This is a genomic window from Kocuria kalidii, from assembly GCF_044462225.1.
Classification (GTDB): Bacteria; Actinomycetota; Actinomycetes; order Actinomycetales; family Micrococcaceae; genus Kocuria; species Kocuria kalidii.
Genome location: NZ_JBISWJ010000115.1, coordinates 1 through 56,324, shown reverse-complemented (window position 1 = coordinate 56,324; position 56,324 = coordinate 1). Strand labels below are relative to the sequence as shown.

Below are 56,324 nucleotides of genomic sequence, written 5' to 3'. Positions count from 1 at the left end.
GGGCGGCCCAGACGAAGCCGACGCCGGGCGCGAGGAGCTGACGGGCCGAGAAGGCGTGCCACGCGCCGCCGAGCCGGATCTCGCCGCGCATCGACAGCTCCGCCACGGACCACGCCGGGGTGCCGGGCGGCACGGCCCGCCCGAGCCAGCGGCGCGCGGGCTCTGGCAGGGCGGCGATCGCCGCGGTGTCCACCGCGGGCGGCACGGGGAGGGCCGGGCGGTCCAGGGCCTGCCAGTGCCGGCGGGCGCCGCGCGGCAGCCGCCCGGTCACGAGCGACCCCCGCGCACCGCGACAACGGCCGGCGGCCGCCCCGGGACGGGACACCCAGGGACGGGACCCCCTGGGACGGGACAAGGAGGTGGTGACGAGGTCCGGAGCCGGGTCATGCCACCACGCTAGACCGGCGGCCCGGCCCCCGTCCCGCTCCGGGCGCCGGGATCTGCGGACGCCCGGAATCCTCGGTCACACTCGGACACGGGGCGTGGCCGAGGCGCAGGATGGTCCCATGCGCGTGCACCGGTCCCCGGCACCGTGGTCATCTCCCGCGGCGCCTCCGCGGGCCCCCGTGGCCGGGCTGGTCCTCGTCCTGGCGGCCCTCCTCCTGCTCGCCCCCCTGGCGGCGCCGCCCACCGCCACCGCGGCCGGGCGCGACGGGCAGGACGTGCACGAGCTGACCACCGAGGACGTCGACACGTGGCTGGACGGGCTGGTCCCGGCCCTCCTGGACGCCGAACGGCTGCCGGGGGCGACGGTGGCCGTCGTCTCCGGCGGCGAGGTCGTCACGCTGCGCGGCTTCGGGGCGGCCGACCGGCCCCGCCCCGTGCCGGGGGCGACACCGGTGGACCCGGAGCACCACCTGTTCCGGATCGGGTCGCTGTCCAAGCTCTTCACCGCCACCGCCGTCATGCAGCAGGTCGAGCGCGGTGCCCTGGACCTGGACGCCGACGTCCGTGAGCACCTCGACTTCCCGCTCGAGCTCCCCCGGGGGGCGGTGACGCTGCGGCACCTGCTCAGCCACACCGCCGGCTTCGAGGAGCGCCTGGACCACCTCATCACCCCGGACGCCGAGAAGGTCCGGGACCTGCGCACCGAGCTGGCCGAGGACCCGCCGCAGCAGATCTTCGCCCCGGGCACCACGCCGGCGTACTCCAACTACGGCCTGGCCCTGGCCGGCCACGTCGTCGAGCGCGTCACCGGTGTCCCGTTCGAGGAGTACGTGCGCGCGGAGATCCTCGACCCGCTGGGCATGAGCTCCACCTCCGCCGAGCAGCCGCTGCCCCCGGCACTGGCCGACCGGATGGCCGGGGGCTTCCCGGCCCCGGACGCCGGGCCGGCGCCCTTCGAGCACCTCTCCGTCCCGCCCGCCGGGTCGGTGAGCAGCACCGCCGCGGACATGGCGGCGTTCCTCAACTTCCACCTGGGCCACGGCCCCGGCAACGTGCTGGGCGCCGGGACGATGGCGACCCTGCACTCCCCGGCCCTGCCGCCCGGGGACCTGGGCGGGCTCGGCGCCGCGGAGCAGATGACCCTGGGCTTCCGGGGCCACGAGGTGCGGGGGCAGCCGGCGCTCTCGCACGGCGGCGACACGTACCTGTTCCACAGCGAGCTGGTCCTGTTCCCCGAGGCGGACGCGGGCCTGTTCGTCTCCCTCAACGGCAACGGGGTGCGGGCGCTCAGCACCGCGGTGCTGCGGCAGCAGCTGGTCGACCAGTTCGCCCGCCGCTACGTCGCCCCGCCCGAGCAGGCGGTGCCCGGGCCGCCGCCCGGGGCCGCCGACCGGGCCGCCGCGGTGGCCGGCCACTACCGCAGCCAGCGGCGGGCGGAGTCGAGCGCCGCGGCACTGGCGGGGGCGTTCGCCGTCACCACGGTCACCGCCGGCCCCGACGGGACGCTCGAGGTCGCCCCGTTCATGGCGCCTCCCACCACCGTGCACGAGGTCGAACCGTGGCTGTGGCGGGAGGCCGGAGGCACCGCCACCCTGGCGGCCCGTGCCGACGACGACGGCACCGTCCGGGACATCGCCCTGGTCGCCTACCGCACCGAGGGCAGGGTCGGGGCCTGGCACGGGTTGTTCGTGCCCCACGTGCTGCTGCTCGCGGCGCTGCTGGTCCTCGCCGGCACGCTGGTCGCCTGGCCGGTGAACCGCCTGCGCCGACGACGACGGTGGGGCGCGGACCGGTCCGGGCCCCGGCCACGGCGGGTGCGTCGGCTGGCCTACGCCGCCCCGGCGGCCGTGCTGGCAGGAGTGGTGCTGTTCGTCTCCAGCGTCCAGCCGGACCTGTCCCTGGTCCGCCCCCTCACCCGCCTCGGGCAGGCGGTGCTGCTGCTGGGCGTCCTCGGCGCGGTGCCGGCCGCCTGGCACCTGGCCGGCACCGTCGGACGGCGGGCCGGGTTGGTCGCCGTCACCGGGGCCGCCCTGCTGACGCTGTCCCTGGTCTACGTGGCCGGCTACGCGGTGGCCTTCAGGGTCCTGTGGCCCGACATCAGCATCTGACGGGCGCCGTGCCCGGCGGACGAGCGTTGACGGCCGACCGTGGCCGCACCAGCATGAGTGCCACGGGCCGCCCCCGGAGCGGCCCCCGGCACCAGGAGGACGACCATGACAGGCTTCGGCACCCGGAGGAGCAGCCTGAGGAGCACCCGGTGGCAGGACCTCACGCCGGGGCAGCGGACCGCGCTGCTGACGCTGGCCTCCGTGCAGGTCTCGCTCGCCGCGACCGCCTGGGCGGACCTCGCCCTGCGCCCTGCGGAGGAGGTCGACGGGAGCAAGGGGAAGTGGGCGGCGATCATCGCCGTCAACTTCGTGGGACCCGTCCTGTACTTCCGGCGCGGCATCCGCCGCTGACGTCCCGGGCGCGGCACGTCAGCGGGGCGGGAGACCGGTGAGGTCAGGACGTGCGCCTGGTCGCGTCCCGGACCTCCCCGACGAGCTCCTCCAGGACGTCCTCGAGCGCGACCACGGAGACGTCCCCGGCCGTCGTGCCCCGGCCGTCGACGAGGGCCAGGTGGGCGTTGCGCTCCTGCATGGAGCGCATGACGTGGCGCAGCTTGGCCTCGGCGGGCACCGTGCCGAGCCGGCGGACGGCCTCCTCCGGGAGCGGGGCGTGGCGGCGCTCGGCCGGGACCCCGAGCAGGTCCTTGGTGTGCACGTATCCCACGAGCACCCCGTCCTCCGCCCGGACCGGGAAGCGGGAGAAGCCGGTCTGCGCGCAGATCTCCTCCAGCTCCGACACGGTCGCGGCACGCGGCACGGTGCGCAGCTGCTCGGCGGGGATGGCCACGTCCTCCGCGGTGAGGTGCTCGAAGTGCAGCGCCCCCGTGAGCAGGGTGATCTCGTCCTCGTCGAGCAGGCCCTCGCGGCCCGACTCGGCGACGAACCCGGCGACCTCGTCGGACGTGAAGCTCGAGGCGACCTCGTCCCTGGGCTGGGCCTTGAACGCGTACCGGACCACGAGGTTCGCGGTGTGGTTCATCAGCCAGATGAACGGCCGGAAGACCATGACGAACACGCGCAGGACCGGGCCCAGCAGCAGCGCCGAGGCCGCGGGTTTGGCGATGGCGATGTTCTTGGGCACCATCTCCCCGATCACCATGTGGAAGAAGGTCACGACCAGCAGGGCGATGACCAGGGCGATGGGGTGGACCAGTCCCTCGGGCACCCCGAGGTCGGCCATGGGGCCCTCGATGAGGTGGGCGATCGCGGGCTCCCCCACGGCGCCGATCAGCAGGGAGCAGGCCGTGATGCCCAGCTGGGTGGCGGCCAGGGACGTCGAGACGTCCTCGATGCCCTTGAGCGCGATCTTGGCCGCGCCGGAGCCGGCGGCGGCCCGCGGCTCGATCTGGTCGCGGCGGGCCGAGACCATCGCGAACTCCGCGGCCACGAAGAACGCGTTGCCGCCCAGGAGCAGCACCAGGAACAGGATGGCGAGACCTTCGCTCATCGGGGCCCACCCCCCTCGGCGTCGACGGCCGTGGAGCCGGGCGCGTCGAGGGCCTGCTGCTCCGCCGGCTCGGTGGACCGCAGGGCGGGCGTGGTGCCGCCCGCGTCGGCCCGGCGGCCGTCGCCGCGCCTCACGACGATCCGGTCCACGCGGTGCCCGTCCATCCGCACGACGGTGAGGGTGACGTCCGTGCCGGTGGGCAGGTTGTCCTCGTCCCGGTGGACGTGGTCGACGGTCTCGAACGAGACCGTGTCCCCCGTCATGGGCAGCCGGTCGAGCCGCTCGGCCATCAGCCCGCCGAGGGTGTCGGACTCCTCCCCCTCGGGCAGCTCGAGCCCCATGATGTCGCCGAGCTCGTCGGGGCGCAGCAGCCCGGACACGGAGATCCCGCCCTCGCGGGTGCGGCGGAAGCGGGCGACGGTCTCGTCCTGCTCGTCGTCGATCTCCCCGACGATCTCCTCGATCAGGTCCTCGAGGGTCACGATCCCGGCGGTCCCCCCGTACTCGTCGACGACGACGGCCAGCTGCAGCCCGGGCTTGCGCAGCTCGCGCAGCAGCGGGTCCAGGGTCATGGACTCGGAGACGGTCGTCGCCGGGACCGCGATCTCGCGCACGGTGCGCCGTCCCCGGTCCTCGAAGGGCACGGCGAGGGCGTGCTTGAAGTGCACGACGCCCACGATGTCGTCGACGGAGCCGCCCTGCACCGGGAAGCGGGAGTGCCCGGTCTCGGCGGAGATCTCGACGAGGTCCTGGACGGTGTGGTCGTCGAGGAAGGTGACCTGCGGGCGCGGGCGCATGACGTCGGCGGCCGTGTGGCCGCCGAACTCGATGGACCGGGCGACCAGCTCCGCGGTGCCGGGGTCGAGGGTGCCCTCGGCCCCGGAGCGGGAGACCACGGCCATCAGCTCCCCGGCGTTGCGGGCGTTGGCCACCTCCTCGGTGGGGGTGAAGCCGAGCAGCCTGAGCACCGCGTTGGCCGAGGAGTTGAGGATCCGCACCAGCCAGCCCAGCAGGAGCATGAAGATCCGCTGCGGGTGGACCACCAGGCGGGACACGCGCATCGGCTCGGCGATCGCCCAGTTCTTCGGCACGAGCTCGCCGAAGACCATCTGGGTGAAGGTGGCGATCACGAACGCGGCCGTCGTGGCGATGCCGGTGGCCGCGGCCCGGGACATCCCGGTCAGGCCCAGGCCCTCCGTCAGGAGCACGCCCAGGGAGGGCCCGGCGAGGAACCCCACGATGAGGCTGGTCAGGGTGATGCCCAGCTGGGCGCCGGAGAGGTTGGTGGCGGTCCTCGTCAGGGCCCGCTCGATGGCGGCGGCCCGCCGGTCGCCGGCCTCCTCGGCGGCCCGCACCTCGTTGCGGTTGACGGTGAGGAGGGCGAACTCGACGGCCACGAACAGCGCGTTGCCGAGGACCAGGAGGACGGCCACGGCGAGCAGGATCCATGCTTCTAGCACGCGGCGCTCCCCCCGTGCGGACGGGTGCCGGTGGGGAACCCCGGACTTCGGGGCTCCGTCTCGTCCGGGCCGGCGGCGCGGTGCGCGCGTCCGGGGGCCCGGGAGGGAAGGGTAGGCATGGCCCCAGGGTAGCGGAGCCGCCCGGGCGAGCGGCGGAACCGCCTCAGGCGAGGAACCCGCGCAGCGCCCGTTCCGCGGCCCGGTAGGTGGCGGCGTCGATGGTCTCGCCGTCCATGAACCGGTCGATCACCCGCGGGTCCGTGTAGGAGCTGCGGGCGATCGCCGCCGTGTTGCCCAGGTGCTCGGCGACCTCCCGCATGGCGGCGGACACGGCCTTCTTCCGGGCGCTCTCGCTGGGGCGGGTGTCCGCGCGGGCGGCGAGCGCCATCGCGGCCGTCACCGTCCCCTGCCACGTGCGGAAGTCCTTGGCGGTGAAGCCGGGGCCGCACCGGTCCCGCACGAAGTCGTTGAGCCGGGCGCTCGTGATGGTGGCCCACTGTCCGTCCTCGCCGAGGTGCGCGAGCGCGGTCTCGTCGGGGCCGCGCTCCAGCATGGGGGCGAGCGCGGCGGCGAGGTCCGCGTCCCGGACGGTCAGGGTCCAGCGGTGCCCGCTCTTGCCGGGGAAGTCCAGGTGCACGTCCCTGCCGTCCACCCGGACGTGCTGGACCAGCAGGGTGGTCACCCCGTAGGAGCCGTTGGACTGGGCGTACTCCTCGTTGCCGACCCGCAGGGCGGCGTCGTCGATGAGCCGGAAGGCCGCGGCGCAGGCCTTCTCCTCCGTGGCGCCCTCGGACCGCAGCAGCCGGGTCACGGCGGGGCGGGCCTGCGGCAGCGTGTCGCCGAAGTCCAGGACGCGGTCGAACTTCTCGCGGTCCTTCAGCTCCCGCCAGCGCGGGTGGTAGATGTACTGGCGCCGTCCGGCGTCGTCGACGCCCGTGGCCTGGATGTGCCCGTTGGGGTGCGGGCTGATCCACACGTCCTTCCACGCCGGCGGGATCACGAGCTGCCGGATCCGCTCGAGCTGGTCCCGGTCCTCGACCTTCGTGCCGTCGGCCTGCCGGTAGGCGAAGCCCCTGCCGTGGCCGCGGCGGGTGATCCCGGGCCGGCTGCAGTTGCTGCGCCGCAGGCGGGGCGTGCGAGAACTCCGGGGCGGCTGCGGGCTCCGCTGCGTGACGGCCATCGTGTTCCTCCGGGTCGGCTCCCGGACCACCCGGGAACACCAAGTCTACTGACTGTCGCGCCGGTCGGCGCGCGGCCCGGCCGCGGGGGTCAGGGCTCCGAGCGGGTGTAGGCGGCGGCGCGCACGGCGTCGTCGTCCTCGAGCCCGGCACCGAGGGCTCCGCCCACGGTGGCGAGCGTGGCGGTCAGCCACGCGAGCTTGACGTACTCGAGGGCTCCCACGGGAGCCCCCAGCACGTCCGCGAAGACGTCCTCGTCCACGAGCAGCAGCGCGCCCAGCCAGGAGAGGGCGAAGACCGCGAGGTGGAAGACGGTCACGCCGACGGCCACGGTCGCGGTCGTGGCCAGGTTGAACAGGGCCACCTGCTCACGCTCCGACCGCCGCCGCGGGCGCTCCCACAGCCGGGCGCCGACGATGAGGGCCCCGGTCACGGCGGTGACCGACAGCAGGCCCAGCAGCCCCAGCCGCCAGAACCCGTAGGCCGCGGCGAGCAGCCACAGGTCCGCGGCCACCAGGGTGAGCACGCCGGTGGCCGCGGCCAGCGCGAGCAGCCGGGACAGCCGCACCACCAGGGTCCACGGCCGGTTGGCGCGGATCATCCCGAGGAGCAGGCGCACGTTGCCGCCCAGCACCCGGGCGGTGAACTGCACCGCGTTGTCCTCGGGCCGGTCCTCGAGATCCTCCGATCGCTGCCGGGCCCGGCGGACGAGCTCCTCCTGGGCGTCGGCGTCCTGCGCGGCCTCCGCGTCGTGGCCGAGCAGCTGGCCCACGACCCGCGCCGCGGTCCGCCGCACCTTCTGCCCCACGTGCACCGCCCCGAGGGCCGGGACGGCCACGAGGCCCACCCCGTGCACGGGGCTCAGCTGCGTGAGCACCGGGCTGCGGCCGTCCTTGAGCGGGACGTCCGTGAGGACGACGACGAGGTCCCAGTCTTCGTCGAGCATCCGGTCGCGGGCCGCCTCGAGCAGGTCGAGGCCGTCCGCGGGGGGAGCGACCAGCCGGTCGGTCACCGCCGCCGCCCGCCAGCGCACGCCGGGGTGGCGCTCGCTCAGCAGCCCGGGCACGGAGGCCGCGAGGTCCTTGGGGAGGGCGCCCGCGATCTGGGGCGAGAGGACGAGACCGACCAGCAGCTCGGGCACGGGCTCGGGGCCGGGGTCCGGTGCGGAGTCTGCTGCGGTCGCGGAGAGGTCGTCGGGCACCGGTCAATCCTCGGCCAGGACGCCGGGAAACACCATTCGGGCCGGCGTGCGGGCGCGGCCCTCCCCGAGGGACGCGCCGGGGGGCGCGGCGGGGGGCGCGCCGGGAGCGCGATCGGCACGCCGCCGGCCGGGTGGGAGCACCGGGATGGTCGGCGGCGGCGCCGTGCTCACCGTCGTAGGCATCGTCCTCATCACCGTCTGCACCGTCCGCATCGGCCCCTGCGCGGTGCGCGGGCTCGCCGGGCGGGAGGTCACCGGAGGGCGTCGAGGCGCCCCCGGGGCGAGCGGTGCGTGTCCAGGATCGCGCACACCTGGGGCAGGGCCGCCGCCACCAGCTGCTTGCTGTGCTCGTGGCGCGGATGGGTGAAGAGCTCCGAGGTCGCCGCCACCTCGACCAGCCGGCCCCGGAAGAACACGGCGACCCGGTGGCTCATGTAGCGGATGACACCCAGGTCGTGGGAGATCATCACCAGGGACAGACTCCGGTCCCGGTGCAGGCGCAGCAGCAGGTCCAGGACCGTGCGCTGGGTCACCGCGTCCAGGGCCGAGGTGGCTTCGTCGCAGATGAGCACCTCCGGGTCCAGCAGCAGTGCCCTGGCGATGGTGAGCCGCTGCAGCTGGCCTCCGGAGCACTGACGGGGATATCCGTCCAGCAGCCCGGGGTCCAGCCCCACCTCCCGCACGACCCCGTCGACCCGTTCACGCCGCTGCTCGGGGGTCGCGTCCCGCCGTCGCAGCAGCGGCGCCTCCAGGCTGGTGCGCAGCCGCATGCGGGGGTCGAACGAGTCGTGCGGGTCCTGGAAGACGAGCTGCACGTGGGCGCCGGGCGCACCGGTGCCGCCGGCGCCCGAGGTGCCGGTGACGCTGCCGCTGTCGGGCGTCTCGAGTCCGACGACCAGCCGTGCCAGGGTGCTCTTCCCGGAGCCCGACTGGCCCAGCACGCCGAGGATCTCGCCCTCCCGCAGGTCGAGGGACACCCCGTCCACGGCGGGCCGGGTCTCCCGCCGGCTCGAGGGGTACCGCTTGGTGAGGCCGTCCAGCACCACGACGGGGCGCGACGCGTCGCCGGCCGGCGGTGTCCTGGTGGGGGTGAGGGCCGAGGCGTCCAGGAGGGCCTGCGTGCACGCGTGCTGCGGATCGTTGAGCACGGTGCCGGCCGGCCCGGACTCGACGATGCGCCCGGCCGCCATCACCTCGACCCGGTCGGCGTAGGCGGACACGGTGGCCAGGTTGTGGGTGATGTAGAGGACCCCCAGCCCGCGTTCGCGCCGTTCGCGGTCGATCAGCTCGAGCACCTGCCGCTCGAGCACGGTGTCCAGGGCAGAGGTGGGCTCGTCGGCCAGCAGCAGCCCGGGGCGGCCGGCCAGCGCCAGGGCCACCATGGCCCGCTGGGCCATGCCGCCCGAGAGCTGGTGCGGACGTGCCCGGGCGCACCACCGGGGGTCCTCGAAGCCGACCTCGGCCAGGAGGTCCAGCACCCGTGCCCGGGTCCGTGCCCGATCGAGCCGGCAGTGCAGCCGCAGCGCCTCCCGGAGATGCTCGCCCACGGTCCGGCGCGGATTGAACATCCTCGCGGGCTGCTGGTAGAGCATGCCGATCCGCCCGCCCCGCACACGGTTCAGCTCCGCCTCGCCGGCACGGGTCAGATCCGTCCCGCCCAGCCGGACCGTCCCGGCGTCGAGGTGCACCTGCGGGGGCAGCAGCCCCAGCACGGACATGGCCGTCAGCGTCTTGCCGGACCCCGAGGCGCCCACCAGGGCCACGAACTCGCCCGGGGCCACGGCGAGGTCGACGCCGGACAGGATCGGCCGGCCGGCCGCGCCGTCCGCGCCCTCTGCGGGGCCGGCCGCCGGACCGCGCGCGGCGGCGGACGGCCTGTGGCTGAGGCTCAGGTCCTCGACGACCAGGTGCTCAGGCATCCTGCTCCGTCCGCGCGGCGGCCGGCAGGAGCAGCAGGCGGGTGCTGCTCATGTGCGCGATCCGCTGGCCGATCAGCGTCACGCAGAGGGCGACGGTGAAGACCACGAGTCCCGGGGCCAGGATCGTCGCCGGCGCCCTGGCCGCGTACGGCTGGGCCGCGGCCAGCATCGACCCCCAGTCCGACTGCGGTGGCTGCACGCCCAGCCCCAGGTAGGAGAGGGCGCCGACGGTGATCAGGAACTGCCCGAACCGGAGTGCCGCCTGCCCCAGCAGCGGTCCGGCCAGGTGCGGCAGGATGTGCCGGAGGACGACGAACGACGGGGAGCACCCCAGCACGCGGGCGGCGGCGACGAATCCGCGGGCCGAGACGTCGTAGGTCATGGCCCGGGCCAGCCGGGCGAAGGGTGTCCAGCCGGTCACGGTCAGGGCCAGCAGCAGGGACAGGTACCCGGGGCCCAGCACGGCGACCAGGAACAGGGCCACCACCATCTCCGGCAGCGCCAGCAGGACGTCGCTGGTCCGCGTGAGGAGCTCGTCGAGCCAACCGCGCCGGCGGGCACTGACCACGCCGATCCCGGTGCCGATCACCGCGGTCAGCACGGTGGCCGCGGCGGCGATCACCAGGGAGAAGCGCCCGCCGTCGAGCAGCCGGCTCAGGGTGTCCCGGCCCAGGTGGTCCGTGCCCAGCCAGTGGTCGGGACCGGGCGGGGCGAGCCGCGCCGTGAGGTCCTGATCGGCGGGCGGATACGGCGCGATCCAGGGCGAGGCCGCCACGGACAGGACGATGAGCACCAGGACCACCACGGCCGCCCGGACGAGCACGGGCCGGTCACGCATGGCGCCCCCTCAGCCGAGGGTTGAGCAGCCCGTGGACCAGGTCCGCCGCGGTCGTCAGCGCGACCGCCAGGCCCACGACGACCACCACGCCGCCCTGGGCCAGCGGGATGTCGCTGTTGAGGACGGCGTCGAACAGCAGCCGTCCCATGCCCGGGATCGCGAAGACGACCTCCACGATGACGGAACCGCCCAGCAGCCCGGCGAACCACACTGCCACCAGCGTGGTCAGGGGGAGCAGACCGTTCGGGATCACGTGGCGCCACACGGCCTGCGCGTGGCTGAGCCCCCGGGCCCGGGCCGCGACGACGTGCTCGGCGTCGAGCGCCTCGAGCATTCCCTCCCGGACGGCCGAGGTGAAGTAGCTGGTCGGGCGCAGGGCCAGGACGGCCACCGGCAGGACCGCGGACGCAGGACCCGCCCACCCCGCGGAGGGCAGCACGGACAGCTTCAGCGCGAAGACCAGCACGAGCATCGGGGCCAGCCAGTACTCGGGCATCGCGATGAAGGCCTGGGTGATCGTGGTGATGACCCGGTCGGCCGGACGCCCCTGCTGCAGGGCGGCGACGATCCCCAGCACCACCGACACCGTCGCCGCCACCCCCAGGGCCATGACCACCAGGCTCAGCGTGATCCACAGGGCGGGGAGCACCTGCTCGATCACCGGGGTGCGGCTGGCGTAGGACAGGCCCATGTCGCCCCCGACGAGCCGGCCGAGCCACCGCAGGTACTGCACCGCCAGCGGGTCCTCGAGCCCCAGCTCGAGCGCCAGCCCCTGGGCCACGGCGTCGTCGATCACCTCCCCCGCCACCCGCGACCGGATGATCTTGCGCACCGGGTCCCCCGGGGTGACGTAGGGGATGAGGAAGACCACGAACGACGCCAGCAGGACGGTGACCGCGAGGGTCGCCGTCCTCCTGGCGAGGAACGCCGTCATCGAGCCGCCCGGGCTTCCCGTGCCTCGACGGTGCCGGCCGTGGTCACGAACCCGGCTTCGTCGTCTCCGCCCGCAGCACGTACCGCGACAGCGGGTCCTGCACGTGGTTCTGCAGGTCGGTGCGGACGGCGTCGATGGCCTGCTCGTTGACCAGCCAGACGTTCACGGCCTGGTCCTCGAGGATCTGCCCCGCCCGGGCGTACAGCTCGTAGCGCTGCTCCGTGTCGGCGGTCTCGGCCGCCTCGGCGATGAGCCTGTCGTACTCCTCGTCGCAGAAGTGGCTGAGGTTGTAGCTGCCCTCGCAGGTGTAGTCGGCGGTGAGGAACCCGATCGGGTCGGCGATGTCGATCAGGCGGTTGCGCTGGCTGAGCACCATGTCGTAGTCCCCGGCCAGCAGGTCCGGCTCCACCGCGGCGTACTCCTTGGTCGTGATGGTGACGGGGACGCCGACGCTCTTCAGGTTCTCCTGGATGACGGTCGCCACGTCCGCGAACTCCGCCCGCTCGACGATCGCGATGATCTCCAGGGGCCGCTCGGCGGTGTACCCGGCGGCGGACAGCAGCTCCTTCGCCGCCTCCACGTCCTGCTGCGGTGTCCCGGCGCCCTCGACGGCCCAGGGCTCGGACGAGGCGAAGGGTCCGGTGCCGGGAAGGGCCGCGCCCTCGTAGACGCTGCCGGCCAGCGCCTCCAGGTCCAGGGCCGAGCGGACGGCCCTGCGGAAGTCGACGTCGTCGAACGGTGCCCTGCTGTTGTTCATGTAGAGCGTCGCGGTCCGCGGGGACTCGGCCTTGAGGACCTCGACCTCGGGGTCCGCCTCCAGCGCGGACAGGTTGGCCACCGGGATGGACAGGGAGACGTCGGCCTCCCCGGTCTGCACCTGCGTCGCACGCGTCGCCCCGTCCGTGATGAACCGCACCTCGGCCCCGGCGAGCTGCACCGGACCGCCCCAGTAGTCCTCGTTCCGGTCCAGGGTCAGGGACTGCTCGGGCTGCTCCGAGACGGGGGTGAACGGGCCGGTGCAGTGCCCGAACGGGTCCACCGTCTCCTCGTCGAAGGCGGCCGGGGCCAGCACTCCGGTGTTGACGCTGGCCAGCCGGTAGGGGACCAGCGGGCTCTCCGTCGGGGTGGTGACCCGCACCGTGCGCTCGTCGACGGCCTCGACGCCGCTGACGACGGACGGGCTGAAGGCGCGCGCCGGGACCTCGGCGTCCAGCACGTTCTGCAGCGAGGTCACGACCGCGTCGGCGGTGAGCTCGGTGCCGTCCTGGAACTGCACGTCGTCCCGCAGGGTGAAGTCCCACTCCGTGGGCGAGACCTGGGTCCACTCCGTGGCCAGGAAGGGCACGATCTCGCCCTCGGCCTCGTCGTAGCGGGTCAGGGTCTCGAGGCACCCGGACAGGGACAGGATGTAGGCGGCGTCGCTCTCCGGCGCCCAGTCGGCCACCGGGGCACGGAAGTTGTCCACCACGATGCGCTGGTCGGGGTCCGCCGCCTGTTCGCTCCCCCCGCCGCTGAAACCACAACCCGACAGGGTGAGCAGGGCCACACACCCCATGGGCACCGACGACCGCAGCACTGCGCGCACACAACCACCTAAGTTCAGCGTCCCTGGACAGAGCGTCCGCCGACGACACGGAAATGATTCGGGGCATCCCCCGGGGGTAGAGGTTAGGCAGTCCTAAGTCCACGGTCCACTCCGTCGAGGGGGATCGTCATGATCCGGTGCGATGACCGGATCCTGCCGCTCATGTGCTAGTCGCCCGCCGATCGCGGGTGCGGTGCACCTCGGCCGCGACGGGTGCGCGACTCCCGCGCCCCCTCCCGACCACCCCGCGGAGTGATTAGCTCATGCCCGTGTTGCCTATTCCTCGGACCACGACCTAGGGTGAGGCATGTCCTCCAGGTTAGGCAACCCTTGCCTGACCCCGAACCGCACCGACGGCCGCGCCGTCGACGTCCGAAAGGGTGGCCGTGGCCTCTCCCCTTCCCCCCGCCCCGTCCCCGGTGCGCCGCCGCGCCCTCGCGCCGGCCGCCCTGCTGGCCGCGGGGGCCCTGGCCCTCAGCGGGTGCTCCACCGGCCCGGCGGGCGGGGAGCCCGAGGGCGGCGCCGCGTCCGCGGACGGCGCCACCGGCGAGTTCCCGCGCACGGTCGAGCACGCCTTCGGCGAGACCACGATCGAGGAGGCCCCCGAGCGCGTGGCCACGGTGTCCTGGGTCAACCACGACGTCGCGACCGCCCTCGGCGTGGTCCCGGTCGGGGTGCCGGCCCTGGACTTCGGCGCCAACGCGAACGGGTCCACCGACTGGTTCGACGCCGCCCTGGAGGAGTCCGGGGCAGAGGCCCCGGAGAGGTACTCCGAGACGGACGGGATCAACTTCGAGGCGATCGCCGCCCTGCAGCCCGACGTCATCCTGGGCGCCTACTCCGGGCTGACGCAGGAGGACTACGACAAGCTCTCCGAGATCGCCCCGGTCGTGGCCTACCCCGAGGACGCCGTGGCCTACGGGACGTCCTGGCAGGACTCCACGGAGCTCATCGGCCAGGCCCTGGGCCGGGAGGAGCAGGCCGAGGAGGTCGTCGCGGACGTCGAGCAGCAGATCGCCGACGCCGCCGCCGAGCACCCCGAGCTGGAGGGCACCTCGTTCGTCCACGGCACGCTGGACCCGTCCGCGGCCGACGAGATCATCGCCTACACCGAGGTGGACAACCGGCCCAAGTTCCTCGAGTCCCTCGGCATGGTCCAGTCCGAGGCGGTCGAGGAGGCCGCCGAGGGCCAGGAGGACGAGTTCTACATCACCTGGTCCCCGGAACGGGCCGACGAGCTGACCTCCGACGTCTTCGTCAGCTGGGCCGAGGACGAGAGCGTGCGCGAGGCCATCGAGAACGATCCCCTGCTCAGCCGCGTCCCCGCGGTCGCCGACGACGCCCTGGTGCTCCAGAGCGACCAGCAGGAGGTGCTCTCGGTCTCGGCGGCCTCCCCGCTGAGCATTCCGTGGGCGCTCGAGAACGTGCTGCCGGACATCGCGGAGGCCGCCGCGTCCGCCGGCGGCGAGTGAGACCGCAGTCCCGGTGAGCACGGCGAGCACGGCCGCCCCCGCGCGGCCGACCCGGCAGGCCCCCGGCACCGCCCCGCGGCGCCGGGGCCTCGCCCTGTCCGCGGCCGTGCTGCTGCTGGCCCTCGCCGCCGCGGCCTCCCTGTTCTGGGGGGCGCGGCCGGTGGATCCGGCCACGGTGGTCGCGGTGCTCACCGGACTGCCCGCCGCCCTCCTGGAGGGCGGCTGGTCGCAGGTCTCCGCCGGCCTGGGCATCGACGCCGCCGTGGTGCAGAGCAGGATCCCCCGGACCCTGACCGCGGTGCTCGTGGGGGCGGCCCTGGCCGTGGCGGGCGCCGGGATGCAGGGAGTCAGCCGCAACCCCCTGGGCGACCCGGGCCTGCTCGGGCTGACCGCCGGCGCGTCGTGCGCGGTGGTCCTCGGGATCGGCTGGCTCGGCGTGGTGGCCACGTGGCAGCTCACCGCGCTGGCCCTCGCCGGCTCGGCCGTGGCCGCGGTGCTCGTCTTCGGCTCGTCCCGGCTCGGCGGCGGTGCCGCGACCCCGACCGGCCTGGTCCTGTCCGGCGCGGCCGTCAACGCCGGCTTCACCGCGCTGACCACCTCCGTGGTGCTCGTCCTGCCCGCGGTGCTGGACCGCTTCCGGTTCTGGAGCATCGGCTCGGTCGCCCGCGCCGAGACGGGCGACCTCACCGCCGTGGCACCCCTCGTCCTGCTCGGCGTGCTCCTCGTGCTCGGCGGCTCCTCGGGGCTCAACGCCATGGCCCTGGGCGACGAGCTCGCGCACGGGCTGGGCGTGGACCTCGGCCTCCAGCGCGTGCTCGTCTTCGTGGGCGTGGTGCTGCTCTCCGGCTCGGCCACGGCACTCGCGGGCCCCATCGCCTTCGTGGGGCTGCTCGTGCCGCACGCCGTGCGCCGCCTCCTCGGCGGCGACTACCGCTGGATCGTCCTGTTCAGCGTGGTCCTCGGCCCCGTCCTGCTCCTGCTGGCCGACGTCCTGGGTCGGGTGCTGACCCCGCCCCAGGAGATCCACGTGGGCGTGACCACGGTGGTGCTGGGCGTGCCCGTGCTGCTGGCGCTGCTGCGCCGGGGACGGAGCGTGACCCTGTGACCGGCACCGTGCTCGCCCCCGCGGCGGCCGCTCCCGGGGGGAACGGCACCGCCGACCTCGTGCGGGGCGTGCGCCGCGAACGGACCCGGCGCACCCGCCGGGCCGTCGCCCTGCTGGCCCTGGCGCTGCTCGCGGCCCTGGCCGTGCGCGTGCTGCTCGGGCGCTACACCGTGACGGTCCCCGACTTCTTCGCCATCCTCGCCGGGGAGCAGATCCCCGGGGCGAGCTTCATCGTGCTGCAGGAGAAGCTGCCGCGTGCCGTGCTGGGCGCCCTCGCCGGGGCCGCGCTGGGCTGCTCCGGCGCCCTGTTCCGCCGGGTGCTGCGCAATCCCCTGGCGAGCCCGGACATCCTGGGCATCACCTACGGGGCCGCGGCAGGGGCCGTGGCCGGCACCGCGGTGTGGGGCCTGCGCGGCACGGCCGTGTCCTGGACCGCCCTGGCGGGGGCGGTGCTCGCCGCGGCCCTGATCGCCTCGGCCTCGGTGCGGCTGCGCACCGGCGGGATCGTGGGGGAACGCTTCCTGCTCGCCGGCATCGGCGTGGCCGCGCTCGCGCAGGCCCTCACCGCGGCCCTCCTCGTCCAGCTGTCCCTGAACTCCGCCCAGGACGCCGCCCGCTGGACGGCGGGCTCGCTCAACGCCGCCTCGTGGGACCGGATCACCGTCCTCGGCGCGTGCCTCGTGCTGGCCGTGCCCGCGGCCCTGGCGGTGCACCGCGCGCTCGAGCCGGCCGAGCTCGGCCCCGAGCTGGCGGCCGCCCTCGGGGCGCGCCCGGCGCGCAGCCGGGCCCTCGCCCTCGGACTGGGCGTGGTGCTGGCCGCCGCGGCCACCGCCGCGACCGGTCCGCTCGCCTTCGTGGCGCTGATGTCCACCCCGGTGGCGACCGCCCTGACCCGCGGCCGGACCTCGATCGTGGCCTGCGCCCTCGTGGGCGCCGTGGTCGTGGTGGTCGCCGACGCCGTCGGATCGGACCTGCTGGCGCAGGTGCAGCTGCCCGCCGGCGTGGTCACCGGCGCCGTGGGCGCCCCCGTGATGCTGTGGCTGCTCGTGCGGCAGCGGAGAGGAGCCGCGGCATGAGCCCCGAGCCGCGCACAGACCTGCGACCCGGCCTGAGACCCGTCGAGGACCCCGCGGGCGACGTCCCCGCGTTCCGGATGCGCGGGCTGTCCCTGGGCTACGACGACCGCACCGTGGTGCAGGAGGTGGACCTCGACATCCCGCACGGGGCCACCACCGTGCTCATCGGCGCCAACGGCTGCGGCAAGACCACCCTGCTCAAGGGGCTGTCGCGGCAGCTGCGACCGGTCGCCGGGACGCTCGAGGCCGACGGCCGCGGGGTGCGCGAGTGGCACGCCCGCCAGTACGCACGCTCGGTCAGCCTCCTGCCGCAGTCGCCCGTGGTCCCGGAGGGCCTGACCGTCGCGGAGCTCGTGGAGCGCGGACGGCACCCGCACCGCCGGTGGTGGGGCGCCCCCTCCCCCGACGACGACGCGGCCGTGGCCCGGGCGATGGAGCTCACCGAGCTCACGGCCCTGGCCGGGCGGCCCGTGGAGGAGCTCTCCGGCGGGCAGCGCCAGCGCGTCTGGATCGCCCTGACGCTCGCCCAGCGGGCCCGCACGATGCTGCTCGACGAGCCCACCTCCTACCTCGATCTGGCGCACCAGGTCGACCTGCTCGACATGCTCCGCGGGCTGGAGCACCCGGACGGCCCGGGGGGCGGGCGGGCCACCGTCGTCGCCGTGCTGCACGAGCTGAACCTCGCCGCGCGCGTCGCCGACCGGCTCGTGGCGATGGCCGCCGGCCGGATCGTGGCCGTGGGCACGCCGGCCGAGGTGCTCACCCCCGGGCTGCTGGCCGAGGTCTTCGGGCTGCGGGCGGACGTCGCCCAGGACCCCGTGGGCGGCCGGCCCGTCGTCCTGCCCCGCGGGCGGGCCCGCGAGGGCTCGCACCCCGTCCCACCGGCCGTACCCGTGCCCCTGGACCCCGCGCCCCGAGCTGCCGCCGAGATCGGAAGGACCCTGCCGTGACCGCCCTCCCCACCACCCCCGAGGCCGCCGTCCCCGCGGCCGCTCCCGTGCTGTGCGTCGAGGCGGCCGTGACGTCCGTGACGCAGCTGTGCCCGTCGTTCCGCCGGATCACGCTGGCCGGCCCGGAGCTCGCGGGCCTGTCCCCCGCCCTCATCGGGGCCGGGGACCCGACCCGGTGCCGCGACGCCTACATCAAGCTCCTCGTCCCGCCCCCGGGCCGCGAGCCCGAGCGCGCGGACCTGTCCGTGGGCCTGCGCGAGGGCTGGTTCGCCCGGCCGGCCGAGGAGCGGGGATGGATGCGCACCTACACCGTGCGCGGCGTCCGGCGCACCACGTTCTGCGGGATCGTGGTGCCGGAGCTCGTGATCGACGTCGTCGTGCACGACGGGCACGCCCAGGACGGCCCGGGCAGCCGGTGGGCGGCCGCGGCCGCGCCCGGCGAGCGCGTGTACCTGCTCGGTCCCGGCCCGCAGGAGCGGCCGTGGGCGGCGTGGGACCACGGCGGCGCCCGGCGCGTCCTCGCCGTCGGGGACGAGACCGCGGCCCCGGCCCTGATGTCCGTCGCGGAGGAGTTCACCGACACCCGCTCCGGGATCCCGGCCGGCGGGTCCCGTCCCCGTCTCGACGTGGTCCTCGAGGTCCCGCACGCCGAGGACGTCGCCGCCCACCGCCTGCCCGCCGAGCTGCCGGACGTGCGCCTGCACGTCCTGCCCCGCGCCGGGGGCGGCGAGCAGGCCGGGCACGGGCACCGGGCCGCGGTGCGCCTCGCGCGCCTGCTCGACCTGCCGGGCGCGGCCGTGGACGACGTGCTGGCGGGCCGCCGACCGCAGCGCGGCCGCGGGACGCCCGCCCTGTCGGCCGGGGAGAACGCCGCCGAGCCCCGCGCGTGGTCGGTGGCCACGGCCGCCCGCGCCGACGTCCCCTACGTGTTCCTCGCCGGCGAGTCCGGCACCGTCAGGGCGCTGCGCCGGCTGTGCGTGGACGCCGCGGGCATCCCCAAGGACCACGTCTCCTTCATGGGCTACTGGCGGCAGGGCCAGGCGGAGTCCTGAGCGCCCGCGGACATCGCCGGGGCCCGCCGCGCGCCGGTGGCCCGCGCCGTGAGCTCCTCCAGCGGCCCGCGCGGGAACCGCCGCAGCCACAGGTGCGCGAGGAGCAGCACGGCGGCGCCGACCAGCAGCCAGCCGAGGACCGTGACGGGCACCCGGTACTGGGCCGCGGCCACGGCCAGGCCCGCACCCCAGCCGTAGAACAGGGCCGAGGCCAGGAGGTTCTGGAGCAGATAGCAGCTCAGCGCGGTCCGCCCGACCTCCGTGAGCCGCCGCGCGGCCCAGGTCGGCCGGCGCCCGGCAGCGCGCACGCCGAGGTGCGCCACGAGGGCCAGCAGACCCGCCGCCACGACCGGGGCGGTCGTGTAGCGGGCGAGGAAGGCACCGGCCTGACCGCCGAGGACGTTGAGGGCGAGGTCCACGGGGAGGGCCGCCCCGAGCCCCAGGACCATGAGCCGTCGGCGCCACAGCTCCCCCTCCGGGGCGAAGAGCCCGGCCCGCCACAGGAACCGTCCGGCCAGGAACACGGCGACCCCCAGGCCGAGGATCAGGACGGGCTCGGCACGGAACAGGACGACCGCGTCCGTCCGCAGCAGCACGAGCTCCCACCAGGTGCCGTCCGCGTAGGGGTTCGGCCGGGCGAGGGCATCGGCCGGATCCCCGGCGGGGACCACGGCGAGGACGGCCGTCAGCGCCCCGATCGCTGCGACGTGCAGGACCGCGCACGCCGTGGCGACGACGCGCTGGGCCCGCTCGGAGGTGGTCACCAGCCAGGCCACGACGAGCCCCGTGAGCGCGTAGCCCATGAGGACGTCGAACTCGATGATCAGCAGGTAGTTGAGCAGCCCGTCCAGGAGGAGGACCCCCGCCCGCGCCCGGTAGGAGCGGGGCCAGGCCAGCCCGCGCCGCCGCGCGGAGGCGTGCTGGACGGCCAGGCCGATCCCGAACAGGAGCATCAGCAGGCTCAGGAACTTGCCGTTGGCCGCCGCCATCAGCACGCTCTGGACCGCCCGCGAGACCTCCCCGGCGGTGCCGGCCAGCGGGTCGACCAGGTAGCCCGGGAAGCCGCCCTGGTGGCTGAAGATCCAGATGTTGGTGGCGAGCGTGCCGAGGATCGCGAGACCACGGGCCACGTCGAGGGCGGCGATGCGGGGGGACACGGGCGCAGGAACGGACATGGGTCCACTCTGGCCGGATCCGCTGCGCGGCGGATCCTCCCGCGGGCGGAGCACCGGGGCGTCGGTCAGCCGTCACCCGGGCGCGGGGTGACGCGCAGCACGGCGTCGCCGTCCCCGTTCGAGGTGGTGATCCACAGGGCGCCCTCGTCGTCGAGGGTCAGCGAGCGCAGCCGGCCGTACTCGTTCTCCAGCTCGGCCATGCGGGTCCGCCCGGTGACCTCCGCGTCCTCGACCCGGTAGACCCCCACCCCGGTGTTCTTCAGCTCCGCCACGGCCAGCGCACCGTCCCACGCGCCCCACTGCTCCCCCTCGAGGAAGACGGCACCGCCGAGGGCGACGGTCGGGCGCCCCGAGGACCACGCCGCCCCGACCGCGTCCGGGTACTTCTCGAGATCGGTCATCGGGACGGACTCGTCGTAGCCGGGTGCCGGGTCCCACCCGTAGTTGCCGCCGGGTTCCAGGACGTTGATCTCGTCGTCGGTGTCGGGGCCGTGCTCCGCCGCCCACACCGCGTCCGTGCCGGGCTGCACCGCCAGCCCCTGCACGTTGCGGTGTCCCAGCGTGAACACGGTGGCCGCCGCCCCGTCCCGGTCGGCGAACGGGTTGTCCTCCGGGATCGTGCCGTCGGGGTCGACCCGGAGCGTCTTGCCGCCGAGCGACTCCGGGTCCTGCGGGTTCCCGCCCTGGGCCGCGTCCCCCGTGCCCACACGGAGGGTGCCGTCCGGGGCGAAGCGCAGCCGGCATCCGCTGTGCCGGCCGGAACTGATGGGCAGGCCGTCCACCACGGTCCCGGTGCGCTCCGCGGCCGACGCGTCCTCGGCGAGCCGCCACCGGGTGACCCGCACGTCCCGCGGCCGGTCGTCACCGGCCCGCGTGGCGTGGCACAGGAAGATCTCCCGGGTCCGCGCGAACTCCGGGGAGACCTCCAGGCCCATCAGCCCGGCCTCGCTGCCCACGAACAGGTCGTCCAGGTCGGCCGCGACCTCCCGCGTGCCCTGCTCGTCGTGGGCGAGCAGCCGGCCGGCGCGCTCGGTGACCAGCACGGTGCCCTCCGGGGTGCGGGCCACGTCCCACGCGAGCTCGAGGTCGTCCACGACGACCTCGACGTCCAGCACGGGTGCGTCCGCCGGGGCGCCCAGCGGTTCGCCGGCCCCCACGGTCCCGGCACCCTCCGGGGCGCACCCGCCCAGCAGGAGCGCGAGCACGGACGACGTGCTCACCAGCCTCCCGCGGACGTCCATGGTGGCAATCTACTCCGAATCCCCGGCGGGCCGGACCGTAGGATCGGTGCATCCTGCCCCGCACGGGGCGGAGGCAGAGCGGGGGTGCACCGGTGGACCACGACCCGGCCGGCCGTGCCCGGCTGATCCTGCTCGGTGCCGTGGCACCGGTCGTGTGGGGAACCACCTACGTGGTCACCACCGAGCTGCTGCCCCCGGACCGGCCCATGACCGCGTCGCTGCTGCGGGCCCTCCCCGCCGGGCTGCTGCTGCTCGCCCTCACCCGGCAGCTGCCGCCGCGCTCCTGGTGGGGACGGTTCGCGGTGCTCGCACTGCTCAACTTCGGGGCGTTCTTCCCGCTGCTGTTCATCGGCGCCTACCGCCTGCCGGGCGGCCTCGCCGCCGTCGTGGGCTCCGCCCAGCCCCTGGTCGCGGCGGCCCTGCTGCTGCTGGCGTTCCGGCAGCACACGCCCCTCCCCCGGGTGCTGTGGGCGCTCGCCGCCGTGGCGGGAGTCTCGGTGGCCGTGTCCGCCGGCACCGTCACCCTCGACCCCCTGGGCCTCGCGGCGGCGTTCGCCGGGACCTCGGTCATGGCCGCCGGGGTGGTCCTGACGCGCCGGTGGGGCCTGCCCGAGGGCATGAACGGTCTCGCGGCGACCGGCTGGCAGCTGGTCCTCGGCGGCCTGATGATCGCCCCGCTCGTGCCGCTGCTGGACACGGGTCCGTTCGTCCTGGACCTGCCCGCCGTGGCCGGCTACGCCTGGCTGGCGCTGCCCGGCGGCGCCGTCGCCTACGCCGCGTGGTTCCACGCCGGTCGGCGGGTGCCGTCCACGAGCCTGACCCTGCTGGTCCCGCTGACCCCGGTGACGGCGGCGGTCCTGGGCTGGCTGCTGCTGGACGAGGCGCTCACCGGCGTCCAGGCCGCGGGGTTCGGGCTGGCCCTCGTCGCGTCCCTGGCCGGTCAGCTGCCGGGCCGTCCGCGCACCCGGGTCCACCGCGCGGGCGCCGGCCGGGAGCTGCCGCGGCCGTGACGCCGGTCGCCCCCGGCCGGTTCCGCCGAGGTGCAGGCGGTCCACGGCCCCGCACCGGCGCCGCACGTCACGGTTCTTCATGTCCTCCTCGTCCACGGCCCGGAGCCCTGCCGTTCACGCACGGGCCGTACCCTGCGACGTTCCGGACGCGGTCGCGGAAATCAAGTGGTGATCCGTGACCCGCCGCTCAGTAGGATGGGCCGGAGCCGCCGGATCTTCCTGATTTCCCTGGCGGCTGGGCCGGTGCGGGGGCGATCTCGTACCGGCCGCTTTCTGCCCCGTCCGCACTCCGCCGCAGGGTCCGGCGGGCGGGCCCCACGGCTCAGCAGATCCTCTCCTCCGCGGGCAGCACTCCCTCGAGGAGGTAGGTGGTGACCGTCTCGTCGACGCACCGGTTGCCCCGCAGATAGGACCCGTGGCCCTCACCCACCCGGGTCAGCAGGCGTCCGTCCTCGAGCTGCGCGGCCAGTGCCTGCGACCACGCGTAGGGCGTGGCGGTGTCCCCCGTGCCGCCGACGACCAGGATGGGGCCCGCCCCCGCGGCGTCGATGGGTGCCGGCTCCCGGACCGGCCCGTGCGGCCAGGCGTCGCACGTGACGGCACCGTGGCTGAACCAGTCGCCCATGGTCGGGGCCAGCTCCTGGAGCCGGGTGTCCATCGCGGCCATGGCGGCCGGATCGGCGTCGACGGTGCGGTCCAGGCAGTTGATCGCGATGTTCGCCTCCATGCTGTTGCCCGGGTACGACCCGTCCGGCTGCCGGCCGTGGTAGGCGTCGGCCAGCGCCAGCAGAGCGGTTCCGTCGCCGTGGTCGAGGGCGAGAGCGAGCGCCGGGGTGAGGAACCACCAGTTCTGCTCGTTGTACAGCGGCAGGATCAGACCCGTCAGCGCCTCGTCGACGGTGAGCGGCCGCCCGTCGGCGGTCGGCAGCGGTTGCGCCTCGGCCTGCCGGAGCAGGGCCTCGATCTCGGCGAGCCCCTCGTCGACGGTCCCCTCGAAGGGGCACCCGTCCAGCGGCAGGCACGACTCGACGTACAGCCGGAGGGCACGCTCGAAGGCGGCGGCCTGACCGAGCACGACGCCCGCCTGGTCGAGGGACGGGTCCATGGCCGCGTCCAGCACGAACCGGCCCGTGTGCTGGGGGAACAGGTCGGCGTACGTGGCGCCGAGAAAGGTGCCGTAGGAGTAGCCGAGGTAGTGGAGCTCGTCGTCGCCCAGCACCGCCCGCAGGATGTCCAGGTCCTTGGCGGCGCTGACCGTGTCGACCTCGCCGAGCAGCGGGCCGGTGTTCGCCGCGCACGCCGCGGCGAACCGCTCGGCCGCCGCGACGGCCTGGGCGAGCCCCTCCGGGGTGTCGGGGTCGACGCTGCTCGCGCGCATCGCGTCCAGCGTGGCGTCGTCGATGCACTCCACGGCGGTGGAGCTGCCCACGCCCCGCGGGTCGAAGCCGACGATGTCGTACGCCGCCCGGACACGGGGGTCCAGACCCGCCGCCCACGCCTCGATCGACTCCGTGCCGGACCCGCCCGGGCCGCCGAAATTCACGAGCAGGGACCCCTGCCGGGCGGAGGGGTCGGTGCTCACCACCCGGGTGACCGCCAGCTCGATCTGCCCCGCGGCCGGGTTCTCGTGGTCGAGCGGCGCCCGCACCCGGGCGCACTCCGCCGCCACGCCGCAGGCGGTCCACACGGGCTGCTGGGCGTAGAAGTCCTCGAGCCCGGGCGGCACCTGCGCGGCGACGACGACGTCGGTCTGCGGCGCAGCGACCGTGGCCGCCCCGGCCGCCGGACCGGACGCCAGGAGCACGGCCAGCGCCAGCGCGGAGCCCGCACGGCGCGTGCGCCGTCGCCTCCTGTCGCGAGCGCAGGAGAGCTGGTCGGGGCCGCGGGTGTTCTCGGGAGGACGCATGGGTCACCACTGCTTTCGGTCGAACCGGCCGGGCGCCGGTGCGCGATCACGAGCGCGGACGCGCACGTCGTGATCCCTGCCGGCGACCTCGCGGCCCGCCGGGCCTCGGACGCCCCCGCGCCCCGCAGCCCCGGCCTTCACGCCCCACCGCCGTACGACAAGGGGCTTCAGGGTAGGAACGCGCCGATCGGGCGGTCAAGGATGTGTCGCGTCACGAAGGCGTCACGGGTGGTCCCGCGCCGTGGGCCGCAGGACCACCGCGGACAGCAGCCCGCCCGCCGTGAGCAGACCCGCGCACACCCCCATGACCACGGGGAACCCCTCGCGCACCCGGGCCGGGTCGGTGAGGCCCGTCTCCCCGAGTCCCCCCACCAGCGGGATCGCCGCGACCGCGAGCAGGCCCGCCGTGCGCGCCACGGCGTTGTTCACCCCGCTCGCCAGCCCGGCCTGCTCCGTGGGCAGCGCTCCGAGGACCGTGGCGGTCAGCGGCGCGACCAGCAGGGTCAGCCCGGCGCCGAACACCGCGGCCGGGACCAGCACCTCCAGGAGGTAGTGCGCCCCGGGGCCCACCCGGCCCAGCAGGAGCACTCCGAGCGCGGCGATCAGGGGGCCGGCCGTCATGGGCGGTCGCGGGCCCACCCGGTGCACCAGGGCACCGGCGGACGGTGAGAGCAGCAGCATCAGGACGGTGACGGGCAGCAGGGACAGCCCGGCCGCCACGGGAGAGAACCCCGACCCCACCTGGAGGGCCACGACGAGGACGAAGAAGACCGCGCCCAGGCCGGCGTAGACCAGGAAGGTGATGACGTTCGCCGCCACGAACAGCCGCTGCCCGAGCAGCGCGGGAGGCAGCAGCGGGGACACCGCCCGCCGCTCCCACGCCAGGAACACCGCCAGCAGGACGGCTCCGGCCCCGAGCGCCCCGCCCGCACCCGGTACCGACGGGTCGTCGCCGGCCGCGGCTGTCAGCCCGAGCGTCAGCGACCCCAGCCCGGCGACCAGCAGCACGGCGCCGGGCACGTCGAGCTGCGGACAGGCCGCCGGGTTCCTCGACTCGGGCACGTGCCGGCGGGCGATCAGCGCGACGGCGAGGGCCACCGGCAGATTGACCAGGAACACCCACCGCCAGGACGCGGTCTGGACCAGCCAGCCACCCGCGAACGGCCCCACCGCCGAGGCCACCCCCGTGAGCCCCGACCAGGCGCCGATGGCGCGGGCGCGGTGCCCCGGCGCGAAGGACGACTGCAGGATCGCGAGTGCGGTCGGCACCAGGAGAGCGCCGCCGACGCCCTGGACGGCCCGCGCCGCGACGAGGACGGTGACGTCCGGGGCCAGGCCGCACAGCGCGGAGGCCCCCGCGAAGCAGCCGACGCCGATCAGGAAGATCCGGCGCCGGCCGTACCGGTCCCCCAGCGAACCGCCCAGCAGGACGAGCGCGGCCAGGGTCAGCGTGTACCCGTTGACCACCCAGGTCAGACCGGTGCTCCCCGCGCCCAGGTCGGCGCCGACGGACGGCAGGGCGATGCTCACCACGGTCGTGTCGATGAACGTCAGGGCCGAGCCCAGGACGGTGGCGGCCAGCACCCACCAGGCCCGCCGCTGCCCCCAGGCCAGCAGGACCGGCGCGGCACCGGGGTCGGGCGGGGCGGTACCGGGGCCGTCCTGAGCGGGTGGTTCCACCATCACGCCCTCCGGCCACGCCGCCGGCTGCGGTTCACCGGTGGATGCGCCGGCGCCAGTCGGCAGGCACGGCCCCCGCGGGGCCGGGCACCGGCTGGTCCTCCGGGCGATGCAGTGGCGCGGCGAGGTCGGGGCCCTGTGTGAAGGAGCCGGTGGCGTAGTCCCAGTACCAGGACTCCCCCGGCTCGAAGCTGCGCACGTACCGGTGGCCGGTCTGTCCGTAGTGGGCCGTGGCGTGCTGGGACGGAGAGCTGTTGCAGCAGCCGATGTGGCCGCACCGGGCGCACCGGCGCAGGTGCACCCACCACCCGCCGGCTTCCAGGCACTCGGCGCATCCCGTGCCGCTCGGCGGGGCGGCCTCGTCGATGTCGTCGTTCATGTCGTCGTTCATGTCGTCGTTCATGTCGTCGTTCATGTCGTCGTTCGTGTCGTCGTCGCTCATGCCGACCACCTCCACAGTGCAGAACGCCGCCCACCGCGGCCTCCCGCACCACTGTGGCACTTCCGCCGGACCGCGGACACCCCCTGGACGCCGTGGCGTGACGCCCGCACACTGGGGCGCAGGAGGAGCCATGACCCACGTCGCCTTTCCCGAGATGCCCTACGAGTCCTGGCGGGACACCCTGGACACCGTCCACCGGTTCGCCCAGGTGGTCGGCAAGGTGCGGCTGGCGGCCGCGCCGCGCCGCAACCACTGGTGGAACGTCCCGTTCCACGTCACCGGCCGCGGCATCACCACGCGACCGATGGGACGGGACCCGGTCTTCGCGATCGACTTCGATTTCCTGGACCACCGCCTCGATGTGAGCACCGCCGCCGGGGCCCGGCACTCCTTCGCCCTGCCGGGGCTGTCCGTCGCCGAGTTCCACGCCCGGGTGCTGCGCGCCCTGGAAGCGGTGGGGGTGGAGGTGACCATCGCCCGTCCGCACCCGTTCGACCTGCCCGACTCCGGGCGTCCGTTCAGCGCCGACACCGAGCACGCCGCCTACGACCCCGCCGCCGTCACCCGCTACTGGCAGGTCCTCGGCCAGGTGAACCTGCTGCTGGAGGAGTTCGCCGCCGGCTGGTCCGGGAAGACGAGCCCCGTGCACCACTTCTGGCACACGTTCGACATCACCGTGACCCGCTTCGCCGACCGCTTCGTGGATCCCCCGCCCGGCACGGACCCGGTCACCCGGGAGGCCTACTCCCGGGAGGTCATCAGCTCCGGGTTCTGGTTCGGGGACGCGGCCTTCCCGGAACCGGCCTTCTACTCCTACACGGCCCCGGAGCCCGACGGGCTGGCCGACGAGCCCCTGCGGCCGGAGACCGCGTCCTGGAGCGACCGCGGCGGCGCCCACCTCGCGGTGCTGCGCTACGACGACGTGCGGGCGCTGCCCGATCCGCACGGCGCCGTGCTGGAGTTCTGGGACAGCGCCTACCGTGCCGGGGCGCGCCGCAGCGCCTGGGACTTCGCGCGCTACGACTGCCCGGAGGGCGTCACCGACCCCCTCGGCTGAGCCGGGGTCAGCCGCTCTGCCGGGCCTGCCGCTCGGGGTCGAAGAACTTCCCGAGCACCACGGTGTCCTGGACGGCGTACCCCATCCGCTCGTAGAACTGCCGGGTGCCGGTGTTGGCGGTGCGGACCATGAGCTGCATCTTCGGGATGCCGCGCTCTGCCACCCACTCCTCCGCCGCGGCCATCAGCTCACGGCCCAGCCCCTGGCCCCGGCGGGCCGGGTGCACGGCCACGTAGTAGGCCCATCCCCGGTGGCCGTCGTGGCCGACCATGGCGGTGCCGGCGAGACGGCCGTCCTCGACGGCGGCCAGGACGGTGGAGGACGCGCTTCCGAGCGCCCGGTCCAGGTCCGCCCGGGGGTCGTTCCAGGGGCGGGTCAGCCCCGCGTCCTGCCACAGGGACACGGCGTCCTCGCGCAGGTGCTCCGGCAGTCGTTCGACGATCACGCGGCCTCCTTCGGTCGGCCCATGCTCTCACGGACGGCGATTCTCGCCCTGCGATAACAGATCTGGTCCACGGCCGTGAGCCGGCTCACACTCTGAGCTACACCCGTCACCGCCGACGAGGAGGAGACCCATGGTCTATCCCGCGAAGTACTCCGCCCTGAACGCCCTCGCCCTGACCGACGAGGCGAAGCGCACCCTCACCCGCGTCATCCGGGTCGCGTTCCCCCACCCCCGGATCCCGGACGGCCCGTACGAACGGATGACGGAGAAGATCGTGGCCGAGGCCGAGAACTCCACGTGGTTCCGGATGGCCCTGACCCAGGGACTGCTGACCCTGAACTCGCTCAGCGACGCGCCGTTCGTGGAGCTGCCGGACGACGCCGCGCTCAAGGTGCTCAAGCGGATCGCCGACCTCGAGTTCTTCGGCTTCATCCGCCGCACCACCGTGCTGCACCTCTACGACGACCCCGAGGTGTGGGAGGCCTTCGGCTACGAGGGCGAGTCCTTCTCCCAGGGCGGCTACCTGCACCGCGGCTTCGACGACCTCGACTGGCTGCCGGACCCGCGCATCGAGGAGTCCGAGGAGGAGCTCACCGAGTGCGGGCCCCTCGGGTACCGGGTGGCGACCGCCGCCCCCAAGGAGGGGTGGAATGTGGCCGCGAAGCCGGCGGCCGAGACCACCGACGAGCCCTTCAGCGACCTCTTCAAGGGGTCGGACGTCATCGACCACGGAGAGACCGCATGACCACCACGCCCCAGGACCAGCAGCGCTCCGCCCGCATCGAGCTCGACGACGACTCCGCCGTCGTGGTCATCGGCTCCGGCGCCGGCGGCGGGACCCTCGCCCACGAGCTGACCGAGAAGGGCATCAAGGTGGTGCTGCTCGAGGCCGGGCCGCACCTGACCAGCGAGGACTGGGTCAACGACGAGTGGGAGGCCTTCCACCAGATGGCCTGGCTGGACCCGCGGACCACCACGGGGTCGTGGCGGATCGCCCGGGACTTCCCCAACCTCCCCACGTGGATCGTCAAGGCCGTCGGCGGGACCACCACCCACTGGTCCGGGGCCACGCCGCGCTTCAAGGCCCACGAGTTCCGCACGCGCAGCGTCTACGGGCGCGTCGACGGCGCCAACCTCCTGGACTGGCCGATCGGCCTGGAGGACCTCGCCCCGTACTACGACCGCGCCGAGCAGAAGATCGGCAGCACCCACCGCCACGGCCGCCCGCCGCTGCCCGCGAACAACAACTACAAGGTCCTGGCCGCGGGCGCGGAGAAGCTCGGCTACCGGCACTACGCGACCGGCCCCTACGGGACCAACGCGGAGCCCTACGACGGGCGCCCGGCCTCCATCCAGGACGGGTTCAACTTCCAGGGCGACAAGAACCGCTCGAAGTGGTCCACGCTGGTCTCGGAGATCCCGAAGGCCCTGCGCACGGGGCACCTCGACCTGCGCCCGGACTGCCACGCCGTGCAGATCACCCACACGGAGAAGGGCCTGGTCGACAGCGTGCTCTACGTCGACGGCGACGGCCAGGTGCAGCGGCAGAAGGCGCGGCTCGTGGCGGTGGCGTGCAACGCGATCGAGACGCCCCGGCTGCTGATGCTCTCCGGGTCCCCGCTGTTCCCGGACGGGCTCGCGAACTCCTCCGGGCAGGTGGGCCGCAACTACATGCGGCACACCACGGGCTCCGTCTACGCGCAGTTCGACCGCCCGGTGCACATGTACCGGGGGGAGACGATGGCCGGGATCGTCGCGGACGAGTCCCGCCACGACGTGGACCGCGGCTTCGCCGGCGGGTACTACATGGAGACGATCTCCCTGGGCCCCGCGTTCCTCGCCAGCTTCGCGGACCCCGGGTCCTGGGGACCGGATTTCGCGGCCCTGCTGGACGGCTACGAGAACACCGCCGGAATGTGGGTGGTGGGCGAGGACATGCCGCAGGAGACCAACCGGGTCACGCTCAACACGGCCGTCACGGACCACCTGGGGCTGCCCGTGCCGAACGTGCACTTCGACGACCACGCCAACGACGTCGCGATGCGCAACCACGGCTACCAGCAGGCGTCCCTGCTCTACGAGTCCGTGGGCGCGACCTCCGTGCACCACACCCCGCCCTACCCGGCGACCCACAACATGGGCACGGCGCGGATGAGCGAGCGCCCCGAGGACGGGGTGACCAACGCGTTCGGCCAGACCCACGACGTGCCGAACCTCTTCGTCTCCGACGGTTCGCTGTTCACCACCGGCGCGGCGGCGAACCCGACGCTGACGATCGTGGCCCTGGCCGTCCGGCAGGCGGACTACATCGCGCAGCAGCTGGCCGGGCGCCACCTGTAGCGGCCTGGGCGCGGAGGTCTGCTCAGCCGGCCGCAGGGCCGGCCGGGCAGGCCTCCGCCGCGCGCAGGGCCCGGCCCACGCGGTCCGCGGCGTCCCGCAGGACGGGTGCGATCGTGCGGTGCCTGCGCTCGAAGTCGGAGGGCCGCAGCGACACCGCCACGGAGCCGAGGGTGCGGCCGGCCGCGTCGACGACCGGCGCGGCCAGGCACGAGGCGCCGGGCACGAACTCCTCGCGCTCCGTGGCGATGCCCTCCGCGCGCACGCGCCCGAGCTCGTGCCCGAGGCGCTCCGGCGTGGTGAGCGTGCGCTCCGTGAGGGGGCGCATCCCGTGGCGGTCGAGGTACTCCGCCACCTCGTCGTCGTCCATGCGGGAGAGCAGGATCTTGCCGAAGGCCGTGGCGTGGGCGGCGTCGGTGAACCCGAAGTCCAGGGGATCGATGCGCGGCCGGCGCGGGGAGTCGGCCACGTGCGCCAGCACGATGGCGTCGCCGCGGTAGACCGCGAAGTAGGCGGCGGCGTCCGCACTCGCGTGCAGCTCCCGGACCGCCCGCCGCACGGTGCCCGGGGTGCCGACCTGCTGGCGCAGGGAGGTGTCGAGGGCGTGGACCTTGTAGCCCAGGCCGTAGCGCCGCTGGTCCCTGAGGTGCACCACGTGCTCGGAGGCCACGAGCGTCTGCAGCAGCCGGTAGACCGAGGGCAGCGGGATCCCGAGCTCGGTGCTGATGTCCTTGGCCGTGGCTCCGCGGGGGTCCCCCGCGACCACGTCCAGCAGGGCGAAAGCCTTCTGGACGGAGGCCATGCCGGTCTCGTGTGCGGTCATGCCTCACATTGTGGCGTGCCGGGTTGCACGTGCCAACAGCCCGGGCGTCCGCTCCCGGGCCGGCGGCGCGTCAGCGGGCGCTCAGTCGACCGTGATCTCGCCCATCCGGTTCCAGCCCGAGGCCGAGATCTGCTCGCTGACGATCTGCGGGGTCTCCACCAGCGCCTGGGGGGCGGCCGCCGTGAACTCCTTGAAGTGGTCGCTGTCGACGTGCGGGCCCGCGCCGTCGTCCTCGAAGGCCTCGACGAGCACGAACTCGTGGGGGTCCTCCACGCTGCGGGACCAGTCGAACCACAGGTTGCCCGGTTCCGCGCGGGTGGCCTCGGTGAACTCCTCGGAGAAGTCGATCCAGCGGTCGGCCCACTCCGGCTTCACCTTGAACTTGACGACGATGAAGATCATCCCTGCTCCCTCCTCGCGGACGCCCCGGGCGTCCCGGGGCTCTCGATGCCAGTGTCACGGCCCGGTGCTCGGCCCGCCAAGGAAGGTTATCGCGGACCGATAACCGCGGCGCCCGCGCTTCCACGGGAACGGGCCCCGGAAGACCCGGGCGGCGGGCACCGCGCCCGGGTGGGATCATGTCCCCATGAGCCGCAACCTCACCACCGCCCTCGTCGACGACCTCCGGGCGCGCATCGTCGACGGGCGCATCTCCCCCGGCGAGCGCCTGCCCAGCGAGAGCACGCTGATCGCGGAGCACGGGGTCAGCCGCACGGTGGTGCGCGAGGCCGTCGCCCGGCTCCAGGCCGAGGGGCTCGTGCACACCCGGCGGGGCAGCGGCAGCTTCGTGCTGACCCCTCCGGCCACGCCCGGCGGGACGAGCCGGCCGGTGCGCACCCTGCAGGACCGGCGCCGGCTGCTGGCCTTCCGCACCGGGGTCGAGTCCGAGGCGGCGGCGCTGGCGGCCACGGCGCGCGAGGAGCACCAGCTCGCCCGGATGGAGGACGCCCTCGCCCGCTCCGAGCGGGAGGTCGACAACCCGGCCGCGTCCCTGGAGAACGACTTCGACTTCCACCGGACCGTGGCGGAGGCCAGCGGCAACCCCTACTACGTGGACGCCCTGACCGGTCTCGGGCCGGCCATGATCACCATGCCGCCGCGCCGGCTGGACGGTGCCCCCGGGAGCGGCGGAGAGCGCGCGGCCCGGGTCGCCGCCGAGCACCGGTCGGTGCTGGACGCGATCCGGGCCCGGGACCCGCTCGCCGCGTCGGCCGCCATGCGCGCGCACCTGGCGAACTCCCGGTGGCGGCTCGAGGCGGAGGCCGGCGGCGGGACGCCCACGGCTGTCCCGGGGAACGGCTGAGGCCGGCATGGCGCGGGAGGAGATCCTCACCGGGGTGTCCCTGACACCGGTGCAGATGCTGCGGGCGCTGCGGGACGAACCCGGGCTGGTGGGTCTGTTCGGCGACTGGCAGGACGGGGACGCCCTGATCGGCTTCCGGCCGCTCCGGGTGCTCGGCGAGGAGGAGGATCCGTTCGCGGCCCTGGACGCCCGCCATCCGCAGGATCCGAGCACGACGGACGACGACCCGAGGCGGAAGGACCCGGCGGGAAGCGATCCCCGGGCGGAGGACCCGGCGGCCGACGGTCCCGGGGCCCCGTTCGGGGGCGGCTGGATCGGCTACCTCGGCTACCAGCTGGCCCGGCGGCTCGAGCGGCTGCCTCCGGCCCCGCCACGCCCGCTGCGGCTCCCGGAGCACCGTCTCGGGTACTACGACCACGTCCTGCGCCACCGCGCCGCGGACGGGGCCTGGGTCCTCGCCTGGCTGCCCGGCACGGACCCGGCCCGGGTGGCGGCCGCACGGGCGCTCGCCCGGTCGGCGTCGGACGCCCCGCACGCTCCGGCCGCCTACCGGTGCGGGCCCTTCGCGGCCGACGCCTCGGCGGCCGAGCACGCCGCGGCCGTGGCCGCGGTGCTGGGCCACATCCGGAACGGCGACGTCTTCCAGACCAACGTCTGCCGCGGTCTCGAGGCCGGCTTCGAGGGCGATCCCCTCGACCTGTTCTGCGCCGGGCACGAGGCACTGGCCCCGCGCTTCGCCGCGTTCCTGCGCCTCCCGGCGGGGGCGGTCGCCAGCCTGTCCCCGGAGCTGTTCCTGCGCCGCACCGGGCGCACGGTCCTGACCTCCCCGATCAAGGGCACCGCGCCGGCCGCGAGCGATCCCGCGGCCCTGCACGCCTCGGCGAAGAACCGGGCGGAGAACGTGATGATCGTGGACCTCATGCGCAACGACCTCTCCCGGGCGTGCCTCCCCGGATCGGTGCGGGCCCCCGCGGCGCCCCGGGTCGAGCCCCACACCGGGGTCCACCACCTGGTCGCGGACGTGCACGGCCGGCTGCCCGCCGGCCTCGGGGACGGGGCGCTGCTGCGGGCGACGTTCCCGCCCGGCTCCTGCACGGGTGCCCCGAAGATCCGGGCCATGGAGATCGTCAACGCGCTCGAGCCCGCGGCCCGCGAGGTCTACACGGGGGCGATCGGGTTCGCGGGCCCGGCCGGTCTCGTGCTCAACGTGGCGATCCGCACCTTCGAGTTCACCGGTGACCGGGTCCGGCTGGGCGTGGGCGGCGGGATCGTGGCCGACTCCGACCCGGCGGACGAGACGCACGAGACGCTCGTGAAGGCGGTGCCCCTGCTCGACGCCGTCGGGGCCGTGCTGGACGAGGACCTCCGGCAGGACTGGGACGGGCACGGCGCCGCGGCCGACCCGTCGGCGCTGTCAGCCCCGTCGGCCCTCCCGGCCCTGCCGGCCCTCCCGGCGATCCGCGCGGAGGGGGTCTTCACCACGCTGCTCGTGCGCGGGGGCAGGCCCGTGGACCTCGACGCCCACCTGGGGCGGCTCGGCGCCAGCTGCCTCGCCTGCTACGGCACCGCCCTGCCCCCGGGCGTCCGCGCCGAGGTGGAGGGCCGGGCCTCCGGGCTGCCCGGCCCCCACCGGCTGCGGATCACCGCGGCCCCGGCCCCGGAGGGGGCCCTGACCGTGACGGTCACGACGACGGCCCTCCCGCCGGAGCCGGTGCCGCCGTGGCGGCTCGTGCCCCTGCGGCTGCCCGGTGGGCTCGGCGAGCACAAGTGGGCGGACCGGCGGGCGCTCGCCCACGAGCCGGAGTCCGGGCTGTGGACGCGCAGCTGCGACCCCCTGCTCGTGGACGAGGACGGCACCCTCCTGGAGACGGGCCGGGCCAACATCTTCGTCGTCGTCGACGGCGCCGTGCTCACCCCGCCCGCGGACGGCCGGATCCTGCCCGGGGTGGTGCGCGCCCGCGTCCTGGCGGCGCTGCGCGACGCCGGGGCGGACGTGCACGAGCGCCCCGTGCGGTGGGCGGAGCTCGCCCGCGCCACCGAGGTGTTCGTGACCAACTCGGTGGCCGGCGTGCACCCCGTGGGGGTCGTCGACGGCGTCGGACGGTGGGAGCCCGGCCCCGTCCAGCGGGCCCTCGGACGGCTCCTCGGCTAGCCCTTCTGGGCCGAGGCGGTCCGCCAGCCGCCGTGGTACTCCTTGCGCACCACCTCGGAGTACGGCACCGGGCTGACCACCGCGCGGACCTCGAGCTGCTCGTGGGGCTCGACGGTCGTCTTGCGGCTGCCGCCGTCGGGCTCGCCCCAGACCACCTTCAGCTCGGTGCCATCGGGCACGTTCGCGTCGACGGTGGCCAGCGACAGGGCCTTGTGCTCGTTGTAGCTGTAGCCGGTGAACATGGACAGGCCCACGGTGCGGCCGTCGGCGTCGACCACGGCGTCGTAGTTCGAGGACCCGTAGTTGGCCAGGGGCAGGTCGAAGTACTTGTAGTCCGGGCCCGCGGTGTCGAAGAGGGACGCGAACAGCTTCTGCACATCCTCCGCGTTCCAGGCCAGGGTGGCCTTCCGGCGCTGGGCCGAGGGGTCCATCCGCTCCAGGGCGTCGCGGCCGATGAAGTCGTGGTCGAACTTCACGAAGGACCCGTAGCCCAGCTCCCACGGCGTGAGGTAGTAGTCCTCGATGTTCTCGGAGACGAAGCTGCCGGCGAGCGCGTTGGTCGCCTCGTAGCTGTCCGCCCCGAGCCACTTCCGGTAGTCCGCCGTGCCCTCGCCGGTGTAGACGGCCGGGAGCGGGGACGGGATCCAGCCGGACTCCAGCGTGTTCGAGGGGTACGCCCGGGCCCCGACGGGAACGATGCCGAACTCGGCGCCGACCTCCAGGATCGTCTGGCGCACCTGGTCGTAGGACTCGTACGGACCCCAGATCTCGAGCCCGGGCTCCCCGGCCATGCCGTGGCGCAGGGTGCGCACCTGCGCACCGCCGACGCTCATCCGGTCCATCGTGAAGAACTTCAGCTGCTCGAGCGGCCCGCCGTTGAGCCTCTCGATGATCTGCCACGCGTTGGGGCCCTGGATCTGGAAGCGCCAGTACTTCCGGACCACGGGCTTGCCCATCGGTCGGGACGGGGAGCGGCGGTCGACCTCGATGTCGACGTCGTACCCGCCGGTCTCCCCGTGGAAGAGCAGCCAGTTGGCGGCCGGGGCGCGGCCCACGTAGACGTACTCGTCCTCCTCCTGGTGGAACAGGATGCCGTCGCCGATCACGTGGCCGTCCGGGGTCGTGGGCACGTACTGCTTCGCCTTGTTCACGGGGAACGTCTTGGTGCTGTTGATCGCGGTGTCCGAGATCAGCTTCAGCGCGTCCTTGCCGCGGATGAACAGGTTGTCCATGTGGTGGGACTGGTCGTAGAGGACGGCGGTCTCCCGCCACGCCTTCTGCTCGCTGCGCCAGTTGTGGAACTCGGGCGCGACGACCGGGTAGACGTAGGCGCCGATCTGCGAGTTGCGCAACAGGTCGACGGTGCCGTCCGAGGCGTCGAGGACGTCCTGGAGAGTGCGGGGTGCCACGGTGAACTCCTTCTCTGCGGTGGTGCCCCGCCGGCGCGGGCGCGCCGGCGGGGCGGGAACGGGATCAGAACACGATGGTGTGCCGGTCGTGCCGGATGATGCGGTCCTGGCAGTGCCACAGCACGGCACGGGAGAGCACCTGGCGCTCCACGTCCGCGCCGCGCCGGGCGAGCTCCTGCGCGGAGTCCCGGTGCGAGGCCCGGACCACGTCCTGCTCGATGATCGGGCCCTCGTCGAGGTCCTCGGTGACGTAGTGGGCGGTGGCGCCGATGATCTTCACGCCCCGCTCCTTCGCCTTGCGGTACGGCGCGGCCCCGATGAAGGCCGGCAGGAACGAGTGGTGGATGTTGATCACCGGCACCCCGACCCGGGCCAGGAACGAGGAGGACAGGACCTGCATGTACCGGGCGAGGACCACGAGGTCGACGTTGCCCGGCAGCAGGCGCAGGTGCTCCGCCTCGGCCGCGGCCTTGTCCTCGGTGGGCACGTAGAAGAACGGGATGCCGAAGCCGCGCACGTCCTCGGCCATGTCGGGGTGGTTGGAGACGACCATGGAGATCGTCATGGGCAGCTCGCCGCGGCGCTGGCGCCAGATGAGGTCGAGGAGACAGTGGTCGGACTTCGAGGCGAAGACCGCCACCCGCCGCGGCACCGACAGGTCGGTCAGCCGCCACTCGAGCTCGAAGTCCTCCGCGAGCGCGGTGTCGAGGTCCTGCTCGAGGGCGGGACGGCAGGCCGCGTAGTCGGCGAGGTGGAAGACCGTGCGCTGGAAGAAGGCGCCGCCCTCGGGGTCGTCGGAGTGCTGGTCGAGGGCCACGATGTTCGCGCCGTGCCGGGCGAGGACCTCGGTGACGACGGCGACGATCCCCGCCTGGTCCCGGCCGTGCACCACGAGGCTGGCGTGGTCCGGGCGCAGCATCGACGGCTGGGCGCCGCTCACGGCGTCCGCCCGCCCGACCCGAACCCGCGGACCCACTCGGCCGTGGTCCGCAGCCCGCCGAAGGTGTAGAAGTGCAGGAGCACCTGCCCGTGGACCGCGGGGTCGTGACCGGCGGCGAGATCGCGCAGGAACCGGTCCGGTCCCGCGGTGCCCAGCAGGTTGGTCAGGGAGAAGCCGTACTTCTGCACGATGCCGGCCGAGGTGCCCACGCCGAAGCGGCGCGCGTAGCCGAGCAGGCGCTTGACGCCCGCGGGCCCCGGCACCCCGACCCGCACCGGGGCGTCCACGCCGCGGCGGCGCACCTCGGCCAGCCACTCCAGCACCGGGTCCTTGTCGAAGCCGAACTGGGTGATGATCTCGGGCTCGAGGCCCTGCTCGCGGATCGCGGCCGTCTTGTCGGTCAGCGCGGACCACAGGGTGTCGTCGTCGATGTCGGGGTGGCCCTCCGGGTAGCCGCTGACGCCCACCCCCCGCACGCCGTGCTGCTGGAGCACGCCGGTGCGGATGACGGAGAGGGAGTCCGGATACGGGCCCTCCGGGGTCTCGGGGTCCCCGCCCACCACGAAGACGTGCTCGGCGGCGCCGACCTCCGCGAGCGCCGCGAGGAACTCCTCGAGCTCGTCCTGGGAGCGCAGCCGCCGCGCCGAGAAGTGGGGCACGGGGACGAATCCGCGCTCCCGCACCGCACGGGCCGCGGCCACCCGCATGGCGAGGTCCTCGTTGCCGAGGAAGGTGACGTTGATGCGGGTCCCCTGCGGGATCACGGGGGCCGCCTCCTCGAGCGCCGGCACGTCCTTGCCCGTCATCTCGAGGGAGAAGTCCCGGAGCAGCGCGGCAGCACCGGCGTCGGGCGTGTCGATCGGCATCGAGCCACATCCTTTCCACATCGCGCGCCCGGGGGCGGGCCCGCGGGCGTGGGCTGAAGTCGTTCCGGTGCCAGTGTCGCAGGTCACAATAACTATGTACAGAGTGTTTCGACGCCCGCCCGCACCGGGAGCCGCTGGCCCGTACTAGTCATACAAGTGATCTACTTGTACGATTCATCATGACCGCCGTCACCGAGATCCCGAGGAACCCGCCATGCCGTACACCCCGGACGCCGTCCGCCACGTCAAGCTCTCCACCGCCACCCTGCCGCTGAGCACCCCCATCTCGGACGCCAAGGTCTTCACGGGCCGGCAGAAGCCCATGACCGAGGTGGTGTTCCTGTTCGCCGAGATCGCCACCGCCCAGGGGCACACCGGGGTCGGCTTCAGCTACTCGAAGCGCGCCGGGGGCCCCGCCCAGTACGCCCACGCGAAGGAGGTCGCCGAGGGCCTGCTCGGCGAGGACCCCAGCGACATCGCCAAGGTGTACGACAAGCTGCTGTGGGCGGGCGCCTCGGTGGGCCGCTCCGGGGTGGCCACCCAGGCCCTGGCCGCGGTCGACGTCGCCCTGTGGGACCTCAAGGCCAAGCGGGCCGGGCTGCCGCTGGCCAAGCTGCTGGGCGCCCACCGGGACTCCGTGCGCACCTACAACACCTCCGGCGGCTTCCTGCACGCCTCCCTGGAGGAGGTCCAGGACCGCGCCACCCGCTCCCTCGAGGAGGGCATCGGCGGGATCAAGATCAAGGTGGGCCTCCCCGACTCCGCCGAGGACCTGCGGCGGGTCGCCGGGGTCCGAGAGCACATCGGCTGGGACGTGCCCCTCATGGTCGACGCGAACCAGCAGTGGGACCGCGCCACGGCCCTGCGGATCGGCCGGCGGCTCGAGGAGTTCGACCTCACGTGGATCGAGGAGCCCCTGGACGCCTACGACGCCGAGGGGCACGCCCAGCTCGCGGCGGCCCTCGACACCCCCGTGGCCACGGGCGAGATGCTCTCGTCCGTGGCGGAGCACGTCCGGCTCATCGACACCGGCGCCTGCGACATCATCCAGCCCGACGCCCCGCGCGTCGGCGGCATCACGCAGTTCCTGCGGCTGGCGGCCCTGGCCGACCAGCGCGGCCTGGGGCTGGCCCCCCACTTCGCCATGGAGATCCACCTGCACCTCGCGGCGGCCTATCCGCGGGAGCCGTGGGTGGAGCACTTCGACTGGCTCGACCCGCTCTTCGAGGAGCGCCTGGAGACCCGGGACGGGCGCATGCTCGTGCCCGAGCGCCCCGGGCTGGGTGTCACGCTCAGCGGCCAGGCACGCGCCTGGACCACGGACAGCGTGGAGTTCGGTGCGGCGTAGCCTCCCCGTCCCACCCCGCCGGAACCGCGCCCGCAACACGCCCCGACAATTTCCGGATGATCCCTTGACCCGTGAGGCAGGTCACAGCTACGCTCTGGAAAACGCTTTCCAGAGCGTTGACCCGACCCTAGGAGACTTGATCAGCATGAAGAGAACGGGAACTCTCGCGAAGGCCGCCACCGTCCTCAGCGTGTCGGCGATGGCGCTGACCGGCTGCGGCAGCGCGGACGGCGCCACGGACGACGGCAACGTGGAGCTGCGCTTCGCCTGGTGGGGCTCCGACACCCGCCACCAGCAGACGCAGGAGATCATCGACGCCTTCGAGGAGCAGAACCCGGGGGTCACCATCACCGGCGAGTACGGCGACTTCAGCGGCTACTGGGACAAGCTGGCCACGCAGACCGCCTCCAGCGACGCCCCGGACATCATCCAGATGGACGAGAAGTACCTGCGCGAGTACGCGGACAACGGCGCGCTGCTGGACCTCTCCGACGTGGACGTCAGCGAGCTCGACGAGGGCGTCGTGGACAGCGGCCGGACCGACGAGGGCCTCTTCGGCGTGGCCACCGGGGTCAACGTGATGGCCATGATGGCCAACCCGACCATCTACGAGGAGGCCGGGGTCGAGCTGCCGGACGACTCCACGTGGACGTGGGACGACTTCTCCGAGGTCTCCCAGCAGATCGCCGAGAACACGGACGCCTACGGCACCAGCGGCCCGAACGAGCCGGCCGGGTTCCAGATCTGGCTGCGCCAGCAGGGCAAGGAGCTGACCACCCCCGAGGGCGAGCTCGGCTTCGAGGCGAGCGACGCGGCCGACTACCTGGGCATGTGGCTCCAGATGATGAAGGACGGCGCCCTGCCCCCGGCCTCCGTGGTCACGGAGGACCAGGAGCCGGGACCGGACCAGTCGCTGACCGGCACCAACGGCGCCGCCATGGGCATGTGGTGGACGAACCAGCTGAACGCCCTCAACGCGGCGTCCGGCAACGATCTCGTCCCGCTGCGCTTCCCGAGCACGGACGGCACCGAGGGCGGTGCCCAGCTCTTCCAGAAGTCGGCGATGTTCATGTCCGGCTCCGCCCGCACCGAGCACCCGGAGGAGGTCAAGGCGTTCATCGACTTCATGGTCAACAGCGAGGAGGCCGGCATGATCAACCTCGCCGACCGCGGCCTGCCCGCCAACCAGACGGTGCGCGAGACCGTGGTGCCCGAGCTCAGCGAGGCGGACACCGCGGCCGCCGAGTTCATCGAGGAGATCCAGCCCGAGCTGGGCGAGGCGCTGCCGGTCCCGCCGCTGGGCTTCAGCACCCTGCAGGAGATCATCTACCGCTACGAGCTCGAGGTGCTCTTCGAGCGCGCGACCCCCGAGGAGGCCGCCGAGAGCATGATCGCCGAGATGGAGTCGGCGATCAGCTGACCCGAACGCTCCGCGGGTGCCGGCCGGGCGGCTGCGTCCGGCCGGCACCCNCCCGCGGCTCCACGCGCCCCGCACGGCGGGGCGACCACCCGCACACTTCGGATCGTCGGGCACGCACCTGCCCGTGGAGGGACACATCATGGCAACCGTGACGTTCGACAGCGCCACCCGCTTCTACCCGGGCGGCGAGAAGCCCGCGGTGGACAAGCTCGACCTCGAGATCGCGGACGGGGAGTTCCTCGTCCTCGTCGGGCCCTCCGGGTGCGGGAAGTCCACGTCCCTGCGGATGCTCGCCGGCCTCGAGGACGTGAACGCCGGACGGATCCGCATCGGGGACCGCGACGTCACCGACGTCCCCTCCAAGGACCGCGACATCGCGATGGTGTTCCAGAACTACGCCCTCTACCCGCACATGACCGTGGCCGAGAACATGGGCTTCGCCCTGAAGATCGCCAGGATCTCCGCCGAGGAGCGCCGCCGGCGGGTCGAGGAGGCCGCCAAGATCCTGGACCTGACCGACTACCTCGACCGCAAGCCCAAGGCCCTGTCCGGCGGACAGCGCCAGCGCGTGGCCATGGGCCGCGCCATCGTGCGCTCCCCGCAGGTGTTCCTGATGGACGAGCCGCTGTCCAACCTGGACGCGAAGCTGCGCGTGCAGACCCGCACCCAGATCGCCTCCCTCACCCGCCGCCTCGGCGTCACCACCGTCTACGTCACCCACGACCAGGTCGAGGCGATGACCATGGGCGACCGGGTCGCGGTCCTGAAGGACGGGCTGCTGCAGCAGGTCGACACCCCGCGGAACCTCTACGACCGGCCGACCAACGTCTTCGTGGCCGGGTTCATCGGCTCCCCCGCCATGAACCTGCTCGAGCTGCCCCTGACCGAGAGCGGCGTGCAGTTCGGCGGAGCCGTCCATCCCGTTCCGCGCGACGTGCTCGGCGCGACCCGTGAGCGGACCGTGGTCGTGGGCGTGCGCCCGGAGGACCTCGAGCAGGCCCCCGCGGGTGAGGGCCTCGCCGTGGAGATCGACGTGGTCGAGGAGCTCGGCGCCGACGCGTACGTCTACGGGCACACCACCGTCGACGGCGAGGAGCACCCGATCACGGGCCGCGTGGACGGGCGCACACCGCCGAGGGCCGGGACCACCACGCACGTCCGGCCGAAGCAGGGCCACGTGCACCTGTTCGACGCCAGGAGCGGGCAGCGCCTCGACCACGGGATCGCCCCGGCCGCGGACCGGGGGTCCAGCGCGGTCGCTCCCGCCTGACCTGCCCGCCCGACCCCGCCCGCCCGACCCCGCCCGTCGATCCCGTCCGTCGACCCCAGGAGATCCTCCGTGCAGACCGAGACCGTTCCCGCCCCCACCGTCCGCACCCCGCCGGAAGGGCCGGCCCGCGTCTGCCTGGTGGGGGTCGGGGGCTTCGGCGGACGCCACCTCGACAACATCCGCCGCCTCGAGCAGGAGGGCCGCGTCCGCCTGGTGGCGGCCGTCGACCGCCGGGCCGACGACGGGACGCTCGGGCCGGACGTGCCGATGTTCGGCGACCTCGAGCAGACCCGCGCCGCCGGGCTGGACGTGGACGTGGTGGTGATCTCCACGCCCATCGACACGCACTACGACCTCGCCCTGTCCGCCCTGCGCATGGGCGCCGACGTCCTGCTCGAGAAGCCGCCCGTGGCCAACCTCGACCAGTTCCGCCGCCTCCTCGAGGCCGCCGCGGCGGCGGACCGGCTCGTCCAGGTGGGCTTCCAGAGCCTCGGCTCCCACTCGCTGGAGGTCCTCCGGGAGCTGCTCGCGAGCGGGGAGATCGGACGGCTGCGCGCGGTGGGCGCCACCGGCCTGTGGTCCCGGGACACGGACTACTTCACCCGCTCCCCCTGGGCGGGGCGGCGCCGGATCGGCGGCGTGGACGTGGTGGACGGCGTGGTCACCAACCCGCTGGCCCACGCGGTCATGACCGCCCTGCACATCGCCGGCGCCCGCACCTGCGAGGACGTCGCCGAGCTGCGCACCGAGCTGTACCGGGCCAACGCCATCGAGTCGGACGACACCTCGGTCGTCCGGGTGCGCACGACGTCCGGCGTCCCGGTCACCTGCGCCCTGACCCTGTGCGCCGCCGAGCAGCAGGACCCGTTCATCACCGTCGACGGCACGGAGGGGCAGGCCGTCCTGCACTACACCGAGGACCGGCTGACCGTCACGGGCCCCGAGGGCACGCGCGTCGTCGAGTCCGGGCGCACCAACCTGCTCGAGAACCTGCTCGACGCCCGGCGCCAGGGCACCGCGCTGCTGTGCCCGCTGGCCTCCACGGGGGCGTTCGTGCGGGTGCTGGACGCCGTCCGCACCGCCCCGGACCCCGTCCGGATCGATCCCCGGCACGTGCGCTGGCACGAGGACGGCGGCACCGCACGGCGCGCCGTCCTCGACGGGATCGAGGACTGGGCGGCCCGGGCGGTCAAGGCCCAGTCGGACTTCAGCGGTCTGGGCGCCCCCTGGGCCCGCCCGGCCGCCACGAGCGGGAGCGTCGTCGTCGACGACCGCGAGGTCGCGCAGGTCCGCACGGGCGAGGACGTCGCCCCGACGTCCTCGCCGCGCCCGTTCCTGCACCCCGTCCGCACTCTCGGCGGCGTCACCGTCACGGACCAGCAGCCCCTGGACCACGTCTGGCACCTCGGGGTCTGCACGGCCCTCCAGGACGTGGACGGCGTCAACTTCTGGGGCGGGCGCACCTACACCCGGGAGGCGCAGCGCTACGTGTGGCGGGACGACCACGGCCGCGTGGTCCGCGTCGCGGCCCACCGCGCCGACGACCGGCTGGACGAGGAGCTCGCGTGGGTCGGCCCGGACGGCACCGCGGTGCTGACCGAGGAGCGGCGCTGGACGTTCCGGCCCGTGCGCGAGCACGCCTGGGAGCTCGGACTGCGCTTCCGCCTCTCCCCCGCCGGCGACCGTCCGGTGCGGCTGGGCAGCCCCGGTTCCAACGGACGGGTCGGCGGCGGCTACGGCGGCTTCTTCTGGCGGCTTCCCGCCTGCGCGGACGCCGACGTCTTCACCGCGGACGCGGCGGGCGAGGAGTCCGCGCACGGCAGCACGTCCCCGTGGCTGGCCTTCGCCGCCGACTTCGCGGGACGCCCCGCGACCCTCGTCCTGCGGCGCGGCGGCGACTCCGCCGACCCCTGGTTCGTCCGGCACGCCGGGTACCCGGGGGTGGGCCTCGCCCTGGCCTGGGACGCCACCGTCACGACGACGACGGACCGGCCCGTCGAGCGGGAGGTGCACGTGCTCGTCGTCGACGGCCGTCTCGACGCCCCCGGAGTGGCGGCCCTGCTCGAGGACGCGGCCCGGAGCCGGGACGCGTGAGCGCCCCGTCCCCGGAGCGGGCGGAGAAGCGCCGGCGGGTGCTGCGGGTGCTGGACGAGCACGGTGTCGACGCCGTGCTGCTGCAGAGCCAGCCCGCCGTGTCCTGGTACCTCGACGGCGCCCGTGTGCACGTCTCGCTCGCCGGCCCGCCGGTGGCTGCGGTCCTGGTGCACCGGGACGGCGACGAGCTGGTGACTCCCGCCAACGAGTCCGCCCGCCTGGTGGCCGAGGAGCTGCCGGCGGGCCTGCGGCGGCACGAGGTGCCCTGGCACGGGTCCCTGACGGCGCCGGAGGACTGGTGGCCCGGGGCGCGTGCGCTGGCCGTCGCCTCCGAGGACCGCGTCGCGGCGCCGCTGCGGGCGGCGCGGGCCTCGTTGCTGCCCGGTGAGGCGCTGCGCTACGAGCAGCTGTGCCGGGACGCCGCGGCCGTGCTGACCGACGCCCTGGCCTGGGCCACCCCCCGTACCACGGAGCGGGAGCTCGCCGCCGAGCTCACCGCGGGCCTCGTGCGGGTGGGTGCGGAGCCCCTCGTGGTGCTGTGCAGCGGTGCGGACCGCCTGCTCCACCGCCACCCCCTCCCGACGACGGGTCCGCTGGGCCGGCGCGCGATGGCGGTCGTCTGCGGCCGGCGCGGCGGGCTGATCGCCAACGTGACCCGCTGGGTGCGGTTCGGCCCGGCGGACCCCGCGGAGGCCGACGCCCACGCGAGGATCGCCGAGGTGGAGGCGGACGTCCTCGACGCGCTGCGCCCGGGGCTGCCCCTCGCCGACCTGCTGCCGGTGGTCCGCGGTGCCTATCCGCGCCACGGCTTCGGCGCCGAGGAGTGGACCCGGCACCACCAGGGCGGCCCGGCCGGCTACGCCGGGCGGGACCCGCGGCTCGCCCCCGGGGTGCCGGACCTCGTGCACGAGCACCAGGCCTTCACCTGGAACCCCTCCGCGCCGGGCACGAAGATCGAGGACACGGTGCTCCTGGGCCCCGACGGCGTCCGGACGCTCTCGGTGGATCCGCGCTGGCCCGTGCAGCGGGTCCGGGGCCGGGACCGTCCGGCCGAGCTGGAGCGCTGAGCGGCGCGCCGGCGCGTCCCGCGCCGCGCCGCGCCGTCGGCCGCTGACCGTCGGCTGGCGGTCAGCGGCTGCTGATCGTCGGCTGCCGGTCGTCGGCTGTTGATCGCCGGGGCAGCTCCCGGGCGGGGAACCCGCAGGTCACCTCCACGACCCCGTTCGTGCTCAGCACCCGGGACCCACGTGCGGTCAGGGTCGCCGCGCGCTCACACCACGGCTCCGTGCGCGGCGGGCAGCACCTGCTGCCGCAGCGCGAGGCCGAGGCCGGGCAGGTCCAGGGTCTCGAGCCGCGAGTCCGTCAGCACGACCGGGGACGGCCCGCTCAGGATGCCGAGATCCGCGAACCCGGCGTCCTCCACGACCTCCACCATGGTCGGCTCGGCGAGGGTCAGGGCCAGCTGCCCGGAGAGCTCGGGCAGCAGGTGCGGGGCGATCCCCACGTTGTGCGTGCGCGCCAGCTCCACGATGCGGCGGAACGGGGTGATGCCGCCCACCCGGACGATGTTCGGCTGGACGATGTCCACGGCGCCGGCGGTGATGAAGTCCCGGAAGCGGTAGATGTTGTGCAGGTTCTCCCCCAGCGCGATCGGGACGCGGCTGAACCGGCGCAGCTGCCGGTAACCCTCGAGGTCGTCCGCGCGCAGCGGCTCCTCGAGCCACGACGGCCCGAACTCGGCGAGGGCGTCCAGCGCCCGGCGCGCCGTGGGCAGGTCCCACCGCTGGTTGGCGTCGATCATGAGCCCCCGGTCCGGCCCGAGCAGCTCGCGGACGGCGGCCACGCGCCGGACGTCCTCGCGCAGGTCGGCCCTGCCCACCTTGATCTTGACGGCGCCGAAGCCCGCGGCGACCCACCGGCGCACCTGCTCCTGCAGCTCGTCCAGGTCGTAGTGCAGGTTGACGCCGGAGCCGTAGACGGCCACGCTCTCCTGCCGCCGGCCCAGCAGCGACGTGATCGAGAGCCCGGCCCGCCGCGCCCGCAGGTCCCACAGCGCCAGGTCCACGCCCGCGAGGGCGACGCCGGTCAGGCCGGCGCCTCCTTCGTGCAGGTGCTTCCAGGCGTCGTCCCAGAGGGCCTCGGGGTTCTCCGTGCGCCCCCGTACGAAGTCCGCGAGGTCGTCGTCGAGCAGGGCCTGCACGGCCGTCGCCCCGATGGTCGGGGTCCAGGAGAAGCCCGTCCCGGTGGCCCCGTCCTCGGCCACGACCGTGACGGCGACCAGGTGGTTCTGCGGCGCTCCCGGCCCCCAGCTGCGCAGCAGCCGGGCGGTGATGAGTTCGGTGTGCAGGGCGGCGATGCTCATGCGGTGTCCTCTCCATGCCGGCCGGTGACCGTGGGCGCCCCGGACGCGGCGACCCCCGCGCCCTCCCGGAGCTCGGTGCGCCAGGTGCGCACCGGCTCCCAGCCCAGGACCCGGCGGGCCTTGTCGATGCTGAAGGCGGGGGCGGTCCCGGTCAGCCCCGCGGCGAGCCGCTCGCTGCCCGGGACGAACTCGGGGACGACCTCCGCGAGCGGGCGCCGGGCCAGGGCGTCGGCGGCGCCCACGAGGAACGTGTCACCGTTGGTGATCGCGCCCATCCGCTCCAGGAGCGCCTCGAGGAACGACGTGACGTCGCGGGCGTCCACGTAGTTGAACAGCGCCGGCGCCGCGAGCGCGGGGTCGTCGAGCCGCTCCAGCACGGTGTGGCCCTGCTGGGTCGGGGCGCCCTCCCACTCCTCGGGGGCGATCACGTAGCAGGGGCGGAAGGAGGCGTAGCGCACGGACCCGCCCTGGGCCGCCGCGAACATCTGCGCCACCTGCTCCGCCACGTGCTTGGACAGCCCGTAGGCGTGCCACGGGCGGGGCGGCGTCTCCTCGGTCAGCGGGAAGGAGGGCGGCAGCCAGCCCGCCGGGCACCCGTAGCCCAGCACCGTGGGGCTGCTGGCCATGACGATCCGGCGCACGCCGGCCTCGGTCGCCGCGCCCGCCACGTTGTGCGCGATCACCGCGTTGGTCTGCAGGATGACGTGCTCGGGGGCGCTGAACGGGACCGCGATGGCCGCCAGGTTGATCACGGCGTCCGGGCGGGCGTCGCGGATCAGCGCGTGCGTGGACCCCGGGTCGGTGAGCTCCGCGCCGCGGTGCTCCACGGCGGGGTGGGGGTCGGCGGGCAGGGACCGGTCGACGCTGACGACGTCGTGCCCGGCCCCCGCGAGCCCGGCCACGACGCTGCGCCCGAGCCGGCCCGAACCGCCGGTGACGAGGATGCGGCTCATGCCGGGACCTCGCTCCGGTCCGCCGCGGCGGCCCCCAGCTCCAGCTCGGCGATCCGGACGGGCAGCCCGGACTCGAGGGAGCGGTTGCCCGCGATGCCCACGGCCACCGCCGCCACCCCGTCCCGGTAGCCGGACGGCCGGCCGTAGGGGTCCTCGCCGGGGCCCCGGAAGACGTCGGCCAGCAGCAGGCGGTCCCCGCCGCCGTGGCTCCCGGCGCCGTTGCTGATGGTGACCTCCTCCGCGGCGCCCCAGTGCCGCTGGACGGTCAGGTGCTCGCCGCGGCTGCGGGCCCCGCCCCGGTGGGGGCCCACCGTGACCGAGGGGTCGACCGGGGAGCCGCCGCTCGCGGGCAGCACGGCGGCCCGCTCCACGACCTCCAGCTCGGCGCGGCCCTCGGTGCCGTTGACGGCCACCCGGTACCCCTCCCACGGCGCGTGCGCGTTGAGGGAGTAGGAGAGGGTGGCGCCGCGGGCGTAGTCCACCACGAGGGCCAGGTTGTCCTCGATGGTGATCCCCTCGGAGAACACGTCCTGGTCCCGGCGGTAGCCGTCGTGGTGCTGGTGGTCGAGGTAGAGCCGGCTCAGGCGCTCGTCGGTGCGCAGGTCCAGGGCGAAGGGGTCGCCGTCCACGGGGTCGCGACCCGGGGCGCCGGTGAGCGCCCGGGCCTCGGCGTTGTCCCGGCCGTAGAACCGGAGCCCGCCCGAGGCGAAGACCCGTTCCGGGGTGTCCCCGAGCCACCAGTTGACGAGGTCGAAGTGGTGGGACGACTTGTGCACCAGCAGCCCGCCGGAGTTCTCCTTCTGCCGGTGCCAGCGGCGGAAGTAGTCGGCGCCGTGCACGGTGTCCAGCATCCAGCTGAAGTCCACGGAGGTGACCGCGCCGATCCGCCCGGACCGGATCACGTCCTTGAGCGCGGTGTTGCGCGGGGAGTACCGGTAGTTGAAGGTCACCACCACGTGGCGCCCCGTCTCCTCGACGGCCGCGGTGATGCGGCGGCAGCCCTCCGCGTCCACGGTCAGGGGCTTCTCGACGACGGCGTCGGCCCCGGCGCGCAGCGTCTCGCAGATGTAGTCGGCGTGGGTGAAGTCCGGGGTGGTGATGAGGACGCGGTCGATGGCCTGCTCGCGGATCACCCGGGAGAGCGCCGCGGGGTCGAGGACGTCGATCCGCACGCCCGCCGTCTCCTCGACCAGGCGGCGGTAGTGCTCGGCCCGCCCCGGGTTGGTGTCGCCCACCGCCACCAGCTCGGCGACGTCGGCGTGGTCGTCCAGCAGCGAGCGGAGGTACATCTCGCACCGGTTGCCGGCGCCGACCAGGACGTACCGGGTCCGTCCGCCGTGCTGTGCCGTGCCGGCCGTGCCGCTGTGCTGTGCGCTGCGCATCGAGTGCTCCTGAATTCTGGAGGTGGGTGTCGTGTGGGTGTTCGGTGGGTGGACGTCCGGCCGGGAGGCGCCGGGTCAGGGTGGTTAGGGGGTCGTCCCCGGCCCGGGCGGGCCGGGGACGACCCCCGCCGCCCGGACCCGCTGCGTGGCCCCGGCACCCGCCGCGTGGCCCCGGCCGGGTGCTGCCGGTTACTTGATGCCGGTGGTGGCGATGCCCTTCACGAGGAACTTCTGTCCCACGAGGAAGGCGACGAACACCGGGAGCAGGGACACGATCGACATCGCGAACAGCGATCCCCACGAGGACTCCCCGGTGGCGTCCACGAAGGCCCGCAGGGCCACGGGGACGGTGAACATGCTCGGGTCGGTCAGGTAGATCAGGGCGCTGAAGAAGTCGTTCCAGGTCCAGATGAACGTGAAGATCGTGGTGGTGGCCAGCGCCGGGACCATCATCGGCAGGATGATCTGCCCGAAGATGCGGGCGTGCCCGGCGCCGTCGATGCGTGCCGCCTCGTCCATGTCCTTGGGGATGCCGCGGATGAACTGCACCATCAGGAACACGAAGAACGCGTCGGTGGCGAGCAGCTTGGGCACGATGAGCGGCCAGAAGGTGTTCACCCAGCCGATCTGGGAGAACAGGATGTACTGCGGCACGATCACCACGTGGAACGGCAGCATGATCGTGAGGAGCATGAGGGCGAAGGCCGGCTTCTTGAAGCGGAACTCGAGCCGGGCGAACGCGTAGGCCGCCATGGAGCAGGAGACCAGGTTGCCGACGATGCACCCGAGGACCACGACCGCGGAGTTGAACAGGTACACGCTGAACGGGCTCGACAGGGCGTTCCACCCGTCGGTGTAGTTCGCGGTCTCGAGGGTCTGCAGCAGGATCCCGGGCTCGCGGAAGATGATGTCGTCGGGACGCAGGGAGCTGGCCACCATCCACAGGAGCGGATAGATCATCACGGCGCCGGTGAGGATCAGCGCCAGGTGCTTCAGCAGGGCGCGGATCCGCGTCCGGGGGCTGGGCCCCCGCTTCCGGTCGTGCGGCGAGCTCTCGGGAGGCGCCGGGGCGGTGCCCTGCTCGTCCGTCGCAGCGGGGTCGTAGGCGATTGTCGAATTAGTCATCGTAGAACACCCAATACTTAGACGCGATGAAGTTGAGAGCGGTGAACGCCCCGATGATGACGAGCAGCAGCCAGGCCATGGCCGCGGCGTAGCCCATGTCGAACTGGCCGAAGCCCGTCTGGTACAGGTACAGCGTGAAGAACATCGTCGAGTCGGACGGCCCTCCGCGGCCGCCGGAGACGATGAACGCCTGGGTGAAGGACTGGAACGCCTGGATGATCTGGAGCACCAGGTTGAAGAAGATGATGGGGCTCAGCAGGGGCAGCGTGATCCGGAGGAACTGCGTGATCTTGCCGGCGCCGTCGATCGAGGCCGCCTCGTAGTACATGGCGGGGATCTGCCGCAGGCCCGCGAGGAAGATGATCATCGGGGCCCCGAAGGTCCACACGTGCAGCAGGATGAGGCTGCCGAGCGCGGTGCGCGGATCCGCGATCCAGCCGATGCCCTCGATGCCCACGAGGGCCAGGACCTGGTTGACCAGCCCGGAGGTGCCGAAGAGCTGCTTCCACAGGATCGCGATCGCCACGGAGGCGCCCAGCAGGGACGGCAGGTAGAAGACGGAGCGGTAGAACGCCAGTCCGCGCAGTCCCCGGTCGAGGACCATGGCGATGGCCAGTGCCAGCATGAGCTGCAGCGGCACGCCGACGAACACGTACGTGAAGGTCACCTGCAGCGAGTTGTGCAGCCGCTCGTCCGCCAGCATCCGGGTGAAATTCTCCATCCCGACCCAGTCGGGTGCCCGCATGAGGTTGTAGTCGGTGAAGGACAGGTAGAGGGACATCAGCATGGGGCCGAGGGTGATGGCCACGAGGCCCACGATCCACGGCGCCAGGAAGACCACCGCCGCCTTGTTGTCCCGCCGGTCGGCCCGGGTCCGGCGCGGGGTCCTCTTCCGGTCCCGGCCCGTGGGCTGACCCTCGGGGAGGCCTTCGCGGGTGATCTGCTCCACGGCGCTCATACCGGGACCACCCCCCGGACCGTCCGCGCCCGGGACCCCCGGAGCGGGCCTGCAACGATGTGACTCGATGTCATCGGTATCTCCTCGGAACGAGTGGGAAAGCGTTTTCCAGATCGGCGTTGCGTCCAGGCTAGTGGCCGGTCACTGTGACGTCAACCACAATCTACGGTTGTTTCGTGCCCGGTCACGGGCAGCGACTCGCCCGGGGGCGGTGGGGCGCCGGCCAGGAGCCGCAGCGCGTCGAGCGTCGCGAGCTGCCCGTAGCGACCCGCCTCCTCCTGCGCGGCCCGGACGGACGGGGCGACGTCCACGAGCGAGGCCGCCGCGCGGATCCCCGCGCCGCGCAGCTGCTCGGGGGACAGGGCCAGCCGCCCGGCGACGGCCACGACGGGGATGCCCCGGTCCGCGGCCAGGGCGGCGGCGGCGAGGGGGGCCTTGCCCTCCAGCGACTGGAGGTCCATCGACCCTTCGCCGACGACCAGCAGGTCCGCGTCCGCGAGCTGCTCCTCGAGCCCCACGAGGGAGGACACGAGGTCGAACCCGCGCTCGAGCGTCGCCGGGGTCAGGGCCAGGAAGCCGGACGGGAAGCCGCCGGCGGCGCCGGCGCCCGGGAGCAGGAAGGGACGGGCCCCGTCGAGGCCCGCCAGCAGGCCGGCCCATCTCCGGAGGGCGGCGTCCAGCTCGCACCGGACGTCGTGGTCCGCACCCTTCTGTGCGGCGAACACGTGGGCGGCCCCGTCGGGTCCGTGCAGCGGGTTCCGCACGTCCACGGCCAGCCGCAGCCGCACCGACCGCAGCCTCGGGTCCAGTCCGGAGACGTCCAGGCGGGCGGCGGACAGCAGCCCCTCCCCGCCCAGGGGGACCGGGGCGCCGTCGTCGTCGAGGACGTCCAGGCCGAGGGCCCGGAGGGCGCCCGAGCCGCCGTCCGTCATCGCCGAGCCGCCGAGGCCGACGACGACGTCGGTCGCCCCGGCGTCCAGCGCCGCGCGGATCAGCTGGCCGCAGCCGTAGCTGTGCGCCGCCCGGGCGCTGGCGGGGCTCGGGCGCACCTGGTCCAGACCGCTCGCCTGGGCGGACTCGAGCACCGCGGCGGCGGCACCGGAGGACGTCGTGCGCATCGCCCAGCGCGCCCGCACCCGGCCCTCCACCGCGCCCCGGACGAGGGTGCGGCGCAGCCTCGCCCCGGCCGCCACGGCGGCGTCGACCGTGCCCTCGCCGCCGTCGGCCAGGGGCACGGCACGGATCCGTGCTCGGGGCCGGTGCCGGCGCACCCCGGCCCCGAGCACGGCGGCGGCCTCCGCCGCCGTCAGCGAGCCCTTGAACTTGTCGGGGGCCACGACCACCCGGGGGCGGTCGCCGAGCTCGTGCGGCCCCACGTCAGGCGGTCGTGCGAGCGGGGGCGTCGGTCAGGGACGGCAGCACGACGGACTCCCAGCGCTCCTTCATCACGGCGAGCGTGACGTCCGGGTCCTGGTCGAAGATCTCCTGGTTGAAGATCTCGACCTCCACCGGACCCGTGTAGCCGGCGGCGGCGACCCAGCGCCCGATCGTGGCGAAGTCGATCACCCCGTCCCCCATCATCCCGCGGGAGAGCAGGGCGTCGGCGGCGATGGGCAGGTTGAAGTCGCAGACCTGGTAGGCGGCCAGCCTGCCCTCCGCCCCGGCCCGCGCGATCTGGGACTCCAGCCCGGGGTCCCACCAGACGTGGAAGGTGTCCACCACCACGCCCACGGCGTCCACCGGGTGCGGAGCCGCGAGGTCGAGGGCCTGCTCGAGGGTGGAGAGCACGGCCCGGTCGGCCGCGTACATGGGGTGGAGCGCCTCGAGCACGAGGCGCACCCCGTGCTCGAGGGCGTAGGGGACCAGCTCGGCGAGGCGCTCGGCGACACGCCCGCGGGCCGCCACGACGTCCTTGTCGGCCCGGTCGCCCTCGCCCCCCAGGACGTGGGCGGCGGCGGGCAGACCGCCCACCACCATGATCAGCTCGCTCGTGCCCAGGGCGCGGGCCTCCCGGATCGCGGCCCGGTTGCTCTCGAGCGCGGCCCGGCGGCCGGCCTCGTCGGCCGCCGTGAGGAATCCGCCGCGGCACAGGCTGGACACCTGCAGACCGGCCTGCGAGATCATCCCGGCCGCGTTCTCGAGCCCCGCCTCGGCGACCCGGTCGCGCCACACGCCGATGTGCCCCAGTCCCGCCCGGGCGGTGGCGTCCACGGCCTGCTGCAGGGTGAGGTTGCGGGTGGTGCCGGTGTTCAGCGACAGCTGGAACCCGCCCCCGCTCATGCCGCACCCCCGGTCCGGCCGGCGGACGCGAGGACCGGTGCGCCCACGCCCGCCCCCTCGAGGAACGTGGTCATCCTCCGCGCGGCCAGCTCGGGGTCGAGCAGCAGCCCGGCCCCGTCGGCCAGCCGGAAGACCTCGGCGAGGTGGGTCACCGAGCGGCCCGAGTGCAGCCCGCCGACCATCTGGAAGCCGGGCTGGCTGCCGTTGAGCCACGACAGGAACGCGATGCCGCACTTGTAGTAGAAGGTCGGGGCGGTGAAGACGTGGCGCCCCAGGGCCTCCGTGGAGTCGAGGATCGCGCGCGCCCGCCCCGGCTCCCCGGCGTCGTAGGCCTGCAGCGCGGTGGACGCCGCCGGGTAGATGCCCGCGAAGATGCCCAGCAGCGCGTCGGAGTGGCGGCTGCCGTCGCCGTCGATGAGCTCGGGGTAGTTGAAGTCGTCGCCGGTGTAGAGGCGGACCCCGTCGGGCAGGACCGCCCGCAGCCGGGTCTCGTGGGCCGCGTCCAGGAGGGACACCTTGACGCCGTCCACCTTGCCCGGGTGGGACCGGATGAGCTCGAGGAACGTCTCCGTGGCCGTGTCGACCGCGTCGCTGCCCCAGTACCCGGCCAGCGCCGGGTCGAACATCGTGCCCAGCCAGTGCAGGACCACCGGGTGCCGGGCCTCGCCGAGCAGCTGGGAGTAGACCCGCAGGTAGTCGTCGGCGCCGCGGGCGGCCCGCACGAGGGCGCGGGACGCCATCAGGATCGCCTTCGCCCCGGCGCCCTCGACCACCTCGAGCTGCTCCCGGTAGGCCTCGACCACGGCGCGCAGACCGGCCTCGCCGGCCGTGACGCCCGCCGGGTCCAGCTGGTCCGTCCCCGCCCCGCACGCGATGAGGTCGCGGACGGTCCGGCCCTCCAGCGCCGGGTTCCCGCTGCTCAGCGCCGCCGAGGCCTCGGCGGTCGAGCGCCGGACCAGCTGCTGGGTGGCCGGCCAGTCCAGGCCCATGCCCCGCTGGGCGGTGTCCATGGCGTCGGCGACGCCCAGGCCGTAGGACCAGATGTCGTGGCGGAAGCCCAGGGTCGCGTCCCAGTCGAGCTGCGCCGGCGCGCCGGGGGTGTTGTCCGCGAGGGCCAGCGGCACCACGTGCGCGGCGGCGTAGGCCTTGCGCGCGGACAGGGGAGCCTGCGGCCGGGTCCAGCTTCCCGGCCCGGAGAGCACGTGCTCGACGAGGGAGCCGCTGCCGTCCGGCAGGAGCACGGCGCTCATCGGACGGCCTCGGCGGTCCGGTGCCCCGCCGGGGACAGCTCGATCGCCGGGATGTCGATGGTGCGGCGCTCGGCCGAGGAGCGCAGGCCCAGCTCCGCCAGCTGGACGCCGCGGGCGGCGGAGAGCAGCCCGAAGCGGTGCTCGCGCCCCGCGACGACGTCGGCCAGGAACTCCTCCCACTGCGCCTTGAAGCCGTTGTCCAGCTCGGCGTTGGCCGGCACCTCCAGCCACTGGTCGCGGAAGGACTCGGTGACGGGCAGGTCCGGGTTCCAGACCGGCTTGGGCGTGTGGGCGCGCTGCTGGGCCACGCACTTGTTCAGCCCGGCGACCGCCGAGCCGTGGGTGCCGTCCACCTGGAACTCCACGAGCTCGTCGCGGTACACGCGCACGGCCCACGAGGAGTTGATCTGCGCGACGACGGGATCGCCCTCGGGGGTCTCGAGCTCGAAGACGCCGTAGGCGGCGTCGTCCGCGGTGGCCGGGTACTCGTGGCCCTGCTCGTCCCACCGCGCGGGGATGTGCGTCACGGCCTTCGAGGTCACGGACCGGACCGGCCCCACGAGCCCCTCGAGGACGTAGTTCCAGTGGCAGTACATGTCGGTGGTCATGGACCCGCCGTCCTCCCGCCGGTAGTTCCAGGACGGACGCTGGGCCTCCTGGTGCTCGCCCTCGAAGACCCAGTACCCGAACTCGCCGCGCAGGGACAGGATCCGGCCGAAGAAGCCCTCGTCCACGAGCCGCCGCAGCTTGACGAGGCCGGGGAGGTAGAGCTTGTCGTGCACCACGCCGGCGGTGACGCCGCGCTCCTGGGCGAGCTGCGCCAGCTCGACCGCCTCGTCCAGGGTCTCGGCGGTCGGCTTCTCGGTGTAGACGTGCTTGCCGGCGCGCATGGCCTTCTTCAGCGTCTCCGCCCGCAGGCTGGTCATGGAGGCGTCGAAGACGATGTCCACGGTGGGGTCCTCGATGACCGCGTCGAGGTCGGTGGTCCACTGCTCCACGCCGTGGCGGCGCGCCAGCTCGGCGACCTTGGCCTCGTTGCGGCCCACGAGGACCGGCTCCACGGTCACGCGGCTGCCGTCGGGCAGGGTGATGCCGCCCTGGTCCCGGATGGGCAGGATCGAGCGCAGCAGGTGCTGCCGGTAGCCCATGCGGCCGGTGATGCCGTTCATGGCGATGCGGAGAACTCGGGGTTCGGACATCATCAACTCCAGATGATTCGGGAAATTGGTAGGAAAGCGCTTTCCACTCTATGGTTGGCTCAGTGTGACTGTCAACACGTTTTCGCCACCGGACTCGCCCGGCGCCGCGGGACGAGACGCCCACCGGGTGCGGTGAGGAGGAAGCAGGACCGGACGATGAGCGCAGTGACCCTGTCCCAGGTGGCCCGGCAGGCCGGGGTGTCCCTGGCCACCGCGTCCCGGGTGCTCAACGGGTCGGACCGCCGGCCGGCGGAGCACATCGCGGAGCGCGTCCGGGACGCCGCGGAGGCCCTCGGCTACGTGGCCAACGCCCAGGCCCAGGCCCTGGCCCGGTCGACCACCGGGCTGGTCGGGCTCGTGGTCCACGACATCGCCGACCCCTACTTCTCCTCCATCGCGAAGGGCGTGCAGCGCCGGGCTCGTGCGGACCGGCACCAGCTGCTGCTGGCCGCGACCGACGGCACCGACCAGCTCGACGCCGTCGCGGCCTTCGCCGCCCACCGCACCGACGCGATCATCATGGCGGGCTCGCGGCGGCGGGAGATCGACCCCCGGCTGCTCGCCGAGCTCTCCCGGTACCAGCGGAACGGCGGCCGGGTGGTGACCATCGGCCAGGCCTGGCTCGAGGGCGCCGGGGCGGTCACCATCGACAACCGCAGTGCCGGCGCCGACCTGACGGACATGCTGGTGGGAACGGGCCGCACCCGCTTCGCCCACCTGGGCGGACCGGTCGAGCTGGCCAGCGCGGCGGAGCGCAGGGCGGGCTTCCGGGCGGCCCTCGAGCGGGCGGGACTGGAGCCGGAGGCCGAGGTCACGGAGGACTTCAACAGCCAGGGCGGCTACGAGGCGGCGCGGGCGCTGGTGGACCGGCTCGGACCCGGCGCCGTGCGCGGGCTCACGGTCGTGGTCGGCAACGACGTGATGGCGCTGGGGGCGATCGCGGGCTTCCGGCACGCCGGGCTGCGCGTGCCGGAGGACCTGTGGGTGGCCGGCTTCGACGACATCCCCAACCTGCGGGACTTCTCCCCCGGGCTGACCACCGTGCGCTTCCCCCTGGAGCAGATCGGGCGGGACGCCGCGGACATCGCCCTGAGCCACGACGAGGCCCGGGTGGAGCACGTGGTGGGCGAGATCGTGCGGCGCGAGAGCGCCTGACCCCGGGCACGCCCGAGGCGCCGCCGCCGG

Annotated in this window: 48 protein-coding genes (1 of these 48 running past the window's edge); 19 read left to right on the top strand and 29 right to left on the bottom strand. The window is 74.3% G+C overall.

Going from position 1 to position 56,324, the window contains the following annotated elements; genetic code table 11:
- Window positions 1–271 carry the 5' end (the start) of a DUF6544 family protein gene (locus ACH9D3_RS17240; protein ID WP_396411863.1) on the bottom strand. Its footprint begins 491 nt before the window's first position, so the window shows 271 of its 762 coding nt (coding positions 1–271); the start codon lies at window positions 269–271; its stop codon lies beyond the left edge, outside the window.
- 235 nt (window positions 272–506) lie between these two features.
- On the opposite strand from ACH9D3_RS17240, the gene ACH9D3_RS17235 reads away from it, so the two are divergent.
- Both ACH9D3_RS17235 and ACH9D3_RS17230 read left to right on the top strand, forming a co-directional pair.
- The gene (locus tag ACH9D3_RS17235; protein ID WP_396411862.1) at window positions 507–2,495 is read left to right on the top strand and encodes a serine hydrolase; all 1,989 of its coding nucleotides are present in this window, start codon (window positions 507–509) and stop codon (window positions 2,493–2,495) included.
- Window positions 2,496–2,600: 105 nt separating this feature from the next.
- Window positions 2,601–2,846 carry a hypothetical protein gene (locus ACH9D3_RS17230; protein WP_396400508.1) on the top strand — a complete coding sequence of 82 codons (246 nt, stop codon included), beginning with the start codon at window positions 2,601–2,603 and terminating at the stop codon, window positions 2,844–2,846.
- A gap of 43 nt (window positions 2,847–2,889) precedes the next feature.
- On the opposite strand, the gene ACH9D3_RS17225 is transcribed toward ACH9D3_RS17230, so the two are convergent.
- The 8 genes from ACH9D3_RS17225 to ACH9D3_RS17190 all read right to left on the bottom strand — a co-directional run bounded on the left by ACH9D3_RS17225 (window position 2,890) and on the right by ACH9D3_RS17190 (window position 13,027).
- Window positions 2,890–3,942, bottom strand: coding sequence for a hemolysin family protein (locus tag ACH9D3_RS17225; protein WP_396400507.1), 1,053 nt, complete (start codon window positions 3,940–3,942; stop codon window positions 2,890–2,892).
- Window positions 3,939–5,402, bottom strand: a complete 1,464-nt coding sequence (locus tag ACH9D3_RS17220) for a CNNM domain-containing protein (protein ID WP_396411861.1) — start codon at window positions 5,400–5,402, stop codon at window positions 3,939–3,941. Before ACH9D3_RS17220 ends, ACH9D3_RS17225 begins: the two co-directional genes overlap by 4 nt.
- 163 nt (window positions 5,403–5,565) lie before the next feature.
- Window positions 5,566–6,582, bottom strand: coding sequence for a DNA topoisomerase IB (locus ACH9D3_RS17215; protein WP_396400505.1), 1,017 nt, complete (start codon window positions 6,580–6,582; stop codon window positions 5,566–5,568).
- Window positions 6,583–6,671: 89 nt separating this feature from the next.
- Window positions 6,672–7,781, bottom strand: coding sequence for a hypothetical protein (locus tag ACH9D3_RS17210; RefSeq protein ID WP_396411860.1), 1,110 nt, complete (start codon window positions 7,779–7,781; stop codon window positions 6,672–6,674).
- Between the two features lie 251 nt (window positions 7,782–8,032).
- The gene (locus tag ACH9D3_RS17205) at window positions 8,033–9,700 is read right to left on the bottom strand and encodes an ATP-binding cassette domain-containing protein (RefSeq protein WP_396411859.1); all 1,668 of its coding nucleotides are present in this window, start codon (window positions 9,698–9,700) and stop codon (window positions 8,033–8,035) included.
- Complete coding sequence (locus ACH9D3_RS17200; RefSeq protein ID WP_396400502.1) at window positions 9,693–10,538, bottom strand: ABC transporter permease; 846 nt, start codon at window positions 10,536–10,538, stop codon at window positions 9,693–9,695. The genes ACH9D3_RS17205 and ACH9D3_RS17200 overlap by 8 nt, the downstream gene beginning before the upstream one ends.
- A complete protein-coding gene (locus tag ACH9D3_RS17195; protein ID WP_396411858.1) occupies window positions 10,531–11,472 on the bottom strand; it encodes an ABC transporter permease subunit in 942 nt (313 codons plus the stop codon). The genes ACH9D3_RS17200 and ACH9D3_RS17195 overlap by 8 nt, the downstream gene beginning before the upstream one ends.
- A gap of 43 nt (window positions 11,473–11,515) precedes the next feature.
- Complete coding sequence (locus ACH9D3_RS17190; RefSeq protein ID WP_396411874.1) at window positions 11,516–13,027, bottom strand: ABC transporter substrate-binding protein; 1,512 nt, start codon at window positions 13,025–13,027, stop codon at window positions 11,516–11,518.
- A 416-nt stretch (window positions 13,028–13,443) separates the two neighbouring features.
- Here ACH9D3_RS17190 and ACH9D3_RS17185 point away from each other — a divergent pair, with 416 nt between their 5' ends.
- Genes ACH9D3_RS17185 through ACH9D3_RS17165 form a run of 5 tightly spaced genes read left to right on the top strand, consistent with a single transcriptional unit; the run spans window position 13,444 to window position 18,712 of the window.
- The gene (locus ACH9D3_RS17185; RefSeq protein ID WP_396400500.1) at window positions 13,444–14,529 is read left to right on the top strand and encodes an iron-siderophore ABC transporter substrate-binding protein; all 1,086 of its coding nucleotides are present in this window, start codon (window positions 13,444–13,446) and stop codon (window positions 14,527–14,529) included.
- A 13-nt stretch (window positions 14,530–14,542) separates the two neighbouring features.
- Window positions 14,543–15,634: a FecCD family ABC transporter permease gene (locus tag ACH9D3_RS17180; protein ID WP_396400499.1), complete on the top strand. Its 1,092-nt coding sequence runs from the start codon at window positions 14,543–14,545 to the stop codon at window positions 15,632–15,634.
- Complete coding sequence (locus ACH9D3_RS17175) at window positions 15,631–16,710, top strand: iron chelate uptake ABC transporter family permease subunit (protein ID WP_396411857.1); 1,080 nt, start codon at window positions 15,631–15,633, stop codon at window positions 16,708–16,710. The genes ACH9D3_RS17180 and ACH9D3_RS17175 overlap by 4 nt, the downstream gene beginning before the upstream one ends.
- The gene (locus tag ACH9D3_RS17170) at window positions 16,707–17,660 is read left to right on the top strand and encodes an ABC transporter ATP-binding protein (RefSeq protein ID WP_396400497.1); all 954 of its coding nucleotides are present in this window, start codon (window positions 16,707–16,709) and stop codon (window positions 17,658–17,660) included. Before ACH9D3_RS17175 ends, ACH9D3_RS17170 begins: the two co-directional genes overlap by 4 nt.
- Entirely contained in the window at window positions 17,657–18,712 is a 1,056-nt protein-coding gene (locus tag ACH9D3_RS17165) for a siderophore-interacting protein (protein ID WP_396411856.1), read from the top strand. Before ACH9D3_RS17170 ends, ACH9D3_RS17165 begins: the two co-directional genes overlap by 4 nt.
- Here ACH9D3_RS17165 and ACH9D3_RS17160 read toward each other — a convergent pair.
- Both ACH9D3_RS17160 and ACH9D3_RS17155 read right to left on the bottom strand, forming a co-directional pair.
- Complete coding sequence (locus tag ACH9D3_RS17160) at window positions 18,682–19,887, bottom strand: DUF418 domain-containing protein (protein WP_396411855.1); 1,206 nt, start codon at window positions 19,885–19,887, stop codon at window positions 18,682–18,684. The genes ACH9D3_RS17165 and ACH9D3_RS17160 overlap by 31 nt on opposite strands.
- Window positions 19,888–19,952: 65 nt before the next feature.
- Complete coding sequence (locus tag ACH9D3_RS17155; protein WP_396400494.1) at window positions 19,953–21,128, bottom strand: PQQ-dependent sugar dehydrogenase; 1,176 nt, start codon at window positions 21,126–21,128, stop codon at window positions 19,953–19,955.
- 92 nt (window positions 21,129–21,220) lie between these two features.
- Here ACH9D3_RS17155 and ACH9D3_RS17150 point away from each other — a divergent pair, with 92 nt between their 5' ends.
- On the top strand, window positions 21,221–22,138 hold the full coding sequence (locus ACH9D3_RS17150; RefSeq protein ID WP_396400493.1) for a DMT family transporter: 918 nt from the start codon (window positions 21,221–21,223) through the stop codon (window positions 22,136–22,138).
- A 322-nt stretch (window positions 22,139–22,460) separates the two neighbouring features.
- Here ACH9D3_RS17150 and ACH9D3_RS17145 read toward each other — a convergent pair whose 3' ends face one another.
- The 3 genes from ACH9D3_RS17145 to ACH9D3_RS17135 form a co-directional block, all read right to left on the bottom strand.
- Entirely contained in the window at window positions 22,461–24,044 is a 1,584-nt protein-coding gene (locus tag ACH9D3_RS17145; RefSeq protein WP_396411854.1) for an alpha/beta fold hydrolase, read from the bottom strand.
- Between the two features lie 222 nt (window positions 24,045–24,266).
- On the bottom strand, window positions 24,267–25,727 hold the full coding sequence (locus ACH9D3_RS17140) for a DHA2 family efflux MFS transporter permease subunit (protein ID WP_396411853.1): 1,461 nt from the start codon (window positions 25,725–25,727) through the stop codon (window positions 24,267–24,269).
- A gap of 31 nt (window positions 25,728–25,758) precedes the next feature.
- Window positions 25,759–26,103, bottom strand: coding sequence for a UBP-type zinc finger domain-containing protein (locus ACH9D3_RS17135; protein WP_396411873.1), 345 nt, complete (start codon window positions 26,101–26,103; stop codon window positions 25,759–25,761).
- Between the two features lie 193 nt (window positions 26,104–26,296).
- On the opposite strand from ACH9D3_RS17135, the gene ACH9D3_RS17130 reads away from it, so the two are divergent.
- On the top strand, window positions 26,297–27,223 hold the full coding sequence (locus tag ACH9D3_RS17130) for a DUF5996 family protein (protein WP_396411852.1): 927 nt from the start codon (window positions 26,297–26,299) through the stop codon (window positions 27,221–27,223).
- A gap of 7 nt (window positions 27,224–27,230) precedes the next feature.
- Here the strand turns inward: ACH9D3_RS17130 and ACH9D3_RS17125 are convergent, their stop codons facing one another.
- Window positions 27,231–27,668, bottom strand: a complete 438-nt coding sequence (locus tag ACH9D3_RS17125; RefSeq protein ID WP_396411851.1) for a GNAT family acetyltransferase — start codon at window positions 27,666–27,668, stop codon at window positions 27,231–27,233.
- Window positions 27,669–27,798: 130 nt separating this feature from the next.
- Between ACH9D3_RS17125 and ACH9D3_RS17120 the strand changes: the two genes are divergently transcribed.
- Entirely contained in the window at window positions 27,799–28,413 is a 615-nt protein-coding gene (locus ACH9D3_RS17120; RefSeq protein WP_396400487.1) for a hypothetical protein, read from the top strand.
- Entirely contained in the window at window positions 28,410–30,008 is a 1,599-nt protein-coding gene (locus ACH9D3_RS17115) for a GMC oxidoreductase (RefSeq protein ID WP_396411850.1), read from the top strand. Before ACH9D3_RS17120 ends, ACH9D3_RS17115 begins: the two co-directional genes overlap by 4 nt.
- A gap of 22 nt (window positions 30,009–30,030) precedes the next feature.
- Here ACH9D3_RS17115 and ACH9D3_RS17110 read toward each other — a convergent pair whose 3' ends face one another.
- Both ACH9D3_RS17110 and ACH9D3_RS17105 read right to left on the bottom strand, forming a co-directional pair.
- Entirely contained in the window at window positions 30,031–30,828 is a 798-nt protein-coding gene (locus ACH9D3_RS17110; protein WP_396411849.1) for an IclR family transcriptional regulator domain-containing protein, read from the bottom strand.
- Between the two features lie 81 nt (window positions 30,829–30,909).
- On the bottom strand, window positions 30,910–31,230 hold the full coding sequence (locus ACH9D3_RS17105) for an antibiotic biosynthesis monooxygenase (protein WP_396411848.1): 321 nt from the start codon (window positions 31,228–31,230) through the stop codon (window positions 30,910–30,912).
- Between the two features lie 184 nt (window positions 31,231–31,414).
- Between ACH9D3_RS17105 and ACH9D3_RS17100 the strand changes: the two genes are divergently transcribed.
- Both ACH9D3_RS17100 and ACH9D3_RS17095 read left to right on the top strand, forming a co-directional pair.
- On the top strand, window positions 31,415–32,131 hold the full coding sequence (locus tag ACH9D3_RS17100) for an FCD domain-containing protein (RefSeq protein ID WP_396411847.1): 717 nt from the start codon (window positions 31,415–31,417) through the stop codon (window positions 32,129–32,131).
- Between the two features lie 7 nt (window positions 32,132–32,138).
- Window positions 32,139–34,283: a chorismate-binding protein gene (locus tag ACH9D3_RS17095; protein WP_396411846.1), complete on the top strand. Its 2,145-nt coding sequence runs from the start codon at window positions 32,139–32,141 to the stop codon at window positions 34,281–34,283.
- Here the strand turns inward: ACH9D3_RS17095 and ligM are convergent.
- The 3 genes from ligM to ACH9D3_RS17080 form a co-directional block, all read right to left on the bottom strand.
- Window positions 34,280–35,692 carry a vanillate/3-O-methylgallate O-demethylase gene (gene ligM / locus ACH9D3_RS17090; protein ID WP_396411845.1) on the bottom strand — a complete coding sequence of 471 codons (1,413 nt, stop codon included), beginning with the start codon at window positions 35,690–35,692 and terminating at the stop codon, window positions 34,280–34,282. The two genes, ACH9D3_RS17095 and ligM, sit on opposite strands and share 4 nt — an antisense overlap.
- Window positions 35,693–35,756: 64 nt before the next feature.
- Complete coding sequence (gene purU / locus ACH9D3_RS17085) at window positions 35,757–36,611, bottom strand: formyltetrahydrofolate deformylase (RefSeq protein WP_396400570.1); 855 nt, start codon at window positions 36,609–36,611, stop codon at window positions 35,757–35,759.
- 17 nt (window positions 36,612–36,628) lie between these two features.
- Window positions 36,629–37,498 carry a methylenetetrahydrofolate reductase gene (locus tag ACH9D3_RS17080; protein ID WP_396411844.1) on the bottom strand — a complete coding sequence of 290 codons (870 nt, stop codon included), beginning with the start codon at window positions 37,496–37,498 and terminating at the stop codon, window positions 36,629–36,631.
- A 214-nt stretch (window positions 37,499–37,712) separates the two neighbouring features.
- Between ACH9D3_RS17080 and ACH9D3_RS17075 the strand changes: the two genes are divergently transcribed.
- From ACH9D3_RS17075 to ACH9D3_RS17055, 5 genes are all read left to right on the top strand, one after another.
- Window positions 37,713–38,846 carry an L-talarate/galactarate dehydratase gene (locus ACH9D3_RS17075; RefSeq protein ID WP_396400479.1) on the top strand — a complete coding sequence of 378 codons (1,134 nt, stop codon included), beginning with the start codon at window positions 37,713–37,715 and terminating at the stop codon, window positions 38,844–38,846.
- 145 nt (window positions 38,847–38,991) lie between these two features.
- Window positions 38,992–40,266 (top strand): ABC transporter substrate-binding protein, encoded by a 1,275-nt coding sequence (locus ACH9D3_RS17070; RefSeq protein ID WP_396400478.1) that lies wholly within the window; start codon window positions 38,992–38,994, stop codon window positions 40,264–40,266.
- A gap of 139 nt (window positions 40,267–40,405) precedes the next feature.
- Window positions 40,406–41,536: a sn-glycerol-3-phosphate ABC transporter ATP-binding protein UgpC gene (locus ACH9D3_RS17065; RefSeq protein WP_396411843.1), complete on the top strand. Its 1,131-nt coding sequence runs from the start codon at window positions 40,406–40,408 to the stop codon at window positions 41,534–41,536.
- A 69-nt stretch (window positions 41,537–41,605) separates the two neighbouring features.
- Window positions 41,606–43,630 (top strand): DUF6807 family protein, encoded by a 2,025-nt coding sequence (locus ACH9D3_RS17060; RefSeq protein WP_396411842.1) that lies wholly within the window; start codon window positions 41,606–41,608, stop codon window positions 43,628–43,630.
- Window positions 43,627–44,697 (top strand): M24 family metallopeptidase, encoded by a 1,071-nt coding sequence (locus ACH9D3_RS17055; RefSeq protein ID WP_396411841.1) that lies wholly within the window; start codon window positions 43,627–43,629, stop codon window positions 44,695–44,697. Before ACH9D3_RS17060 ends, ACH9D3_RS17055 begins: the two co-directional genes overlap by 4 nt.
- Before the next feature lie 203 nt (window positions 44,698–44,900).
- On the opposite strand, the gene ACH9D3_RS17050 is transcribed toward ACH9D3_RS17055, so the two are convergent.
- From ACH9D3_RS17050 to ACH9D3_RS17010, 9 genes are all read right to left on the bottom strand, one after another.
- Window positions 44,901–45,992 carry a mandelate racemase/muconate lactonizing enzyme family protein gene (locus ACH9D3_RS17050; protein WP_396400474.1) on the bottom strand — a complete coding sequence of 364 codons (1,092 nt, stop codon included), beginning with the start codon at window positions 45,990–45,992 and terminating at the stop codon, window positions 44,901–44,903.
- Window positions 45,989–46,945: an NAD-dependent epimerase/dehydratase family protein gene (locus ACH9D3_RS17045; RefSeq protein WP_396411840.1), complete on the bottom strand. Its 957-nt coding sequence runs from the start codon at window positions 46,943–46,945 to the stop codon at window positions 45,989–45,991. Before ACH9D3_RS17045 ends, ACH9D3_RS17050 begins: the two co-directional genes overlap by 4 nt.
- The gene (locus tag ACH9D3_RS17040; protein WP_396411839.1) at window positions 46,942–48,327 is read right to left on the bottom strand and encodes a Gfo/Idh/MocA family oxidoreductase; all 1,386 of its coding nucleotides are present in this window, start codon (window positions 48,325–48,327) and stop codon (window positions 46,942–46,944) included. The genes ACH9D3_RS17045 and ACH9D3_RS17040 overlap by 4 nt, the downstream gene beginning before the upstream one ends.
- 189 nt (window positions 48,328–48,516) lie before the next feature.
- Window positions 48,517–49,452: an ABC transporter permease subunit gene (locus ACH9D3_RS17035; RefSeq protein WP_396411838.1), complete on the bottom strand. Its 936-nt coding sequence runs from the start codon at window positions 49,450–49,452 to the stop codon at window positions 48,517–48,519.
- Window positions 49,445–50,410, bottom strand: a complete 966-nt coding sequence (locus ACH9D3_RS17030) for a carbohydrate ABC transporter permease (RefSeq protein WP_396400470.1) — start codon at window positions 50,408–50,410, stop codon at window positions 49,445–49,447. Before ACH9D3_RS17030 ends, ACH9D3_RS17035 begins: the two co-directional genes overlap by 8 nt.
- Before the next feature lie 152 nt (window positions 50,411–50,562).
- Window positions 50,563–51,786 carry a glycerate kinase gene (locus ACH9D3_RS17025; protein ID WP_396411837.1) on the bottom strand — a complete coding sequence of 408 codons (1,224 nt, stop codon included), beginning with the start codon at window positions 51,784–51,786 and terminating at the stop codon, window positions 50,563–50,565.
- Window position 51,787: 1 nt separating this feature from the next.
- Window positions 51,788–52,690, bottom strand: coding sequence for a TIM barrel protein (locus ACH9D3_RS17020; RefSeq protein ID WP_396411836.1), 903 nt, complete (start codon window positions 52,688–52,690; stop codon window positions 51,788–51,790).
- Entirely contained in the window at window positions 52,687–53,940 is a 1,254-nt protein-coding gene (locus ACH9D3_RS17015) for a dihydrodipicolinate synthase family protein (protein ID WP_396400467.1), read from the bottom strand. Before ACH9D3_RS17015 ends, ACH9D3_RS17020 begins: the two co-directional genes overlap by 4 nt.
- Window positions 53,937–55,139: a Gfo/Idh/MocA family protein gene (locus ACH9D3_RS17010; protein ID WP_396400569.1), complete on the bottom strand. Its 1,203-nt coding sequence runs from the start codon at window positions 55,137–55,139 to the stop codon at window positions 53,937–53,939. The genes ACH9D3_RS17015 and ACH9D3_RS17010 overlap by 4 nt, the downstream gene beginning before the upstream one ends.
- Before the next feature lie 156 nt (window positions 55,140–55,295).
- On the opposite strand from ACH9D3_RS17010, the gene ACH9D3_RS17005 reads away from it, so the two are divergent.
- Window positions 55,296–56,294: a LacI family DNA-binding transcriptional regulator gene (locus tag ACH9D3_RS17005; RefSeq protein WP_396400466.1), complete on the top strand. Its 999-nt coding sequence runs from the start codon at window positions 55,296–55,298 to the stop codon at window positions 56,292–56,294.
- The last annotated feature ends 30 nt before the right edge of the window (window positions 56,295–56,324 follow it).

What these genes read in the sequence shown, in the direction of transcription:
- ACH9D3_RS17080 (WP_396411844.1), bottom strand. Translation starts at nt 37,498, where the DNA reads ATGCCGATCGACACGCCCGACGCCGGTGCTGCCGCGCTGCTCCGGGAC.
- ACH9D3_RS17225 (WP_396400507.1), bottom strand. Translation starts at nt 3,942, where the DNA reads ATGAGCGAAGGTCTCGCCATCCTGTTCCTGGTGCTGCTCCTGGGCGGC.
- ACH9D3_RS17205 (WP_396411859.1), bottom strand. Translation starts at nt 9,700, where the DNA reads ATGCCTGAGCACCTGGTCGTCGAGGACCTGAGCCTCAGCCACAGGCCG.
- ACH9D3_RS17195 (WP_396411858.1), bottom strand. Translation starts at nt 11,472, where the DNA reads ATGACGGCGTTCCTCGCCAGGAGGACGGCGACCCTCGCGGTCACCGTC.
- ACH9D3_RS17140 (WP_396411853.1), bottom strand. Translation starts at nt 25,727, where the DNA reads ATGGTGGAACCACCCGCTCAGGACGGCCCCGGTACCGCCCCGCCCGAC.
- ACH9D3_RS17065 (WP_396411843.1), top strand. Translation starts at nt 40,406, where the DNA reads ATGGCAACCGTGACGTTCGACAGCGCCACCCGCTTCTACCCGGGCGGC.
- ACH9D3_RS17170 (WP_396400497.1), top strand. Translation starts at nt 16,707, where the DNA reads ATGAGCCCCGAGCCGCGCACAGACCTGCGACCCGGCCTGAGACCCGTC.
- ACH9D3_RS17135 (WP_396411873.1), bottom strand. Translation starts at nt 26,103, where the DNA reads ATGAACGACGACATCGACGAGGCCGCCCCGCCGAGCGGCACGGGATGC.
- ACH9D3_RS17070 (WP_396400478.1), top strand. Translation starts at nt 38,992, where the DNA reads ATGAAGAGAACGGGAACTCTCGCGAAGGCCGCCACCGTCCTCAGCGTG.
- ACH9D3_RS17050 (WP_396400474.1), bottom strand. Translation starts at nt 45,992, where the DNA reads ATGAGCATCGCCGCCCTGCACACCGAACTCATCACCGCCCGGCTGCTG.
- ACH9D3_RS17100 (WP_396411847.1), top strand. Translation starts at nt 31,415, where the DNA reads ATGAGCCGCAACCTCACCACCGCCCTCGTCGACGACCTCCGGGCGCGC.
- ACH9D3_RS17010 (WP_396400569.1), bottom strand. Translation starts at nt 55,139, where the DNA reads ATGTCCGAACCCCGAGTTCTCCGCATCGCCATGAACGGCATCACCGGC.
- ACH9D3_RS17160 (WP_396411855.1), bottom strand. Translation starts at nt 19,887, where the DNA reads ATGTCCGTTCCTGCGCCCGTGTCCCCCCGCATCGCCGCCCTCGACGTG.
- ACH9D3_RS17030 (WP_396400470.1), bottom strand. Translation starts at nt 50,410, where the DNA reads ATGAGCGCCGTGGAGCAGATCACCCGCGAAGGCCTCCCCGAGGGTCAG.
- ACH9D3_RS17075 (WP_396400479.1), top strand. Translation starts at nt 37,713, where the DNA reads ATGCCGTACACCCCGGACGCCGTCCGCCACGTCAAGCTCTCCACCGCC.
- ACH9D3_RS17130 (WP_396411852.1), top strand. Translation starts at nt 26,297, where the DNA reads ATGACCCACGTCGCCTTTCCCGAGATGCCCTACGAGTCCTGGCGGGAC.
- ACH9D3_RS17230 (WP_396400508.1), top strand. Translation starts at nt 2,601, where the DNA reads ATGACAGGCTTCGGCACCCGGAGGAGCAGCCTGAGGAGCACCCGGTGG.
- ACH9D3_RS17235 (WP_396411862.1), top strand. Translation starts at nt 507, where the DNA reads ATGCGCGTGCACCGGTCCCCGGCACCGTGGTCATCTCCCGCGGCGCCT.
- ACH9D3_RS17105 (WP_396411848.1), bottom strand. Translation starts at nt 31,230, where the DNA reads ATGATCTTCATCGTCGTCAAGTTCAAGGTGAAGCCGGAGTGGGCCGAC.
- ACH9D3_RS17145 (WP_396411854.1), bottom strand. Translation starts at nt 24,044, where the DNA reads ATGCGTCCTCCCGAGAACACCCGCGGCCCCGACCAGCTCTCCTGCGCT.
- ACH9D3_RS17120 (WP_396400487.1), top strand. Translation starts at nt 27,799, where the DNA reads ATGGTCTATCCCGCGAAGTACTCCGCCCTGAACGCCCTCGCCCTGACC.
- ACH9D3_RS17155 (WP_396400494.1), bottom strand. Translation starts at nt 21,128, where the DNA reads ATGGACGTCCGCGGGAGGCTGGTGAGCACGTCGTCCGTGCTCGCGCTC.
- ACH9D3_RS17020 (WP_396411836.1), bottom strand. Translation starts at nt 52,690, where the DNA reads ATGAGCGGGGGCGGGTTCCAGCTGTCGCTGAACACCGGCACCACCCGC.
- purU (WP_396400570.1), bottom strand. Translation starts at nt 36,611, where the DNA reads ATGCTGCGCCCGGACCACGCCAGCCTCGTGGTGCACGGCCGGGACCAG.
- ACH9D3_RS17045 (WP_396411840.1), bottom strand. Translation starts at nt 46,945, where the DNA reads ATGAGCCGCATCCTCGTCACCGGCGGTTCGGGCCGGCTCGGGCGCAGC.
- ACH9D3_RS17095 (WP_396411846.1), top strand. Translation starts at nt 32,139, where the DNA reads ATGGCGCGGGAGGAGATCCTCACCGGGGTGTCCCTGACACCGGTGCAG.
- ACH9D3_RS17040 (WP_396411839.1), bottom strand. Translation starts at nt 48,327, where the DNA reads ATGCGCAGCGCACAGCACAGCGGCACGGCCGGCACGGCACAGCACGGC.
- ACH9D3_RS17115 (WP_396411850.1), top strand. Translation starts at nt 28,410, where the DNA reads ATGACCACCACGCCCCAGGACCAGCAGCGCTCCGCCCGCATCGAGCTC.
- ACH9D3_RS17110 (WP_396411849.1), bottom strand. Translation starts at nt 30,828, where the DNA reads ATGACCGCACACGAGACCGGCATGGCCTCCGTCCAGAAGGCTTTCGCC.
- ACH9D3_RS17005 (WP_396400466.1), top strand. Translation starts at nt 55,296, where the DNA reads ATGAGCGCAGTGACCCTGTCCCAGGTGGCCCGGCAGGCCGGGGTGTCC.
- ACH9D3_RS17215 (WP_396400505.1), bottom strand. Translation starts at nt 6,582, where the DNA reads ATGGCCGTCACGCAGCGGAGCCCGCAGCCGCCCCGGAGTTCTCGCACG.
- ACH9D3_RS17035 (WP_396411838.1), bottom strand. Translation starts at nt 49,452, where the DNA reads ATGACTAATTCGACAATCGCCTACGACCCCGCTGCGACGGACGAGCAG.
- ACH9D3_RS17190 (WP_396411874.1), bottom strand. Translation starts at nt 13,027, where the DNA reads ATGGGGTGTGTGGCCCTGCTCACCCTGTCGGGTTGTGGTTTCAGCGGC.
- ACH9D3_RS17015 (WP_396400467.1), bottom strand. Translation starts at nt 53,940, where the DNA reads ATGAGCGCCGTGCTCCTGCCGGACGGCAGCGGCTCCCTCGTCGAGCAC.
- ACH9D3_RS17200 (WP_396400502.1), bottom strand. Translation starts at nt 10,538, where the DNA reads ATGCGTGACCGGCCCGTGCTCGTCCGGGCGGCCGTGGTGGTCCTGGTG.